General features: G+C 44.4%; 52 protein-coding genes and 3 pseudogenes. 37 read left to right on the top strand and 18 right to left on the bottom strand.

Annotated features, from left to right (window positions below):
- The first annotated feature begins 76 nt into the window (after nt 1–76).
- Nucleotides 77–1,408: pseudogene (locus H2C83_RS01540) on the top strand (amino acid permease).
- A gap of 512 nt (nt 1,409–1,920) precedes the next feature.
- Here the strand turns inward: H2C83_RS01540 and H2C83_RS01535 are convergent.
- The 3 genes from H2C83_RS01535 to H2C83_RS01525 form a co-directional block, all read right to left on the bottom strand.
- On the bottom strand, nt 1,921–2,238 hold the full coding sequence (locus H2C83_RS01535) for a YmaF family protein (protein ID WP_181737094.1): 318 nt from the start codon (nt 2,236–2,238) through the stop codon (nt 1,921–1,923).
- A gap of 301 nt (nt 2,239–2,539) precedes the next feature.
- Nucleotides 2,540–3,754, bottom strand: a complete 1,215-nt coding sequence (locus tag H2C83_RS01530) for an MFS transporter (protein ID WP_181737092.1) — start codon at nt 3,752–3,754, stop codon at nt 2,540–2,542.
- 59 nt (nt 3,755–3,813) lie between these two features.
- Nucleotides 3,814–3,993, bottom strand: coding sequence for a hypothetical protein (locus H2C83_RS01525; protein WP_181737090.1), 180 nt, complete (start codon nt 3,991–3,993; stop codon nt 3,814–3,816).
- Nucleotides 3,994–4,090: 97 nt separating this feature from the next.
- On the opposite strand from H2C83_RS01525, the gene H2C83_RS01520 reads away from it, so the two are divergent.
- The 10 genes from H2C83_RS01520 to H2C83_RS01480 all read left to right on the top strand — a co-directional run bounded on the left by H2C83_RS01520 (nt 4,091) and on the right by H2C83_RS01480 (nt 15,017).
- Complete coding sequence (locus H2C83_RS01520) at nt 4,091–4,879, top strand: SDR family oxidoreductase (protein WP_181737088.1); 789 nt, start codon at nt 4,091–4,093, stop codon at nt 4,877–4,879.
- A gap of 454 nt (nt 4,880–5,333) precedes the next feature.
- Nucleotides 5,334–6,806, top strand: coding sequence for a 4-hydroxyphenylacetate 3-monooxygenase, oxygenase component (hpaB, locus tag H2C83_RS01515; RefSeq protein WP_181737086.1), 1,473 nt, complete (start codon nt 5,334–5,336; stop codon nt 6,804–6,806).
- 144 nt (nt 6,807–6,950) lie between these two features.
- On the top strand, nt 6,951–7,925 hold the full coding sequence (gene hpaD / locus H2C83_RS01510; protein WP_181737084.1) for a 3,4-dihydroxyphenylacetate 2,3-dioxygenase: 975 nt from the start codon (nt 6,951–6,953) through the stop codon (nt 7,923–7,925).
- Between the two features lie 429 nt (nt 7,926–8,354).
- Nucleotides 8,355–8,483 (top strand): hypothetical protein, encoded by a 129-nt coding sequence (locus H2C83_RS18005; RefSeq protein WP_281364068.1) that lies wholly within the window; start codon nt 8,355–8,357, stop codon nt 8,481–8,483.
- A 206-nt stretch (nt 8,484–8,689) separates the two neighbouring features.
- Complete coding sequence (locus tag H2C83_RS01505; protein WP_181737083.1) at nt 8,690–9,307, top strand: thioredoxin domain-containing protein; 618 nt, start codon at nt 8,690–8,692, stop codon at nt 9,305–9,307.
- A gap of 84 nt (nt 9,308–9,391) precedes the next feature.
- A complete protein-coding gene (locus H2C83_RS01500; RefSeq protein WP_181737081.1) occupies nt 9,392–9,613 on the top strand; it encodes a hypothetical protein in 222 nt (73 codons plus the stop codon).
- A gap of 25 nt (nt 9,614–9,638) precedes the next feature.
- Nucleotides 9,639–9,860, top strand: coding sequence for a hypothetical protein (locus H2C83_RS01495; RefSeq protein WP_181737079.1), 222 nt, complete (start codon nt 9,639–9,641; stop codon nt 9,858–9,860).
- A gap of 104 nt (nt 9,861–9,964) precedes the next feature.
- Entirely contained in the window at nt 9,965–13,171 is a 3,207-nt protein-coding gene (locus tag H2C83_RS01490) for a type 2 lanthipeptide synthetase LanM family protein (RefSeq protein WP_181737077.1), read from the top strand.
- A 164-nt stretch (nt 13,172–13,335) separates the two neighbouring features.
- Nucleotides 13,336–14,244, top strand: coding sequence for an ABC transporter ATP-binding protein (locus H2C83_RS01485; RefSeq protein WP_181737075.1), 909 nt, complete (start codon nt 13,336–13,338; stop codon nt 14,242–14,244).
- Nucleotides 14,245–14,252: 8 nt separating this feature from the next.
- On the top strand, nt 14,253–15,017 hold the full coding sequence (locus H2C83_RS01480; protein ID WP_181737073.1) for an ABC transporter permease: 765 nt from the start codon (nt 14,253–14,255) through the stop codon (nt 15,015–15,017).
- A gap of 62 nt (nt 15,018–15,079) precedes the next feature.
- Here H2C83_RS01480 and H2C83_RS01475 read toward each other — a convergent pair whose 3' ends face one another.
- Together H2C83_RS01475 and H2C83_RS01470 are read right to left on the bottom strand one after the other, a co-directional pair.
- Nucleotides 15,080–15,523, bottom strand: a complete 444-nt coding sequence (locus tag H2C83_RS01475) for a winged helix-turn-helix domain-containing protein (protein WP_181737071.1) — start codon at nt 15,521–15,523, stop codon at nt 15,080–15,082.
- Between the two features lie 35 nt (nt 15,524–15,558).
- The gene (locus tag H2C83_RS01470) at nt 15,559–17,733 is read right to left on the bottom strand and encodes a peptidase domain-containing ABC transporter (RefSeq protein ID WP_181737069.1); all 2,175 of its coding nucleotides are present in this window, start codon (nt 17,731–17,733) and stop codon (nt 15,559–15,561) included.
- A 122-nt stretch (nt 17,734–17,855) separates the two neighbouring features.
- On the opposite strand from H2C83_RS01470, the gene H2C83_RS01465 reads away from it, so the two are divergent.
- From H2C83_RS01465 to H2C83_RS01440, 6 genes are all read left to right on the top strand, one after another.
- On the top strand, nt 17,856–18,554 hold the full coding sequence (locus H2C83_RS01465; protein WP_181737067.1) for a response regulator transcription factor: 699 nt from the start codon (nt 17,856–17,858) through the stop codon (nt 18,552–18,554).
- Nucleotides 18,551–19,492, top strand: a complete 942-nt coding sequence (locus H2C83_RS01460; protein ID WP_181737065.1) for a sensor histidine kinase — start codon at nt 18,551–18,553, stop codon at nt 19,490–19,492. The genes H2C83_RS01465 and H2C83_RS01460 overlap by 4 nt, the downstream gene beginning before the upstream one ends.
- Nucleotides 19,493–19,561: 69 nt before the next feature.
- Complete coding sequence (locus H2C83_RS01455; RefSeq protein WP_181737064.1) at nt 19,562–20,290, top strand: ABC transporter permease; 729 nt, start codon at nt 19,562–19,564, stop codon at nt 20,288–20,290.
- Nucleotides 20,291–20,611: 321 nt separating this feature from the next.
- Nucleotides 20,612–21,274, top strand: a complete 663-nt coding sequence (gene trhA / locus H2C83_RS01450; RefSeq protein ID WP_246333676.1) for a PAQR family membrane homeostasis protein TrhA — start codon at nt 20,612–20,614, stop codon at nt 21,272–21,274.
- Between the two features lie 327 nt (nt 21,275–21,601).
- Nucleotides 21,602–22,078: a DUF6323 family protein gene (locus H2C83_RS01445; RefSeq protein WP_181737062.1), complete on the top strand. Its 477-nt coding sequence runs from the start codon at nt 21,602–21,604 to the stop codon at nt 22,076–22,078.
- A complete protein-coding gene (locus H2C83_RS01440) occupies nt 22,068–23,501 on the top strand; it encodes a DUF6179 domain-containing protein (RefSeq protein WP_181737060.1) in 1,434 nt (477 codons plus the stop codon). The genes H2C83_RS01445 and H2C83_RS01440 overlap by 11 nt, the downstream gene beginning before the upstream one ends.
- Before the next feature lie 5 nt (nt 23,502–23,506).
- Here H2C83_RS01440 and H2C83_RS01435 read toward each other — a convergent pair whose 3' ends face one another.
- The 4 genes and pseudogenes from H2C83_RS01435 to H2C83_RS01420 all read right to left on the bottom strand — a co-directional run.
- The gene (locus H2C83_RS01435; RefSeq protein WP_181737057.1) at nt 23,507–24,559 is read right to left on the bottom strand and encodes a DNA polymerase IV; all 1,053 of its coding nucleotides are present in this window, start codon (nt 24,557–24,559) and stop codon (nt 23,507–23,509) included.
- 149 nt (nt 24,560–24,708) lie between these two features.
- Nucleotides 24,709–25,431 (bottom strand): transaldolase family protein, encoded by a 723-nt coding sequence (locus tag H2C83_RS01430; protein ID WP_246333675.1) that lies wholly within the window; start codon nt 25,429–25,431, stop codon nt 24,709–24,711.
- A gap of 11 nt (nt 25,432–25,442) precedes the next feature.
- Nucleotides 25,443–25,739 carry a PTS glucitol/sorbitol transporter subunit IIA gene (locus H2C83_RS01425; RefSeq protein ID WP_181737055.1) on the bottom strand — a complete coding sequence of 99 codons (297 nt, stop codon included), beginning with the start codon at nt 25,737–25,739 and terminating at the stop codon, nt 25,443–25,445.
- An 81-nt stretch (nt 25,740–25,820) separates the two neighbouring features.
- Nucleotides 25,821–26,137: pseudogene (locus tag H2C83_RS01420) on the bottom strand (PTS glucitol/sorbitol transporter subunit IIB); the annotation flags it as partial.
- A 207-nt stretch (nt 26,138–26,344) separates the two neighbouring features.
- On the opposite strand from H2C83_RS01420, the gene bla reads away from it, so the two are divergent.
- A complete protein-coding gene (bla, locus tag H2C83_RS01415) occupies nt 26,345–27,247 on the top strand; it encodes a class A beta-lactamase (RefSeq protein WP_181737053.1) in 903 nt (300 codons plus the stop codon).
- A gap of 393 nt (nt 27,248–27,640) precedes the next feature.
- Here bla and H2C83_RS01410 read toward each other — a convergent pair whose 3' ends face one another.
- Entirely contained in the window at nt 27,641–27,856 is a 216-nt protein-coding gene (locus tag H2C83_RS01410; protein WP_181737051.1) for a hypothetical protein, read from the bottom strand.
- Between the two features lie 73 nt (nt 27,857–27,929).
- Nucleotides 27,930–28,316, bottom strand: coding sequence for an SDR family NAD(P)-dependent oxidoreductase (locus tag H2C83_RS01405; RefSeq protein ID WP_246333674.1), 387 nt, complete (start codon nt 28,314–28,316; stop codon nt 27,930–27,932).
- 302 nt (nt 28,317–28,618) lie between these two features.
- Between H2C83_RS01405 and uxuA the strand changes: the two genes are divergently transcribed.
- The 6 genes from uxuA to H2C83_RS01375 all read left to right on the top strand — a co-directional run bounded on the left by uxuA (nt 28,619) and on the right by H2C83_RS01375 (nt 36,225).
- Nucleotides 28,619–29,698 carry a mannonate dehydratase gene (gene uxuA, locus H2C83_RS01400; RefSeq protein WP_181737049.1) on the top strand — a complete coding sequence of 360 codons (1,080 nt, stop codon included), beginning with the start codon at nt 28,619–28,621 and terminating at the stop codon, nt 29,696–29,698.
- A gap of 151 nt (nt 29,699–29,849) precedes the next feature.
- Complete coding sequence (locus H2C83_RS01395; RefSeq protein ID WP_181737047.1) at nt 29,850–31,361, top strand: MFS transporter; 1,512 nt, start codon at nt 29,850–29,852, stop codon at nt 31,359–31,361.
- 41 nt (nt 31,362–31,402) lie between these two features.
- Entirely contained in the window at nt 31,403–32,812 is a 1,410-nt protein-coding gene (gene uxaC, locus H2C83_RS01390; RefSeq protein ID WP_181737045.1) for a glucuronate isomerase, read from the top strand.
- Nucleotides 32,813–32,834: 22 nt separating this feature from the next.
- Complete coding sequence (locus tag H2C83_RS01385) at nt 32,835–34,454, top strand: mannitol dehydrogenase family protein (protein WP_281364067.1); 1,620 nt, start codon at nt 32,835–32,837, stop codon at nt 34,452–34,454.
- A 95-nt stretch (nt 34,455–34,549) separates the two neighbouring features.
- Nucleotides 34,550–35,227 (top strand): bifunctional 2-keto-4-hydroxyglutarate aldolase/2-keto-3-deoxy-6-phosphogluconate aldolase, encoded by a 678-nt coding sequence (locus tag H2C83_RS01380; protein ID WP_181737043.1) that lies wholly within the window; start codon nt 34,550–34,552, stop codon nt 35,225–35,227.
- Nucleotides 35,212–36,225, top strand: a complete 1,014-nt coding sequence (locus H2C83_RS01375) for a sugar kinase (RefSeq protein ID WP_181737041.1) — start codon at nt 35,212–35,214, stop codon at nt 36,223–36,225. Before H2C83_RS01380 ends, H2C83_RS01375 begins: the two co-directional genes overlap by 16 nt.
- 85 nt (nt 36,226–36,310) lie before the next feature.
- Here H2C83_RS01375 and H2C83_RS01370 read toward each other — a convergent pair whose 3' ends face one another.
- Nucleotides 36,311–36,577: a YciI family protein gene (locus tag H2C83_RS01370; RefSeq protein WP_181737039.1), complete on the bottom strand. Its 267-nt coding sequence runs from the start codon at nt 36,575–36,577 to the stop codon at nt 36,311–36,313.
- Nucleotides 36,578–37,062: 485 nt separating this feature from the next.
- On the opposite strand from H2C83_RS01370, the pseudogene H2C83_RS01365 reads away from it, so the two are divergent.
- Nucleotides 37,063–37,652, top strand: a pseudogene (locus H2C83_RS01365) (SDR family oxidoreductase).
- 174 nt (nt 37,653–37,826) lie between these two features.
- Here H2C83_RS01365 and H2C83_RS01360 read toward each other — a convergent pair.
- The gene (locus tag H2C83_RS01360; protein WP_181737037.1) at nt 37,827–38,591 is read right to left on the bottom strand and encodes an IclR family transcriptional regulator; all 765 of its coding nucleotides are present in this window, start codon (nt 38,589–38,591) and stop codon (nt 37,827–37,829) included.
- A gap of 536 nt (nt 38,592–39,127) precedes the next feature.
- On the opposite strand from H2C83_RS01360, the gene queD reads away from it, so the two are divergent.
- Nucleotides 39,128–39,613 (top strand): 6-carboxytetrahydropterin synthase QueD, encoded by a 486-nt coding sequence (gene queD, locus H2C83_RS01355; protein ID WP_181737035.1) that lies wholly within the window; start codon nt 39,128–39,130, stop codon nt 39,611–39,613.
- Between the two features lie 147 nt (nt 39,614–39,760).
- Here the strand turns inward: queD and H2C83_RS01350 are convergent, their stop codons facing one another.
- On the bottom strand, nt 39,761–40,696 hold the full coding sequence (locus H2C83_RS01350; RefSeq protein WP_181737033.1) for an L-lactate dehydrogenase: 936 nt from the start codon (nt 40,694–40,696) through the stop codon (nt 39,761–39,763).
- 738 nt (nt 40,697–41,434) lie between these two features.
- Here H2C83_RS01350 and H2C83_RS18295 point away from each other — a divergent pair.
- The 6 genes from H2C83_RS18295 to H2C83_RS01325 all read left to right on the top strand — a co-directional run bounded on the left by H2C83_RS18295 (nt 41,435) and on the right by H2C83_RS01325 (nt 48,205).
- Complete coding sequence (locus tag H2C83_RS18295; RefSeq protein ID WP_312853823.1) at nt 41,435–41,581, top strand: DUF488 family protein; 147 nt, start codon at nt 41,435–41,437, stop codon at nt 41,579–41,581.
- On the top strand, nt 41,571–41,792 hold the full coding sequence (locus tag H2C83_RS01345) for a DUF488 family protein, N3 subclade (RefSeq protein WP_312853822.1): 222 nt from the start codon (nt 41,571–41,573) through the stop codon (nt 41,790–41,792). The genes H2C83_RS18295 and H2C83_RS01345 overlap by 11 nt, the downstream gene beginning before the upstream one ends.
- A 508-nt stretch (nt 41,793–42,300) precedes the next feature.
- Nucleotides 42,301–43,002 carry an LPXTG cell wall anchor domain-containing protein gene (locus H2C83_RS01340; RefSeq protein ID WP_181737031.1) on the top strand — a complete coding sequence of 234 codons (702 nt, stop codon included), beginning with the start codon at nt 42,301–42,303 and terminating at the stop codon, nt 43,000–43,002.
- Nucleotides 43,003–43,346: 344 nt separating this feature from the next.
- A complete protein-coding gene (locus H2C83_RS01335) occupies nt 43,347–43,697 on the top strand; it encodes an EsaB/YukD family protein (protein WP_312853825.1) in 351 nt (116 codons plus the stop codon).
- Nucleotides 43,698–43,718: 21 nt separating this feature from the next.
- Nucleotides 43,719–47,789, top strand: coding sequence for a type VII secretion protein EssC (gene essC, locus H2C83_RS01330; RefSeq protein WP_181737027.1), 4,071 nt, complete (start codon nt 43,719–43,721; stop codon nt 47,787–47,789).
- 143 nt (nt 47,790–47,932) lie between these two features.
- The gene (locus H2C83_RS01325) at nt 47,933–48,205 is read left to right on the top strand and encodes a WXG100 family type VII secretion target (protein ID WP_181737025.1); all 273 of its coding nucleotides are present in this window, start codon (nt 47,933–47,935) and stop codon (nt 48,203–48,205) included.
- 147 nt (nt 48,206–48,352) lie between these two features.
- Here H2C83_RS01325 and H2C83_RS01320 read toward each other — a convergent pair whose 3' ends face one another.
- From H2C83_RS01320 to H2C83_RS01310, 3 genes are all read right to left on the bottom strand, one after another.
- Complete coding sequence (locus H2C83_RS01320) at nt 48,353–49,225, bottom strand: MurR/RpiR family transcriptional regulator (protein WP_181737023.1); 873 nt, start codon at nt 49,223–49,225, stop codon at nt 48,353–48,355.
- Nucleotides 49,209–50,591, bottom strand: coding sequence for an aspartate aminotransferase family protein (locus tag H2C83_RS01315; protein ID WP_181737021.1), 1,383 nt, complete (start codon nt 50,589–50,591; stop codon nt 49,209–49,211). The genes H2C83_RS01320 and H2C83_RS01315 overlap by 17 nt, the downstream gene beginning before the upstream one ends.
- A gap of 365 nt (nt 50,592–50,956) precedes the next feature.
- Nucleotides 50,957–51,616: a YiiX/YebB-like N1pC/P60 family cysteine hydrolase gene (locus H2C83_RS01310; RefSeq protein WP_181737019.1), complete on the bottom strand. Its 660-nt coding sequence runs from the start codon at nt 51,614–51,616 to the stop codon at nt 50,957–50,959.
- A gap of 220 nt (nt 51,617–51,836) precedes the next feature.
- On the opposite strand from H2C83_RS01310, the gene H2C83_RS01305 reads away from it, so the two are divergent.
- Both H2C83_RS01305 and H2C83_RS01300 read left to right on the top strand, forming a co-directional pair.
- Nucleotides 51,837–52,301 (top strand): hypothetical protein, encoded by a 465-nt coding sequence (locus H2C83_RS01305; RefSeq protein ID WP_181737017.1) that lies wholly within the window; start codon nt 51,837–51,839, stop codon nt 52,299–52,301.
- A gap of 330 nt (nt 52,302–52,631) precedes the next feature.
- Nucleotides 52,632–54,155 carry a flavin monoamine oxidase family protein gene (locus H2C83_RS01300; RefSeq protein WP_181737015.1) on the top strand — a complete coding sequence of 508 codons (1,524 nt, stop codon included), beginning with the start codon at nt 52,632–52,634 and terminating at the stop codon, nt 54,153–54,155.
- A gap of 31 nt (nt 54,156–54,186) precedes the next feature.
- Here H2C83_RS01300 and H2C83_RS01295 read toward each other — a convergent pair whose 3' ends face one another.
- Complete coding sequence (locus H2C83_RS01295) at nt 54,187–54,426, bottom strand: hypothetical protein (RefSeq protein ID WP_181737013.1); 240 nt, start codon at nt 54,424–54,426, stop codon at nt 54,187–54,189.
- A gap of 138 nt (nt 54,427–54,564) precedes the next feature.
- Between H2C83_RS01295 and H2C83_RS01290 the strand changes: the two genes are divergently transcribed.
- From H2C83_RS01290 to H2C83_RS01280, 3 genes are all read left to right on the top strand, one after another.
- The gene (locus H2C83_RS01290) at nt 54,565–55,365 is read left to right on the top strand and encodes a thioesterase II family protein (RefSeq protein ID WP_181737011.1); all 801 of its coding nucleotides are present in this window, start codon (nt 54,565–54,567) and stop codon (nt 55,363–55,365) included.
- 24 nt (nt 55,366–55,389) lie between these two features.
- Nucleotides 55,390–56,145: a 4'-phosphopantetheinyl transferase family protein gene (locus tag H2C83_RS01285; RefSeq protein ID WP_181737009.1), complete on the top strand. Its 756-nt coding sequence runs from the start codon at nt 55,390–55,392 to the stop codon at nt 56,143–56,145.
- 326 nt (nt 56,146–56,471) lie between these two features.
- A complete protein-coding gene (locus H2C83_RS01280) occupies nt 56,472–57,164 on the top strand; it encodes a hypothetical protein (protein WP_181737007.1) in 693 nt (230 codons plus the stop codon).
- Nucleotides 57,165–57,671 lie beyond the last annotated feature (507 nt).

Here is a 57,671-nt window from a genome sequence, read left to right as displayed (position 1 = left end):
TTTGTGTCGGCTTTTTCGTGTGGGAGAAAACAGAATAAGCCTGTTAGAAAGCATAAGGAAAATAGTAAAGTATAGGATGGGTACAATGGCGATGGAAAAGCAAAAATCAATTGCGGTTTTTCCACATATTCATGCAAAACAGTGGAAAAAAATGGCCTCGAGACAGGATAAAGAAGGAATTTTCGCGTGGCAGCTCACCTTTATCGGAATCGCTTCTATTTTGGGAGCGGGGTATTTTTTGGCTACAGCGAGTACCATCCATGAAACCGGAGTATCTGTGCTTCTGTCATATGCAATCGGTATTCTTGTTGTGTGGACCATTTTCGCAACGTTTGGTGAAATGCTGGCCCGGGAACCCGGGCATAAAGGGTCGGCCTTATCATATATAGAGAAATACCTGGGACGGGCATACGGCTTTATCGGCAGTTGGCTGTATTGGCTGGCAGGGATATTGATCATGTCGAGTGAGGTAACGGGGATCAGTATTTTTACCTAAAAGTGGTTGCCTCAGATGCCAATATGGTTGTTGTCCACCCTGTTTACGTTATTGGCGATGGGAATAAACCTGATTGGCATGAAGAATTACGGAAAAGTCGAAATGTTTTTTGCATGGATCAAAATCGTTGCCCTGTTGTTATTTATCGGCCTGATTGCCGGGATGATCTGGGCCGGGGAAACCCAACCAAATGGGAGTATTGTAAACCGCGGTGATTGGTTTGTACAGGGGGCAGCCGGATTTTTGACCAGTTTAAGCCTGATGTTTTTCACATTCGGCGGAATTATCGCTACGGGCATGGCATCAGCGGAAGTGGCTGACGTACGTGTCATTCCCCGGGCATTCAACAGGTTAATCATGCTTTTAGGCAGCTTGTACCTGTTTGGTCTGCTTGCGGTTCTTTCCGTTAATTCATTTGCGGTTATTGTCCCCGCACAAAGCCCATTTGTCATTACTCTCAGTCGAATCAATATTCCTTATTCTGACCATGTGCTTAATGCGGTCATGATCTCTGCCGCCTTTTCCACCATGACAGCGGCCATGTTCGGGGTTTCCCGTATCCTGGTAACCCTCAGTGAGCGGGGAGAGGCGCCGCGCCGATTGTGCTGCGAGAATGGCAGAGGGGTGCCAATTCGTTCTCTGTTCGTCACTGTGGCTGCGCTGTCCATATCTATCCTGGCGTCAGTCTTTCTGTCAAAAGAGATTTATGAGTATCTGACCACCTCTGCGGGGGTGATTCTTATGTTCCTATGGACCCTTATCATATTTGCCCATGGGGGATTTGTCCGCGCTCAATCGGGCTTGACCCGCACCAGGTACGCATGGCAAAAGACTGCTTCCATTACAGTTATGGCGATTGCTGTATTGGGTATATTGCTCCATCCTTCCCGTTGGGTCAGTTTGCTGATTTAGAGTGGTGTTAATTTTTGTGGTAGCTGGAGTATATAGAGTGATGAGAAACAGAATGCTGTCCGGGAGATTCCAACCGAATGGCAATGATTGCCGCAACGATGATAGGGAGGGTTAATCCAATTCCGATTAAAGACAGCAGAATATCCATTATTCGCTTTCCATACCTGTAATAAAATTTTCCCTCGTTTCTTATAAATGCAGCAAGTGGAAAGTAGGCGGGATTGATTCCCTGATATGGATTTCCCTTCGACCTGGTTTTTTTTTACTGAATAACCTTGGCACCGGGTAATCCTCCATAAAATTGGTGAAGTTACTATATTGTATTGTGAATGCGGCATACCGTGCAGTGTAAAGTTCATGAACAGGATAAAAAAAGGGTATATTATATTCTTAAGCCCGTGCAAATCAAGCTTGAAAAAAGATAAAAGACCTTGGGGATTCCCCAAGGCCTTTTGATATGAAAGGAAAGTTTGAAAGAACAGAGAGTTGATTCATCATCTTGATTGTTCAAACTATATAAGGGGACGATCAATCAGCGTAGTAAAGATAAATCTGTGCACATGACCATCATCAAACGTAGTGACGCCTCTTACCAAGTGCACATGTTTTCCATTACCGACCGGTATGGCCGGACCTGTTCTTATGATGAGTTTGTGATGATGATCGCCAAAGTCTGTATTTACCTTTAAAGTGTGAATATGATTTCCCCCTCTTAATGGAATCGCTTCACTGGTCACTCCGGCAAATCGATGATTGTGTCTTTCTTGACCTTGTTCAGCCAGCTTTGTGCTGCCTAAAAATTCATGGGTATGTCTTTGTTGCCGACTCATCAGGAAATACACCTCCATAAATTTTTCGAAAATTGTTTCAATAATTGATTACAGTATATGGAGGCTATGTTTTCCCTGTTCTTGTACATGTTTTTTTGTGTATCTGCCTGTCGGAGACCTTCAACGGGGTCTTGGCTTCAGAGGGGGATTGTTTTCCCCCACTGAAGCTTAGAGCCAGTTAATACAGTGACTAGCCGCTCTTATCCCCCGCTTGAAGAAGCAGGGGTATTAGAGCGGGTTGTCATCTGTGATAAAAAAACCCCCGATTTCCCGGGGGCTTAAGCAGGGAGAAGCTTTTCGTTCATGATACCTTCCCATACTTCTTTTTCATTTCTTCGGCGACTTCCCGCGCGATTCGATCCTTGCAATGGGTATGATTGGCGATTCGCACACGTCCGGGAATCTTTCCGGTTTCCTGATAAAATTTAATCGCCCACATTCTTGCGTGCTTGCGCATGTCTTCTGTTTCGGGATTGTCCTGATCGTTAGAGGCAGTTGCCTTCAGACCGCTTTCTTGCCTGGCTCCGTTTCCGGTTGGATTTTCACCGGAATTCCGGTTGTTGGATGGAGCGGTTGCTTGGCCGGCTTTATTCTCATTTTCGGTATTTGCTCCGTATTCTTCCTGTTTTCCGGGACGGGCAATTTTCCTCCCGATCCCGTCAGTGGCAGTTGAAACAGGGGCCGGCTGTTGGAGATCGTCTTTTGTCAACTCTTGCACTGTTTCCGGTTCCGATACGGAGGATGACTGGGATTCTTTATTCTCCATCACCATTTTGGGAGCCAATTTTTCAACCAGTTTGATGCCATTTTCGTTTTTTTCTTCCAGCAGGAATTTTTTCCACTCGTTATGGGGGCGCAACGTTTTTTCCGCTGCTGTTTTTGTTTGTTCCCGGTACATGGCGATCGCTTTCTCAAGGTCAGCGGGGGTCAGTTCCGAATGCTTCTTTATAATCCTGTTTATGTCCCGCGTCCGCCTTTTTTCCTTGTCACTCAGAAACTGATAAGCGAGAATTCCTTCAGCGATGATCAGTAAAATGGGAGTAAAGAATCCGATAATCCAGCCTGTCCAGTTTTGCGCCATTCCGGTAATATTTGACCATTCGACAAACAGGAATCCGAGTACAAAGCCAATAAACGAATATCCATCTGGCCTTTCACCCTTCATCAGGCTTCGCGTCATGGTAGCCACGGATGAAATAAATACAATTTCAAACATGATCACTCCAACATATTCCATTCCTCCGACAGCTCCGCCTCTGCGCAAAAGTTCGAGGGAATGGTACACACTGAAGGCAATCGTTCCGATCAGGATGATGATGGTACTGAGTTCAATCAATAAGCCGATCAAAAAAGCGAACAGCTTGCGTGCGGTTATGTAGATGGCATTAAAGAGATTGACAAACATCGGGCCGAAGTCTGCAATAAAGAATCCTACACTGTATAGTCCTCGGACAACCACATTGGGTGTACGTGTATGATTCGGATAGATGACGTCTTCTGCGTTGGTATGATACACACGAATCCACTCCTTTGCTGCTGTTTGCCTTGGATGATGGAGGAATCGTCCAGGGACTTTTACTTTATACCGTATTCCCGGCGCACCAGTTCCAAAGCTGCGTGAAACCCCATTTTAAAAGCCTCAATCTCCCCGGGTGATTTTAAAATGCCGCTGGATAAAATACTTTCGGCCGCGTTTTCAAAGGTCGTCAGCGTCTTTGCCAAACTGCCGATGCGAACGATTTGTTGCTGGCTCACTTCCATCATCTCCTGTGAATCAATTGATTCAAATTATATCATATGATCAGAAAGGATTTGATACAATCAAACCATAAAGGTGAAGGAGGTTTGAAAAATGGATCTGGGACTGAAAGGGAAATCCGCGTTAATCGCAGCATCCAGTAAAGGTTTGGGCAAGGCGATTGCGCTTGAGTTGGCCCGTGAAGGAGCTGATGTCGTAATTACGAGCAGAAATGAGGATCAACTTCAGAAAACGGCTGCCGAGATTGAAGCCATCTCTGGTGCCAAAGTGGCAACCTGTGTGGCGGATGTTACAAAATCGAAGGATATTCAGGCATTGATTCAATTTACAGTAGCTGAGCACGAAGGAATTGATATCCTCGTCACCAATGCGGGAGGGCCTCCGGCTGGGAGTTTTGACGACTTTGGCGACGAGGATTGGGAAAATGCCTTTCAGTTAAACCTGCTCAGTATGATCCGGCTGATTCGGGGAGCGCTCCCCTATATGCGCAGGAAAAAATCAGGCCGAATTGTCAATCTGGCTTCTTCTTCATTCAAACAGCCCATCGACAATCTGATTCTCTCGAATACGTTTCGGACAGCCATCGTCGGCCTGTCTAAAAGCTTATCCGTTGAATTGGGCAGGGATGGCATCCTGATCAATACGATTGGCCCTGGGCGAATCGCCACCGATCGGATCGTGTCACTGGATATGACCTATGCGGCAAAAACGGGTTTGTCTCCGGATGAAGTGAGAAGCCGGAGCGTGGGACAGATTCCTTTGGGGAGATACGGGACTCCGGAGGAGTTTGCCAAAGTGGTTGCTTTTCTGGTTTCCGAAGCCAATACTTATGTCACGGGCCAGGCTTTCCTGGTAGATGGCGGCTTGGTCAAATCCATTTGAATTTGGAGAGATCATTTGACATTTATTTCAAATACGAATCTGCTTGTCGATAAAGGTGAACTAGCGATTTTTAGAAGTGGAGTAATTTGAAGGCATTTACTTACAGGGAAAACGGGCGAAACTGTTTGAGCGCAAGCAAGTGAAGAGCCCGCCTGGAAGTGAATGCTGAGCGTTATGATGGCTTGTTGGCAAGGTGGAGACGACAGAGTTCCGAAAATCGCCTTCCTGTATATATTTTTCTAAAGTTTGCTTCATATTAAAAATGAATATATGTGTTTCATATATGATATATACAATATATATATTTTTAATGTAAGAAAAAAGACGGTATACTTTAAAAAAAGAGATTTACAATAAGCGGAAATACTCATATTGCCAGAGGCTTAATCAAGCCTCATTGTTCCGTTTTAATAATCTAAATATTTTAAATCTTGAGAGGAAAAGAGGGATCTGCATGCCGGCAAGAACAGGAAAGCAATATTTGGAAGCCCTGGACAAGGCGAAAAACAATGTTTGGATTCATGGTGAGAAGGTGGACAAGGTCTCCGAGCATCCGGCATTTCGAAACATTGTAAAAAGCATGGTCGATCTGTATGATCTCCAGCATAAAAAGCCGGACAGGATGTTATATACCTCTCCGACCACCGGGGATCCCGTGGGTTTATCCTTTATTGAGCCGAGGACAAAGGAAGATCTGGCCCGCAGAAGAGAGATGGTCTATGAATGGGCCCGTTACTCCGGCGGTATGATGGGGCGGTCGCCGGACTATTTGAATACCAGCGTGATGTCCTTTGGAACAGCAGCATCTTTTTTTGCCCAGGATAACCCGATGTTCGGCGAAAACGTGCGCAAGTACTATGAATATTGCCGGGAAAACGATATCAGTCTGACACATACCCTGATTCATCCGCAGGCAAACCGGGCCAAAAATCAGTCCAATCAGAGAGATCCCTATCTTTCAGCCAGGATTGTGGATAAAACTTCTGAAGGAATCATTGTGCGCGGTTGCCGTTTGCTGGCGACCCTTGGCGGGGTAACCGATGAAATTGTTGTTTTTCCTTCGACCCTCAATAAAGCAACCAGTGAAGATGATCCTTATGCCTTCGCCTTTGCCATCCCCAACAATACGCCTGGATTAAAATTTATTTGCCGCGAGTCGTTTGATTATGGCAAAAATCAGTGGGATCATCCAATGGGTGCCCGCTTTGATGAAAGCGATGCCATTGTGGTGTTTGAAGATGTACTGGTTCCCTGGGATCGCGTATTTATTGCCGGAAACCATGATTTATGCAATCGGACGTATTTTGAAACCAATGCCGTTATTCACATGACCCATCAGGTTGTGGCGAAAAATCTGGCAAAAACGGAGTTTATCCTCGGCATTGTGTTAAGCATTATCGACGCAATCAATATTTCCAGGTTCCAGCACGTCAAGGAAAAGGCGACAGAAGTGATGATTACGCTGGAAATTATGAAAGCGCTTCTCCTGCAATCGGAAGCGGGGGCCAATATCGATCAATATGGAAACATGACCCCGGACTTCGCCCCATTAAACACAGCCCGTAACTGGTATCCCAAAGTGTACCAGCGTTTGACGGAAATTATTCGCATCCTTGGTTCCAGCGGTTTGATGGCGATTCCGACACAGGCTGATTTTGAAGCGGATGACATTGGCGACCTGATGCACAAATATAATCAGGGTGCGGCCATTGACGGATACGAGCGCGTGCAATTGTACCGTTTGGCCTGGGATGTCTCCATGAGTGCCTTTGCCACACGCCAGATGCTGTATGAATATTACTTCTTCGGCGATCCGGTCCGCATGGCAGGGGCTTATTACGACTGGCACGAGAAAGACAAATATAAAGAGTTGGTAAGGGAATTCCTGGATCGGGCAAACACAAAACAAACGGCATCCAAATCATAGGAAAACCGGCTTTTATCCTGATTCCTGAACAAATATGTTATTTATCTGTAAGTCCATTCAAAATGAAAAACGGGTCATTTTCAGTTCCTTATGGAACGGAGAATGGCTCTATTTATCACATCCGGGACCTGAGGAGAGAAAAATATGAGTGATGCCAATATCATCCGATTGCATCATGTGAATATCAATGTGACCGATCTGGAGAAGGCGCGCCACTTCTATGTGGAAGGGCTGGGAATGATTGAAACCGAAGCGGATGAAAACAATATCTATCTGAGAGGGTTGGATGATGGAAATCATCATTGCCTGGTTCTGACAAAAGCGGAGCGGCCAAGTCTCAATCATATTGCCTATCGGGTGGCAAGCGACGAAGATCTGGACAAATTGGAAAAACTGTTTATAGAAGAAGGCCTGCCCTTCCGCTGGCTTGAAAAGGGAGAAGAGCGCGGCCAGGGAAGAGCGATTCGTATGCAGGATCCACAAGGGTTTCCTGTTGAATTCTTTTGCGAGATGGATTGGGCCGAACCCCTGATTCAAAAATATTACCTGCACAGAGGCGCCAGGGTCAAACGGATTGACCACGCCAATTGCCTCGTCCGGGATATCGATTTGGCTTATCGCTGGTATATGGAGAAAATGGGTTTCATGTGCTCCGAGTATACAGTCGCAGGCGAAAACGGAGAATATTTATGGGCCGCCTGGCTGCATCGAAAGCCGACCGTTCATGATCTGGCCCTGATTCGTGATGCCGGCCCGCGTTATCATCATACCGGTTTCTGGATTGACGACGCCAAAACGATTCTGGATGCGTGCGATCATTTGGCCAGTATCGGCTACTACGCCAATATTGAACGCGCTCCGGGCCGGCATGGCACATCCAACGCTTTCTTCGTCTATGTTCGGGATCCGGACGGACACCGGACAGAATTGTACACGGGCGATTACTTCACAAACGATCCGGACTGGAAGCCGATCCGCTGGCATCTGAATGACCCGCAGCGAGCTACGTTCTGGGGCACCTTGCCGCCGAAGAGCTGGCGGGAGGAGGCCATGCCAGTACAGCATATTATTACTGGCCAATTGATGGAGATCAGAAAGCCGGTGGGAATTAAAAAATAAAACCCCGCAAAGTAACCACCATTTCCAAGACGAAATCTCTGCGGAAAGGGAGATTTCAGACTGTAGAAAAACATATAGAGGAAGACGATTTTTAGAAGCGGAGTGACTTTGGAGCCGCTACAAAGCGAAAGCATTCCCTTCCGGGGAAAACGGGCGAAACTGTTTGAGCGCAAGCGAGTTTTGAGCCCGCCTGGAAGGGATTGCTGAGCGTCATAACTACTTCTTTGCAAGGCGGAGACGGAACGGAGTCCTAAAAATCGATTTCTGACACTTTGTTGACAAGCTGAAATCTCTGCGGAAAGCGGAGATTTTTTGTTTTGTTGAAGAGCTGGATCGTTTCAAACGAAGCATTAAAAATAAGAATAAATTAAGGTTTATATCAGAAATATTTAAGTATTTCATACTATGATAAATAAAAAAGGAGGAAAAATGATGAAAAAGGTGTTGCTGGTGGCATGTATTTTTACATTTTTCACCCTGACCGCTTGTAATTCCCTGTTAGGCAATGTTAATCATTCACTGCCTGTCGAAGAGAAGGAACAATCCCAAACGGACTGATCAATAAAGATGGCTGCATAAGATACTTCCTGAAAGTTGGCTCCCTGTTCATGGCCAACTTTTTTCTGTTTGCGAACCAATTAAATCGAAGAATACAACAAATGTTTTGCCCGATGTAGGGGGAATTAATCTTAACGCTATTAAGGACATGGGTTTATTTGCCATGAAATAATGGTGGATGAAAAAAGATTGGAGGGGGATGGAATTTGAAAAAGTTGACAGTGATGAGTGGTATCGTTGTCCTGGTAATTTGTGGAGTGTTGTTCTTTTGGGGAATGACCCGGCAAGAGGAGCCATCGGTTGCTTTACCCCTGGAAGGCCAACCGGTGCTTGGGAGCAAGGATGCACCCGTGACCATTGTGGAAATTGGTGATTTTTCATGTGGATCATGCCGCAGCTTTGCACTCAATGAATTTCCCAAAATAAAAAAAGAATTGATCGATACCGGAAAGGCAAAGTTTTACTTTATCGATAATCAGTTTCTAAGCGAGGAATCGGTTTTGGCAGGAATGTTTGGACAAGGGATTTATCAGCAAAACCCCGGGCGTTTTTGGGATTTTTATCATGCCTTCAATAAAGAAAAACAGCGTAATAAAAAGGATTGGGTCACGATGGATGGGCTCATGGCATTTGTAAGGAAGGAAGTGCCTGGAATAGATTATGAGAAATTGAGGGAGGATGTCGAGAAAAAAAGGGTTTACGAGGAGGTGGAAAAAGATTGGCGATTCTGTATGGAGAACCATATCAACTTCGTGCCAACGGTTTATGTAAATGGGATCAAGGTAGAGCCAACTTTTGAAGAAATTAAATCTGAAATTAAATAATATTATGTTTTGTTAGATAAATTTAAGGACAATGACGATCAAGATGAGTTATAACTAGGATAGCGCCATAAACAGGAGGTGACCATGATGAGCAAAGAACAGATGATTCGCCTTTGGAAAAATCCGGAGCTGCGTGCGGAAGGGATCGATCATCCGGCAGGTTCCCTGGCAAAAGAACTGGATGAAGCGGTCCTGGCAAACGTGGTAGGCGGATGCGGATCTGGCGGTTTCCCGTCCATTACCGCAGAATGTACATGTCACAGCGGTATCACAGAATGTTCCTGGGCTGGACGCGATTGTTGCTGATTATTTAAAAAAGGGGTTGTGATTCATGAGCAAAGAACAAATGATTCGTCTTTTGAAAAATCCGGAGTTACGTGCAGAAAAAGGGATCGATCATCCGGCAGGTTCCCTGGCAAAAGAACTGGACGAATCGATCCTGGCAAACGTGGTAGGCGGATGCGGATCTGGCGGTTTCCCGTCCATCACTGCAGAATGTACATGTCACAGCGGTATTACAGAATGTTCCTGGGCTGGACGTGACTGCTGCTAAGTGATTCCGTTTCCAAGAGTGTGGCTTAGGCCGCACTCTTTTGTATATTCTTAACAATTCTATTATAAATCGATAATTCCGAATAGTAAAGAGGTGTTCCATAGATGATCAGCCAAAGAAAGTGCTTCAGCGATGACATCATGAAAACTTTTTTCTCGGGCTCTTTTTTATCGGAACGGACTTTTCAGGATCATGTGGATTTATCTGATCAGGATATTGCAAAAAAAGTTTCCCGTTGGCGGAGAGAAACCGGTCTGAAGTCTGAAACACTGTTCAGAAAAAGATTGAGCAATGATCAGTTAAGCGAAATGCAATTTCAATCCCTGATCGCCACGAAGGATCAACCATCCGTAAAGAATGCAGGTGCCTGGCTGAAACAGTTCAGCCAAATCTGTGAACTGGCAGCCAAAACCACCATTGAAAGGCGAAACTGTCTGATCCGGTTTTGCGATTTTCCTTATGTGAATGGAGTCTGGCCTTTTTTGGCCTGGGCGGATAAAGAGTTTCGCTGCCATTGGCGCAATCTGGAAAAAAAATACGGGATGCTGCCTTTTGCAACAGACAGATTTACTGCACAGCTGGTCTATGATTTGGGCAATAAATTGACACGCACCGCGGCTCAAACGTTTACACTGGAATTGCATATCGCCAGGTTGACGGATCAGTTAAAGGGAGACAATGCAAAGGCAAGGTACCAGTATTATTTGGACTGCCATCTGACGGAACTGGGGAAACTTGTAAAGATTTATGCCGAATATCCCGTTCTTGCCAGATTGATAACCACTTTGACAAACAACTGGGTCCGGAACATTGCAGAAGCCGTGGACAGGTTTTGCGGTGACCAGAACGAAATCAGGCAGGTTTTGAACATGGAAACCGGTCGCATCAGAAAATTGGAATGCGGCTTGTCAGACTCCCATAAACAGGGACAGAATGTCATGATTTTGACATTTGAGGATGGATCGAAACTTGTGTACAAGCCAAAGCCCCTTGGGGTAGCCTTCCATTTCCAGGAAATGTTGCAATGGCTGAATGAAAAAGGCTTTTCCCCACAGTTCCGGATTCAAAAAATTTTGGATAAAGGCAAATATGGCTGGGAAGAATTCATTGTTCCGAACCATTGCCACACAAAAGAGGAAGTCGGGCGTTTTTATCAGCGGCAGGGCGGATATCTGGCATTGCTTTATCTTCTTGAGGCGACCGATTTCCATTTTGAGAATGTGATTGCATCAGGGGAATATCCTTTCCTGGTGGATACGGAAACCTTGTTCACTCCGCGGGTAATGCCAAATCAGCATTATGAGTCCGCTTTGGTGAAGGCCAGGGAACATGTTTCCAACACTGTTTTGCGCACGCAGATGCTTCCCAGCCTATTGGGAGGAGAAAATGGAAAAAAAGCAACTGAAATTGGAGGATTGGGCGGTGAAGAAAACCAGGAAACTCCGTTTGATATCTTGCAATGGGAAGAAGTGGGTACGGAAAATATGAGAGCTGTTCGCAAACCGGGAATGTTAAGCGGCGGAAATAACAGGCCGGTCCTGTATGGCCGAAGAGTCGATTTTCGCGATTATGCGGAAGATTTGATTACAGGATTTAAACAGGCTTATGATCTGTTTTTGCAATTTCGGCAGGAATTGGTTCATGCAGTGCAAAAGTTTCAGAACGACTCGATCCGCTGTGTTTTACGGCCCACTTATATTTACTCATTGTTGCTGGAAGGTGGCAACCACCCGGATTTCCTGAGGAACGGGCTGGATCGCAACCGGCTGATGGACCGGTTATGGGCCGGACTTGAAGGAGCGCCGCACTTGATGAAGACGATTGCTTCGGAATTGGAGGATTTGTTGCACGGTGACATTCCGTACTTTCATTCCAAACCTGGTTCCATTCATCTCTGGGATAGCAGAGGAAAGAAAATAGAGGATTTTTTTGCGCAGGACGGCTTGTCCATTGTCCTGAATCGATGCCGTCATTTAAGTTTGGAAGATTGCGAGGAGCAGTGCTGTATCGTCCGGGCTTCACTCGGAATCGGAAAAGAGGGACATGAAATTGGTGTGGTATGCCATCCGGAGGAAGACAGGGGTCCGGTCAAGGAATTGTCAGACAGAAAGGCGCTTGTGGAAAAGGCTGTACAGATCGGGAATTATCTGGCTGACAAGGCAATCTGGGGCAGTGAAAGAAAAGATGTGACCTGGCTGGGGCTGCAATGGATGGGAATGAATTTGCAGTGGCAATATGCAGCCCTGGACATTGGACTGTATAATGGATTGTCCGGAATGGCGTTTTTCTATGCCTATCTGGCACAAAAAACAAAGTCGTCCAAATTCATGAGATTGGCCGAGGCATCTTTGACCGGCTTGTTGGACATGGCGTTGAACAGAAAATATGCCGTTCATCCATCTGCATATATGGGACATGGTTCGGTTCTTTACACATTGCATCATTTGGCTCATGTATTTGGGGATGCTTCATTGCTTGATCTGGCATTGGAGGAGAGCAGAAGACTGGAAAAAGTTTTGCATGAAGACCGTGCCTACGATTTGCTCAGTGGCGTAGCCGGCCTGATTGTTGTATTGCTGCAGTTGCATGAAGAAACCCATGAAAAATATTTGCTGGATCTGGCGATTCAGTGCGGAAACCATCTGGCGGAACATGCGGAAGATCTGGAAACGGGAACAGGATGGAGAAACCAGGTTTCCAATATTCCCGTTGGAGGGTTTTCACATGGAGCGGCGGGGATTGCATGGGCTCTTGCCGAACTGTTTGCCAAAACCGGACATAAAAAATATGAGCAATTGGTTTTGAAATCGCTTGAGTTTGAAAGAAGCCTGTTTGTCCCTGAAGAGAAGAACTGGAAGGATTTGCGGGTCAGGCCCCACACGATGTCCCTGATCAGTTGGTGTAATGGTGCGCCGGGGATCGGAATGAGCCGCCTGTTGATGAAAAACAAGATAGATGATGCCTATATGGATGAAGAAGTGGATATTTGTATTAAACTGACGAAAGAACGTGGCTTTGGGCATACGCATTGTTTATGCCATGGCGACATGGGGAATCTTTCCTTTTTGCTGTTGGCCGCGGAACAGAAAGGCGACCGGGATCTGGAGAAATTTGCCCTTCAGCAGGCCGGCGCGGTTTTGTCCAATATAAAAAACATTAATGATTGGAAATGCGGTGCCGTTGCCGGTGTTCAATTGCAGGGCCTGATGCTGGGGCTTGCCGGGATCGGTTATGGCCTGTTGCAGGCAGCCTGCGCAAAAACCCTTCCTTCCCCCTTGTTTTTGGGACCGCCAGTTCACTCAAAAAAATAACAAGGGAAGCCGGGAGACGATCTCGCATTCAGAGTGAGTCTCCTTTTTTAAGGGGAAAAATTGATTTTAAAAAAATCGTAAGAAATTTTTAAGAACAGATTAAAAAGCATGTAAGAACTTTTATTTATATTAATTCCATAATAAAAAGCTAAAGGAGAATCCCGATGAGTTATCTGTTACGAACCTATAATCTTACAAAGAGCTATGGGGATACAAAAGTCGTAAACATGGTCAACATGAATATAAGAAAAGGGGAAATTTACGGGTTCCTCGGGCAGAATGGCGCGGGTAAAACAACAACGATGAGAATGTTGCTTGGTTTGATTAAACCCAGCTCAGGGGAAATCGAAATGTTTGGGGAAAAAGTAAAAACAACCAGTTATCAGCGCCCTTTCAAACGAATTGGTTCGATTATTGAGACTCCAGGCTTTTATCCAAATCTGACGGGGGAAGAAAACCTGGAAATACATCGCCGAATGATGGGAGTGCCAGATAAAAAGGCAATCTACAGGGCTTTGGAAGAAGTGGGGCTGTCCCGGGCCAGAAACAAGAAAGTAAAAGCTTATTCTCTGGGTATGAAACAGCGGTTGGGGATTGCCAGGGCCATTTTGCATGAACCGGAACTGTTGTTGCTGGATGAACCGACAAATGGACTGGATCCCATCGGCATCAAGGAGGTCAGGAAAAAAATCCTTGAGCTGGCTCATTTCAAGAACATCACCGTGCTCATTTCCAGTCATATCCTGAGTGAAGTGGAGCAGCTGGCCGATAAAATCGGCATCATTCACCAGGGAAAACTTCTGAAAGAACTGGATTCCGAAACGATCAGGAAGATGAATCGGCGTTATCTGGAAATTCGAGTCAACAATGAAAACAAGGCAGCGGTTCTGCTGGAGAAAAAGCTGAACATTCCCGATTTCCAGGTGGTAGAACCTGGGGTAATCAGAATTTACGGGGAGATAGAGGATGCGACAATGATTTCCCGCCTGTTCATTGAGCAAAATGTTGATATTTATGAAATGAATGTTTCCAAAGACACACTGGAAGATTTCTTTGTAAAGTTAACCGGTTAGGAGGAATCATGTTGGAGTTTGTCAATATTTTATACGCTGAGTTGGCTAAACTGAAGAGATCGCCGGTCGTCTGGATAATCCTGTTTGGAGCAGTCACTCCGGTACTGCTCAGTTTTTTTCCGCTGATGCTAAGTGCCCTGTACGAAAATGTCAGCGGAAATGAAGGGTTTCTCCTGTTTCAGGGATCGGTCTCATTCCTGAACCTGATTATTGGTGTGCCTCTTTTTTCCCTGATCTCCACCTATTCCATTGTGATGGAATATCAAAGTGGCACCATCAATCAGTTGTTAACCTATCCGGCAACAAGAGTAAACATCATACTGGCAAAAATAATGGTCATATTTATTAACATTCTGATTACGGTATTTTTGTCTTTTGCGATTGCTATTGTTCTGGGTCTGTTGACGTTTCAGGAATCCATCATATTTTCAGATCTGGTTTTTTTCTTTGAGATTTGCCTGGTTACCTGCCTGATGCAGTTTGCGTTAATTCCGGTGATCATCGCGATCAGCATCAGAAGCAAAAACATTGTTGTTCCGACAGGTTTCTCCATTGCGGCCGTAATTTTCGCTGCCCTGATCCTGTCCAAACAGCTGGCGATCTTCTTCCCCTGGTCAATCCCCACACGGATCCTGTTTGACTTGACCAATTACGGGGGATACGCCCAAATAAACTATCTCATCCCCATTGCCATCCTGGTTTTGATCTTTTATATTCCTTTGGTTTATTGTGTCTACTATTTCAATAAAATGGATGTACATGGGAGCCATTAAGAAGCGGGAAAACCGGAAAGAGGGAAACACCACAGCCGATCATGCTTCCCTCTTCAAATCTTTTATATCGTTCTCAACTCATACCCGATTTTCCGGTGGGTGAGCAGAATTTCAGGATTACAGGCGCGGGGTTCAATTTTTTTTCGCAATCGGTTGATGTATACATACAGTGTATCCGTTCCAATCGGAGCATCCAGTCCCCATACTTCGTTAATCAGTTCTTCGCTGCTGACAATGGTGTTTAACCGGTACGACAAATAATTGAGTAATTTGAATTCCAGCTGGGACAAGGGGATTTTGGCGCCGTTTTTGTAGATGCACTTTTCTTCTCTGTTAAAAAGAATGTTTTTGCCCAATTGCACACGGGTATCATTGATTGCGGAAGACTCGATAATCAGTGTATTGCCTTTTGGACCTGTAAAAACGCAGTGTAATTGATGCTTTTTCAGGATGTTTTGGATATATTTCGCGGTATGATAATCATCAGTAATCAAGGTGATACTCATTTTTTGGCCTCCTGTTTTTTTATGAATATCATCCTTTAAACCAATAATTCCGGATTAGAATTTTTTTTCTTTTGGGAACGATACAGGTGATAATAGACGCCTTTCAGATGGAGGAGTTCCTGATGCGTTCCAACTTCAGCAATTTCTCCCTGATCCAGGACGTAAATTCTGTCAGCGTTTATAACCGTATTGAGCCGGTGGGCAATAACGATGCGGGTACACCGCAGGTCAGAGAGATTTTTGTCAACCTTTCTTTCCGAATTGAAGTCCAAAAAGCTTGTTGCCTCATCCAGAATCAGAATGGAAGGAGAATGGGCCAACGCTCTGGCGATTAACAGTCTTTGCCTTTGTCCCCCTGACAAATTCGATCCGCTCTCCGACAGTTGTGTGTCATATTGCATGGGCAACCGCATGATTTCATTGTGAATGAATGCGGTGGCAGCAGCTGACCGGATCTGGTCGTCAGATATTTCGCTGTTATGCATGCGGATATTTTCTTTGATGGATTTGTGGAACAGCCTGGATTCCTGCAGAATTACTCCCATATGGGATCGCAGGGCTTTCAGGTCATACCTTTCGATGGCCTTTCCATCAATAAAAATTTGCCCGGATGTTGGACGGTACAGCCCCATGATCAATTTTGCCAGCGTGCTTTTGCCGGATCCTGAAGGGCCGACAATACCGATTTTTTCTCCAGGCAATATTTCCATGTTGATGTTTTTTAACGCGGGCTGACTGAAAGAGTCGTAACAAAAGCTTACATTTTTGATTTCGATTTGGCCGATGACGGAACGGGGCGTGATTTTCAGCAGACTGAAGCGGTTTTTGTCAAGCTGCTCTTCCACGGTTTCCGTCTTTATGACATCCAGGATGCGTTGAATGTAGGAGCTGACCATAAGCAACTCATTGTGGGTTTGTCCAATAGAAACGATTGGTGTCATAAAAGCCAGGGCCAGGGAATTGAATCCGATCAGTTGACCGATTGTCAGCCTGTTGTCAATTACAAAATAGGCACCGAGCCAGATTAACACGATTGGTGTCAATCTTTGCAGGCCTATTGTCACGGAACCAATGACTGAGGTCCAAAGGTTGCGTTTTTCGGAGATCCGGAGTTGACGTTGAAACCGTTCAAGCCAACCGTTGAAAGCGATTTGTTCCGTTCCCGTCGTTTTGATGTCAATAATGCCAAGGATGGTTTCAGACAAAAAACTCTGCGTTTGGGATTGTGTGCTGATATCTTTTGCCGTCAGGTTTTTGGTCACGGGGGTTGTAAAAAACACGATTGCAAAGAGAAGGATACTGATCCCGATAACAGCCAGTGATAACATCCAGGATTGTAAAAACATGATAACCGCATATGTAATCAGCAACACGCTGTCAATCATCATGGTAATCATGCGGTTTGACAGGATTTGTCTTATGATCACGTGCGAGTTGGAACGAAAGACCAGATCTCCAACCGATCTGTTTTCAAAAAACCGGAAGGGCAGATGCAACAGGTGTCGAATGAATTTTGTCATCAGGGAATAGTCCATATGCGTTTGGAGTTTGGTGATGAAATAACTTCGGAGTATCGCAATCAATTCATAACTGAGAAACAGGGCCAGAATGATCCATCCGATCAAAGTCAGCAAATGGGCTTGTTTCGGCATAATGATGTGGTCGGTAATCCAGCTGATCGACAGGGGAATAATAAGCCCGAATGATTGTAAAACCAGGGAACAAAAAAAAATCAGCACGACAAATTTGGGATGGCTTTTGATCAGTTCCCAGATGAAAAACCAATCTGACTGTTCTTTTCTTTTTTTAAAGGAGGAAGAAGGTGTCAGACATAAGATAAATCCCGTGTGTTTTTTGCTTAATTCATCTAACCCAAGCTTGAATTTTCCGATATTTGGGTCGGCGATATAGGCGGTATTTCCCCTGATTTTTTCTAAAACAACAAAATGATTGTTTTCCCAGTGCAAGATACATGGATGAGGGATTGATCTTAATTGATCCCTGAACATGAAAAAAGCTTTGGCTTCCAGTCCGTATTTTTCTGAAATAAATTTTAAATTTTTAAGAGAGAGTCCATTTCTTGATAGTTGAAATTCATTCCTTATACATGGAATAGAACGATGATGACCGTAGTAGCCCAGGATCATCCCAAGGCAGGCAATTCCACATTCGTTTTCCTCCATTTGTTCAATGTAGGGAACTTTTTTCAAATATGGACCCTCCTTTATTAAAATTGATAAATTCAGTGGATATTTATATACTAGTTTTAATAGTTTAAATAATTATTACATAACTATTACAAAGATCTTAAATTCTAATGGAGGTTTTTAATATGCAAATTCGCATCCTGCTTGTAGAAGATGATCAAAAAATTAACCAGCTGGTCTGTAACGCCCTGAAAAAAGAAGGATACACGGTAGATCCTTGTTATGACGGTTTGCAGGCTTTCCAGAATTTCAAAAACTTTGATTACCATTTGGTCATTCTTGATTTGATGTTGCCAGGCATCGACGGTCTGGATTTGTTGCGCCAGTTCCGAATGGATGACAATGTGCCGATCATGATTTTGTCTGCGAAAACGGAAGAGATGGATAAAGTGTACGGATTGGGGCTTGGAGCTGACGATTATATGATCAAGCCGTTTTCCGTGAGTGAACTGGTCGCCAGGGTAAAGGCGCATTTAAGAAGGTATATGATTCTGAACCATTCAGAACGACCGAATGGGCGCAAAATCAAATTGGGGGATCTGGAATTGGATCTTCATGAATATACCGTTTCGAAAGGAGAACAAAAACAAAATTTGACCAGGATAGAATTTGAACTGTTAAAGTTGTTTATGACAAATCCGCGCAGGGTTTTTACAAAAACGCAAATCTATGATGCAATCTGGGAGGACAGTTTTGTAACGGATGAAAACACAGTGATGGTTCATATCCGGAGATTGCGGACGAAAATAGAAGATGATCCTTCCAAACCCAGATATATTAAAACGGTGTGGGGGATCGGCTATAAATGGGGTGGAGAAGAGTGAACTTTCTTCTGGTTTATTCGATGTTCTGCACGATCATTATCATTGTTTTATTTATGCAGATCAACCATATCAATAACAAGTTGAAAGTGATCGGAAAATTGGTGGATGAAGTCCGATCGGGGAATTTTAATGTCCGGTTTCATTTATTGCCAACCATGAATCGTCATATAGCTGGTACTTCCCGCAAGCTGAACGAGTTGATGGTTTATCTGCAGGAAATGAATGAACGAAGAGCATTTTTGGAAGAGGAAAGGAAAAAAATGATCTCCAATATCTCCCATGATTTGAGGACACCGCTTACTTCCGTGATGGGTTACCTGGAGGAGATTTTATCCGGTTCGGTGAAATCGGAAAAGGAAAAAATGGAATATGTCAAGGTGACTTACCAAAAATCGATTCGTTTGCACTCCTTGCTGGAGTCTTTTTTTGAACTTTCCAAAATTGAAGCGCAGGACATCAAAGTGGAATTGAAAGAAGTGGAACTGGTTTCCCTGGCGGAAGAGTGTATTCTTTCTTTTTACCATGATTTTACCAGAGAGAATTTGAAAGTGGAAATCAATCTGCCCCGAGATCCGGTAGTTGTACTCGGCGACCGGAAAAGCCTGGAAAGGATTTTGTACAATCTTTTTTCCAACGCGTTGCGTTATGGAAAAGATGGCGGGGTAATCGGTTTGACTATGACTGAGTCCGGTGACGAGGTTACCCTGGAAGTCTGGGATCGCGGACAGGGAATCAGGAAACAGGATATGCCTTATATATTCAGGAGACTTTACACGGGGGACCGCTCCAGAAATACCATGCATAAAGGGAGCGGACTGGGACTTACGATCACCAGGAAACTGGTTGAATTGAATCAAGGATCGATTGAAGTTTCAAGCATTCCGTTTGAAAAAACAACTTTTCGCGTGGTATTGAGAAAGTTTGTAAGAAATAATTAAGGATTCATTTAAAATAATTTAAGAACCTGTGATTAAAATATAGCTATATGTCTGAGAGGTGGTATGAAAATGGGTGAAGTTATTCGTGTGGAGATGAGCAAATTAAAACGGTCGATGATTTTGTTGCTTGTCATGGCAGGCGGCTTTTTCAATTCGTTGTTTTCCTGTTACATGGTCCAGTCCGACAGCCTGAAATGGAATGAATTGTTCCAAAGTTCCATTCACAACATGATGCTTTTGATCGCAGGCCCCTTGTTTGCGGTAGTTGCCAGTTATATCGTTGCGCAGGAGTACCATCAGAAAACGATTAACCAACTGTTTACCTATCCGCAATCGCGGACAAAAATCCTGCTGGGAAAACTGGCCGTCATTTTTGGAATCATCATCATTGCTTCTTTGATCACATTTCTCTTCACTTTGCTGATCGGAAGTTTCTTCGTGGAAGAAAGTCTGAATGTGGCTGTGTTTTTTAATTTTGCCGTTTTGCATGTTGCTCTTGTCAGCATCCAGTTTGCCATGATTCCTTTTATCGTCCTGATCGTGATCCTGACCAAAAGCTATCTTCCGGGAATCGCCCTGGGGATTATTGCCGCTTTTTCAACCGGAATTATGGGTGCCACACCTGCCGGAGTCTATTATCCCTGGTCAGCTGCGACATTAATCAGTTATAAACTGCTGAACCAGCTGGAATCGGTGAACCTTGTACCGGCTGTGGTTTCATTATTGCTGATCTTGACGGTTTCTTTGGGAATCAGCATTTGGGTATATGAAAAAAGGGATGTACACAGTGGTTCGTGAATATTTGCCATTTTGTCAATTCTGTCTGGTGGACTGTTTATATCAGAAGGATTTATGCTTCAAAAATATTAAAGAGAGACAAATACCCCCTTGATGATGGTCCAAAGGGGTATTTTTGCTGTTGCAAGAAATGATCGCCTGGAGTCTGTAAATATATTTATTGTTTACCCATTGTACCGGCGATTCCGGAACGAAAGGTGTGAAAGGGAAAACAGGGTGCTGCAATCCTTCTTTCATTGTACAGCGTATGATTAAACGTGTTAGAATCAAAAAAAGAGGATCTGTTGCTGGCAACATCGCAAATCAAACGGAGGTTTTCTGATGAAAATTTTAAAAATGAAAGAACCTGTCAATACTTGGACCCATTTTATCACTTTTCTGGCGGCGATTGTCGGGCTGGTTTTCCTGATCGGGCTTAGCCGCTCCAACCCTTCTACGCTTGTGACAATGACGATTTATGGTGTCAGTGTCATTTTGTTATATGGGGCCAGTTCATTGTATCATTGGGTTTCCACGACCCCCAAAAAAGAACTTTTTCTCAGAAAAATAGATCATTGTGCCATTTATTTGTTGATTGCCGGGTCCTATACCCCCGTCTTTTTTTACGGGCTGGATGGTCTCTGGAAATGGATCATGCTTGCATGTGTGTGGAGCCTGTCCATCATTGGGATTGTTTTGAAACTGTTTTTTATCAACATTCCACGCTATATTTCCACTGTGTTTTATCTGACACTGGGCTGGATTGCTGTCATTCCGTTTGTACAATTGATTCATTCGCTTCCGGCTGGCTCGATTGTCCTGATGGTTTTGGGAGGGGTTTTTTACACCGTTGGTGCGGTGATCTATGCGACCAAATGCTTCAATTTTTTTCCGGGCAAATTTGGTTTTCACGAGATTTTTCACTTGTTTATCATGGCCGGATCGGCTCTTCACTTTGCCATGATGGTGGTGTATATCCTTCCGCTTGGCCTGGGAAAACCATAAAAACAAAAAAACACCAACTTCCTTTTTACCGGGGAGTTGGTGTTTTTTTGTGGAAGATGATCCTAATCAAAACAGTTATTTGTTTATTTTAAATACTTGATCAATTATATTGACGGATATTTCATCTGACAGGATGATTGACATGAAAAAGCAGATAGGGTAAATTAAAACAATACAAAAAAAGTGCATAAACATCCATTTATAAATTAGCATAAAGAAATAAAAAAGTCAACCCTTTTTAAACAACCGATTTTTTTGGATTTCAACCGAAAAAATTGAACATCGAAGAATGCTTGTTCCGGGCAGTTGAGAGAAGGAGGGAGTTCCATGTTTTTACCCCGTATTTTTAATGAGATTGGGATTTCTGTCCAGAGAAAAAGGTTGAGTGAATTGCTTGCGCTCAATGAAAAGAACAAAGAATTCGGTTTGGTTCTGACGCCTGATGAAATTAAAGACATGATAAAAGCCAGGAATAAAGTTTTGCGCGATATGGGACGGGTGGAACTGGGCATGGAAGTGACAAAGGAATTGATCAGGGTGTTTTGTGAATCGCCGTTCATAGATAAAGATAATTATGTTTCGATGCTGAAGGAATTGCACGAGGTTTTCTATTACTTGAAAAATGAGACGGAAGACAGGATTGACGATTTGGAATTGATTCAGATCATGAAGGAAAAGTTTGACGGCGAGTGCGCCGGTTCGGTGGAACTTTTGAAAAGCAGACTGGAAGAGTTTGCTGAACGGTTCAGGAAAGATGCCCTGCGACAGGAACATTTCGGGGAGGATATTGGAAATGGAAGTTGAAAAATCAAAAGGTTCGGGACTGATCCGGCATAACAGAATCAGAAAAGTGAATCTTGAACGAAACCGATATACCGTATCTCTTTTGCGTGAAGGCTTGCGTACGGGCATGCTCACCAGCCAGGAAGTTTACAGCATCGAGGTGGCCTTGATGCGTATTTTGCAGGATTTGATCCGTCGTTATACCCGGGGGAAAAGCTCATCCGTTACCTCTGAAACAGCAGAAAACATTATGGCTTCCATGATGTATGCGGTTGATGCCTGTGTCCTTCACTTTGAAACCCCGGACCAGGCTGTCCTGGCGTTAAAAAACGGGGATGCAAGGAAAATCTATGAAAATGGCGTTGAACTGGTTCGCCAGTGTTTTGAAGAAACCAAACAGCTCTACCTGGAAGTGAAAAAGAACAGACTGGATGTGCCTGTGGATGCCTATAACATGACCATTGATGAATCATTGCCCGCCTTTTTGGAGAAATATGGCATTATTTTTGATGCTCACAATACCATGGCCAGCATTGATTATCCATTGGCATTGGATGATACAGGTCTGCAGGGAGTCAGTTATATCAACCAGTATTTGAGGCATCTGCAAACAGAAACGCAATTTTGCCGTTTGTTCAGCAGACAGGGTTTGCTGGAGCTGCTTTCCAATTATGGGCAAGTGTGCAGGTTCAACTACCGGATTGAATTATTCAACATCTTTGAGTTGGTGTTAAACAACGCTGTTTTCTCCGTCCTGTCCGGAGGAGATGCCAATCGGACGACAATATCGGCTGAGCAATATAACCTGTTAAACCGAATGTTTACCCGGTTAAATCCCTCCCGGATTGCTTATGCACTTGATCAGGCGATGTCGCGGTTGCAGTACAGCCTTAAAACCGCCCCTCCACTAACAGACTATATGACCCGGTGCCGGGATCAACTCGTCCAGCGAGTTGTCACGGCTGCAGACAACCGGAGTCTGGAGTCCGTCATCATCTGGGCAAAAGCGGAAAATCCGAAATCAATTGTCCTGCTGTTGAACAAATCAGGACAGATGAGTGATGTCCGCTTTCGGCAGTTAATGGAAGAAATCTTGCTGTGCGCAAAAATAGAAGAGAAAGTCCGACTCATCAGGGATAATTTTTCTTCCCTGCATGATTTACTGGACCTGCTTGATGCGGATTGTCTGACCGGAGATGAGTATGAAAAGCTTTTTGCCACATTTGAGGATGTGGAACTGGCCATCTTCGCAAAAATCGTATTTTATGAGGAGTTGCGAAGCGGTTTCTCCGATTTTCTATCAGTCATTTTCAGTGAAAAAGAGCTGGAAAGCAACTGGAAAAGGCATTATGTTGAATTTTTGCAAAGCCTGAGTAAAAGCCGCCTCAATTCCGTTGGAAATTTGCTGGGTGACATTGACTATGAGGAAATTCCGTTTTATTGATGAATTTACAAGTACTCATCCCCCAAAGGCAATGAAAGCTGTTCATATTCGGGTTCCAACGATTGCACAAAATTGGAAAAACCCACTCCGACCAGGCGGACGCCGGCGGTGTAGTCAAAGGCATCCAGCAGTTCCTCCAATATTTTTGACCAGTCGGGAGAAGGCCCGCGGACGGTTCTCTGTTTGGAATGTACCGTAAAATCGGCATACTTGATTTTCAGGGTCAGCGTTTGCGGGATCTCGTCGTCTGCCAGCTTGCGCCGGACCTTTTCCAGCAGTTCGCGGGCAATTTCTGCAACTGACTCCCTTTCATGCAGATTTTCGGGCAAGGTGGTCTCACGACTGTGTGACTTGGGAGAACGGTCCGTAACGATTTCCCGATCATCTTTTCCTCTGGCCCGGTAGTACAAATCGTAGCCAAATTTGCCAAACATCTGGACCACCTTTTCCAGCGGCAAACGCCAAAAATCACTGACAGTATGAATCCCTGTCATTTTCAGACGTTCCTGTGATTTTTTCCCGATCCCGTGCAGAGAGCCAATCGGCAAATCTTTCAATATCCTTAATGCCTGTTCCGGCCGGATGATGACAAATGCATTCGGCTTTTTCAAATCGCTGGCAATCTTGGCCATCGATTTGTTGTAGGACAGGCCAATACTGCAGGTCAGTCCCGTTTCAGCAAGGACCCGCTTTTTCATTTCCCGTGCGACGGGGATCGCGTCGGGATAATGGGAGACATCGAGATAAGCTTCATCCAGCCCTACTGTTTCAAAGATTTTACTGTATTGTGTATAAATGCGGCGAACTTCCCGCGATTTTTCCACATAACGCTCATATCTCACCGGCAAAAAAATGCCATCCGGACACAGTTTGCGGGCGATCGCTGTAGGCATGGCGGATCGCACTCCAAAGGCGCGCGCCTCGTAACTGCAGGTGGAGACAACCCCGCGATTTCCCCTGCCGCCGACAATAACCGGCTTCCCCCGCAATTTCGGAAAATCCAGCTGTTCCACGCTGGCAAAAAAGGCATCAAGATCGAGATGCAAAATCTTCTTCACTGGGGATTCACCTTTCATCCAAACATACATTCCTGTTTTTATTATGAAGAGGATTTTGCAGAAATTCAACTGACTGCATCAGTTCCCGAATTGCGTGCTCAGATTATCAAAAACCTATACAATTGCAAATACGCAACAATAATTGATTATCATTTAACCGGCCTGTTTATTATCGTTTTTTGGTCCATTCCGTAAGCTTTTTGCCAATCCGCTTTGAAATTTGACACATCTGTTGATGTTGCCGGATGAGCAATCAATTTTTCAATCAGATCAGGGCTGGCTGTGATATTTTGTGTTCCGGCAAGACAAGCATCCAGGATTTGCTGGACATTTTTAAAACTGGCTGCGATCATTTCTGTTGTCAAATTATGCTTTGAAAATAGACAGGCAATTTCAGAAACAACGTTCACTCCATTCCCGGGTAAATTGTCAATGCGGTTAACATATGGAGCTACATATTTTGCACCGGCTAATGCTGCAACCAATCCTTGAAATGGAGTATAAATGGCCGTTGCAAGTGTTTTAATATTGTCGGCTGACAAGATTTTTATTGCTTTGATCCCTTCATTTGTTACAGGAATCTTTATGATAACATTGCTGTGCAAATGATTATGGATAAACCTGGCCTCTTCTATCATATCTTCAGCCTGATCTCCTATTACTTGTACAAACAGTTCCTTATTATTCCCGATTACATTTATGATTTCTTTTAATAAATCCAAATAAGGCTGTTTTTCTCTAACAAGAATTGACGGATTCGTGGTTACGCCAGCAATCGGGAAATACTCATTAAGATATGCAATTTTTTTTATGTTTGCAGAATCTATATATAATCTCATTATCTTTTCACTCCTAAAACAGATAATATCCAAGATATAACAAATTATTCGGCAACAATCTTGAATATAGTATTCAGGTTAATATCAGGTATTTCTTTGTTTTCCAAATACAATGTACCAGGTAGTTTCGGAATGGTAGATCCGTCAAACCGCATGGTAATATGCCCCAATGTTTTTAAATTGCGTTGAACGATATTACCAACAGAGGTTATTTCAAATATTTTATTATCAATATAAAGTTTTTGCCCTGCCTGGATGTTATCTTCAAGATCAACTATATCAATAATATAACAAAAATCTTTCAGATCATTTGGTGCTTCCTTGCCAAACAAAATAACCATCTTGTCTTCTGAAAAACTGTTTGCGAAGGCTACGATTTTTTTATTTTGTTTTTATAGATGGTTTTCATTAAAACTGGCACAATATTGAGCTAATGGACCGCTTTTGCCAGTTGGCATGATATTGACTGTGAGAATACGTTTTTTCGGATAAATCCCACAGCGTAATGTACCGCCACAATCAATAATTGCAAGAGCAATTTCCTTGTCAGGTACAGATGTTTTAAAACCATTTATCGCTTCTGTACCATTCAGTTTGGCAATCTTGTCTACAATTTCAGGTTTGGCGCCACCGCCGGTAATATAAACAATTTTATTTTTTTGATTGTTGGAGTAATCGTCAGAGGACCGCTGAAACCAGCATTACCTTTATAAATTCTAATTGTCCGATATTTGGCCATTTCTGTTCCTCCCTTGTTTTAATGATCTAATGTCACTTTGGTTTTTAATTTTATATTTTGTTGTTTCAACTATTTCGGTATTTACGGATTACATATGTAGTATTGTATTACATGTATAATCCAATAAAAAGAAGGGGGAAGAATCCAGTATCTTGGAAGCATCATAAAAAGTTAAAAAACGTGCCTAAGAAAAGAGGTTAGATTCTAATGAAATCATGGAATACGGTTTTAAGCCAAAAAATTGTACCTGTAATACTTCTCTCATGTGTAGCGCTGGTTGGTTGTTCAGAGAATAACGCCGCTCAACCCAAACAACAAAATCTAGAAACCGCAATTACAGATGATTTTGCTAAACTTGAGGATAAATTTGATGCCAGACTTGGCGTCTTTGCATTGGATACTGGCACAAAGCAAACAGTAACTTATCGAGCAGATGAGCGTTTTGCATATACATCTACTCATAAAGCTTTAGCTGTAGGAGCGTTGTTGCAACAAAAGTCAATCGAAGATCTTGACCAAAAAATCACATACACCCGTGATGATCTCGTTAATTATAATCCGATCACAGAGAAGCATGTTGATACCGGAATGACTCTGAAAGAGCTTTGCGATGCTTCCCTTCGATACAGTGATAATACTGCGGGAAACCTCATACTTGATCAACTGGGCGGACCTAGTGGGTTTAAAAAATCCCTCAGGAAGATTGGTGATGATGTCACCAATCCTGAGCGAAATGAGCCAGAGTTGAACGAAGTGAAACCAGGGGAAACTCATGATACGAGCACACCCAGAGCACTTGCCACCAGCCTCCAGGCTTTCACAATCGGAGACATACTCCCAACGGAAAAAAGTAAAATGTTAACTGATTGGATGAAGAAAAGCACCACTGGAGATACATTAATTCGTGCGGGAGTACCGAAAAGTTGGGAAGTTGCAGATAAAAGCGGAGCGGGATCATATGGAACGCGAAATGACATTGCTATCATTTGGCCATCGAAAGGAGACCCTATTGTTCTTGTAATACTTTCCAGCCGGGATAAGCAGAATGCCGAATATAACGATAAGCTTATCGCGCAGGCTACCAAGGTCGCACTCGATGCCCTGAAGTGAACTATAAATTACCAACCGTAGCAATCGCTGTTCCATGTATCGGGAAGTGCGAAAGCCAAAGGAAGAACACCAGGGAATTGCGAGTTCCCACACTGAGTATTAGTGATCTACCAACTGGTATATCCAATTGAAAAGCCCAGGATGCTATTCGGGAAAGAATCGGAGTGATGATCATAACTGCTTTATAGATTGGGATAACTTGGCTAACAAGGAAAGTACTCGTAAAACTTCCCGATTTGTGATGTCACAACGACAAAGAGGGTGAATGCTAAAAAAGGAACTGGGAGTCATACGGTAAAATCAGGCCAACTTTAGATCCTCATTTACCTCACCGACTATCTTCCTGCCGCACATAGGTATGAACCCGCTGTTTCGACCAATTCAACTCCTCCGCTATATCCTGGCTGAACCGGGAAGGAGTGGGATTCCCACCGCCTGATAGTCCGCTACCTTCTCGGAGATTTCCAGTTCTGCTACGGCTTTGCGCCAGTCTTCCATAGCCCATTGACAGTACCCTTCCCAAACACCCGGTATCTTCTCCAAGCCCCGGTCATACTCCGCCTGTTCCTCTTTATTGCGGGCCACTCTATAGGGGCCTCCTTCACCCACTACCGGCATCTCCTTTGAACCCAGACCCTCTGGAACATTAAGTCAGGCTTGTTTTCTACTTCGTTATACATCGCTAATGTCTCAGGAAACTTTGTCCTCCACATCCAGGGCACATAATGGACCGTACCTCAAAATTTGTGTAACCCACTTTCTCATCCAGCGTTTCAAGGTCCAGGAAACCATAGTCGTTGCCGCCGGCGTTATTTATCAAAATATCAACTGAACCAAATAACTCAACCGTCTTTGCTACCATTCTGTCTACGGATTCTTTTTTTGTTACATCACATTTTAAATAATATGGATTGGTTAATTTTACTCCTTCCTTTACATTCAGATCTGCAACAACAACTTTAACTCCATTGGAAATCAGCTCATTTGTAATATGTCTTCCGATTCCGGAAGCACCCCCGGTTACAATAGCTACTTTTCCTTCTAAATGAAGCCATGAATCGCTCATCATCGTATCCTCCTTTCAGGAATCCAACGCAATTTCAGTGTAAGACGATATAGCTGTTTAATTAATGCACAATTTTTCATCAGGAATTGAAAACGTATGTATTAAAAAGATTTATAAAATATAGGAAAATAATATTCTTGATATATTTAAGGAAAACACATTCAATTTATTGTCAAATCCGGTCTTGTTTTTCCGGAAATGGAAACGCTATAATTATATTATGGAACATCGTTCCATAATACGGAACATACTTGTAAAAATTGGTGCATGGAAACATATGCCAATCAGAAAAGGAGGTAATGGCCATGCAAATGACTTTTCGATGGTATGGAGAGGGCAACGATTCCGTTACATTGAAACAGATCCGGCAGATTCCGGGAGTAAAAGGGGTTGTCTGGGCGTTGCATGACGTGCCTGTGGGAGAAGTCTGGCCTGTCCATCGGATCGAAGAGGTAAAAAAACAGGCGGATCAGTATGGATTGAATATTGAGGTTGTGGAGAGTGTCAATATTCATGAGGATATCAAGCTTGGGCTGGATACAAGAGATCGATATATCGACGCTTACAAGGAAACATTGGAAAACCTGAGCCACTTTGGTGTCAAAGTCGTATGTTATAATTTCATGCCTGTTTTTGACTGGCTTCGCACCGATCTGTTCAAGGAAATGGAGGATGGCAGTACGGCGTTGTTTTTTGACGCCAAAAAAGTTCTCTCCCTGACCCCGGAACAGGTCGTGAAAAACATGGAAGAGAATGCAAACGATTTTACCCTGCCGGGATGGGAACCGGAAAGGCTGAAAGATTTGAAACATTTGTTTGCTCAGTATCAGGGAGTCACAGAAAATGATCTGTTGCAAAATCTGATGTACTTCCTGAATGAAATCATTCCGGTGGCTGAAAAATGCGGTATCAAAATGGCAATTCATCCGGATGACCCGGCATTTTCCGTATTCGGCCTGCCGCGAATCGTCAAGAACAAAGAGGACATTCAACGCCTTTTAAGTGCCGCAGACAGCCCGTCAAACGGCTTGACTTTTTGTTCCGGTTCGCTGGGGTCCAATCGGGACAACGACCTGATTGATATAGTGACAAGTTTTGTGGACCGGATTCCTTTTGCCCATGTCAGGAATGTCAAGCATTTAGAAAATGGCAGTTTTATTGAAACCTCCCATCGGACCGCCGATGGTTCCATCAATGTCACGGGAATTGTTACGGCCCTGTATGATAACGGGTTTGAAGGCTATATCCGTCCGGACCATGGAAGGCATATTTGGGATGAAGTTTGCAGACCGGGCTATGGCTTGTATGATCGCGCCTTAGGGGGGATGTATCTGCAAGGGATTTGGGATGCAAATGAGTTGTTAAAAAACAAGCCGGCCAAATAAGAAAAGTCTGTGGCTGTTAAAAAGCGGGAGGAAGCGATTTTGAAAGCGCTGCTCAAGAAAAGCGCCTGGACCGTTTCCCCGCCGGTCAACTTTATGCAGAAAACGTTTCACCTATTTTTACATTACTTTTGACTAATAGGAGACGTTAACCATGTCAAGAAAAAACAGGGAAATCACGCTTACGACAAGCATTGGCTTTGGTCTGACAGATATGATGGGCGGAGGAGCCTTTACGATTATTGGGGCCTGGTTGTTGTTTTTCTATACCAAGTTTGCAGGCCTGACGGCTGTTGAAGCAGGATCGATTATTGCCATCGCGCGTGTTGTTGATGCCATTGTCAGTTTGTTTATGGGCAGTCTTTCGGATAATTTCTTCCGTTTTAAATTGGGGAGAAAATTTGGCCGGCGCAGATTTTTCCTGCTGATCGGCTCGCCGCTGATGCTGCTTTACATTTTGTTATGGGTAACGGGGATGAATTATTTTTACTATCTTTTCAGTTACCTGCTGTTTGAGATTGTAGCAGCCATGGTACTAATCCCCTGGGAAACACTCCCGTCAGAAATGACGGCGGATTATAACAAACGAACGAAATTGTCGACAGCCAGAATGTTTATCTCGGCCCTCGGAACCTTTTTGGCCACCTTTGTGCCGGGGCAGTTGATCAATGCTTTGGGTGAGGACAATCCTCTGGCCTTTTTTGCCAATGGTGCCTTTTTCGCTGTGGTGTTTGCGGTCTGTATATTTATTTCCTATCGATCCACCTGGGAAAGAGAAAATAGCCCGGCAGCCATGGAGCAGTACATGAATCAAACAAAAGAGCGCAAAAGCCTTGGCGACCGCATTCGCTTCATTGGCCGGACAGTTGCCGATTTTTGTTCCACTTTCAAGGTAAAAAGTTTTCGCAAGCATCTTCTCATCTATATTTGTTCCATGACAGCCAAGGATATTTTCAATGCCGTATTTGTATTCTTTTGTGTTTACGCTTTAAGCAGTTCATCCGCAGTGGCCGCCAATATGCTTTCCCTCAGCATTATTGGAATTCCGGGAGCGATTGTTTACGGATATTTGATGATTAAAATCGGGCCGGCCAATTTGTTCAAGATCTCCTATTCTACCATGATTCTTTGTTTGCTGGCATATGGCGCTGTCTATCTAACCCGGCCGGATTCATTGATTCTTGTTTTAACAATTATTTCGTTTGTCTATCAAATTGGCAGAAGCATGCTTGAGTTTATCCCGTGGAATGTATTTCCGTTTATTCCCGATGTTGATGAAATGATTACGAAGCAAAGGCGGGAAGGAATCTTTGCCTCTGTGATGACATTTTTCAGAAAAGCTTCCGTTGCGCTGGCTACGTTCCTGGTTGGAGCGGTCCTGGAATTGGGAGGTTTTGTGGAAGGAGCGGCCGTCCAGTCAACCCAGGCGATCCATACGATCCTGTATGTCATGATTTTCGGGGTGGGCGGACTGATTCTCATTTCCCTGATTGCAGCATTCACGTTTAAATTGAACAAGCAAACCCATTCCATTCTGGTAGACGAAATCAACCGTCTGAAAAACAACGGGCGCAAAGAAGATGTTGATCCGGAAACGAAAAAAGTAGTAGAAAACCTTACCGGTTATCAATATGAACATCTTTGGGAGGGACAGGCCAACGGATGAAACCTTTCACGCAGAAAGGAAAATCAGGAGGGAACAATCAGATGAAAGCTTTTATGGACAAGGATTTTCTGCTGCAAACCGAAACGGCGAAAAGATTATATCACGACTATGCAGCGAAAATGCCGATTTATGATTACCATTGTCACTTGAGCCCGCAGGAAATCTGTGAAAACCGGACTTACAGGAACATGACGGAATTGTGGTTGGAAGGGGACCACTACAAGTGGCGTGCCATGAGGGCGAACGGGATCGATGAATCATACATTTCCGGTGATGCCGATGATTGCAGGAAATTTGAGAAATGGGCCGAAACAGTTGAAAAACTGATTGGAAATCCGCTTTACCACTGGACGCATATGGAATTGCGAAAATATTTCCATGTGGATACGATCCTGAAAAAAGAAACAGCCAGGGAAATATGGGATATCTGCAATCAAAAACTGCAGGACCCGGACTTTTCGGCAAGGGGCCTGATTGAGCGATCCAATGTCAGGCTGATTTGCACCACGGACGACCCCATTGATGATTTGCGTTATCATCAGTTGCTCAAAAACGAGAAAGACTTTTCGACAATGGTCTTGCCTTCGTTTCGGCCGGACAAGGTTATCGCCATCCAGAATCGGGACTGGACCGATTATATAGAAAAATTGGGGAAAATCACAGGGATTCAGATCAGTGACTTTGCCAGACTGATGGACGCATTGGAAAAAAGAATGGATTACTTTGCGGAAGTTGGGTGCAAGCTGTCGGACCATAGCCTGGAAAATGTTGTTTATGAAGATGCGACTGCCAGCGAAATAGACGCCATTGTGGAAAAAGCGCTGAACAGAAAACCGATATCCGTCAGGGAGCAGAACCGGTTTTTAACCCAATTGCTTGTTCACCTGGGGAAAGCTTACAGCCAAAGAGGGTGGGTCATGCAATACCATATTGGAGCCTTAAGGAGCGCCAATATCCGCCTGTTCCGTGCGCTTGGCCCAAATGTGGGCTGTGACTCGATGAAGGATAATCCGATTGCCGTTCCTTTGTCAAGATTGCTGGATGCAATGGATCAGGAGCGCCAGCTTCCCAAAACCATTTTATATTGTCTCAATCCGCGTGACAACGAGATGCTGGCAGCCATGGCCGGAAATTTCCAGGAAGGGGGAACCCCGTCAAAAGTTCAGTTTGGTGCGGCATGGTGGTTTAATGACCATATTGATGGCATGACCGCGCAAATAAAAACCCTGGGCAATCTGGGGCTGTTGTCCCGTTTTGTTGGAATGCTTACCGATTCCCGCAGTTTTTTGTCTTACAGCCGTCATGAATACTTCCGGCGAATTTTGTGCAATCTCCTGGGCGAGTGGGTTGAGAATGGGGAATATCCGCATGATCTGGAGTGGTTGGGTAAAATCGTGCAGGATATCTCGTACAACAATGCATCCCGTTATTTTGATTTTGAGCTGAAGTAAACGATCAAAAGGGGGGGTACCGTTGCTGCGGTTAGGTATCGAAGAACTGAAAACGAAAAAGGAAAAGTTTGCAGAAATCGGCATAAAAACGCCGGCATATGATTTTGAAAAAGTTTGGGAAGATACGAGAAAGGAACCGGTTTGGCTGCATATTGGCGGAGGAAATCTGTTCAGAGCCTTTCATTCCGTACTGCAACAGCGTTTGATCGAACAAAACGAGGCCGACAAGGGGATTATTACAGTTTCGACCATCAATGATGGCATGATTGAAAAAGTGTATCATCCCTATGATAATCTTTGCCTGGATGTCGTCATGAAAGCGGATGGGACATTGGATATGGAAGTGATCGCAAGCATAGCCGAAAGCATTGCAGCCAATTGCCCTGCATCCTGGCAACGTTTGAAAGAGATTTTTGCCCAACCTTCCCTGCAACTGGTTACTCTTACAATTACCGAAAAAGGGTACGACCTGAAAGGGATGGATGGGGAAATCCGGGAATCGGTCCGGGAAGAGATCAGACAGGGGCTGGAGCATCCCAAACACACCATGGTGCTCCTGGCTGCCCTTTTACATGAAAGATACCAAAAGGGAAAAGCCCCGTTGGCATTGGTAAGCACGGATAATTTCTCCCATAACGGAGACCTGCTGAAAAACGCTGTTTTAACAGTGGCATCCATGTGGGAAGAAATGGGCATTGTCGAAAAAGGTTTTGTGGATTATCTGAATGACCCTTCCAAAATTACATTCCCATGGAGCATGATTGATAAAATTACGCCGCATCCTTCCGTTACCGTAAAGGAAAAGCTGGAAAAACTGGGTTACGGCAGTGCGGAACTGATTCAGGTAAACAAAAATTCAGCTCCGATTGCTCCCTTTGTAAATACAGAAGAATGTGAGTATCTTGTGATTGAGGACAGCTTTCCAAATGGAAGACCGCCGCTGGAAAAAGCGGGTGTTTACTTCGCAGACAGGGAAGTTGTTGATCTGGTGGAAAGAATGAAAGTTTGCACCTGCCTCAATCCGCTTCATACTGCCCTGGCCATTTTTGGGTGTTTGCTGGACTATCATTCCATTGCCGATGAAATGCAGGATCAGGATTTGAAAGCATTGATTGAAAAGATTGGCTATGATGAAGGCATGAAAGTGGTCGCGGATCCTGGCATCATCAATCCGGTGAAATTTATGGAAGAAGTGATTGAGGTGCGCTTTCCCAATCCCAATATTCCGGATACGCCACAGCGCATTGCCACCGATACTTCCCAAAAAATGGCGATCCGCTTTGGAGAAACGATCAAATTGTATGTACAAAGGGAAGATCTGGATGTAAAAGATTTAACCTTTATCCCGTTAACCATTGCTGCCTGGTGCCGATATCTGATGGGGACGAGTGACCGCGGTGAGAAGATGGTGATCAGTCCCGACCCGTTACTTATGGAAATAGAGCAACATATCGGACAAACACAATTTGGCAATCCGGATTCGGTTGGGGATCACTTGCGCCCGATTTTGTCCAATGAAAAAATATTGGGCGTCAATCTGTATGAGATTGGTTTGGGAGACAAAACTGAAGCATTTTTCAGGTTGCTCATCAAAGGGCCGGGGGCAGTAAGGAATACATTGCACAATCAGCTCTGTTCATGAATTAGGCAGCATATATGGAGAGTGACTTGAGAGACGATTAATAATATAGTCGCTCTTGTTCTTTTTCAGGAGAATTAAAGGAGATGCAGGTTAAAATGAAAAAGGCCAAAATTTTAAACCGTTTATCCAGGACAGGCATAATCGCCGTTGTAAGAACAAAAAACGTGGATGAGGCGGACAAGATTTCCCGGGCCTGCATGGCGGGAGGGATCACGTCTCTTGAGATTACGTTTACATTGGCGGAAGCCGCTGAGGTGATAAAAAGCCTGAAACAGAACCGGGATGGAAAGGAACTGCTTGTCGGAGCCGGGACGGTACTGGATTCCCAGACGGCTCGGATGGCGATTTTGGCCGGTGCGAATTTTATTGTATCGCCGGCCTTTGATTCCGAAACTTCGAGGGTTTGCAACAGATACCATATCCCCTATATCCCGGGTTGCATGACCGTGACCGAGATGGTAAAGGCCTCGGAAGCCGGATGCGATATCATCAAACTTTTTCCGGGCAGCGCCGTTTCTCCCCGGTTCATAAAAGATGTGAAAGCACCGCTTCCTGACATTGAAATCATGCCAACTGGAGGAATCAGCCTGGAAAACGTGGAGCAATGGATTGTAAATGGTGCTTTGGCCGTTGGGGTTGGAGGAAAATTGACTTCCGGTACCGAAAGCGAGATTGCGGACAAGGCCAGACAATTTTCCCGGGCTGTTCAACAGGCGAAAGAGAAACTGCAAAAAAACAAAGAAAAAGGTGCTCGGCTATGGCAAGAGTGGTAACGTTAGGGGAAGTCCTTCTTCGATTATCTCCGCCCGGGCAGACCCGGCTCCTGGGAGCGAGGCAATTTGAAATCCATTATGGTGGTAGCGAGTTGAACGTTGCTGCAGCTTTAAGCGGTTTTGGCATCCATTGCACAGCAGTCACAAAGGTGCCTGAACATGAATTGGGTTATTCGGCGATCAAGGAATTGGCCAGTTTTGGCATAGATACTTCTTTCATTGCGAAAGGCGGAGACAGAATCGGGATCTATTATTTGGAAAACGGATATTCGGTAAGGCCTGCAAAAGTGGTTTATGACAGGAAAGATTCAGCCTTTTCCCGGGTTTCGCCGGATGAGTTCAATATCGAACAAATATTGGCCGGTGCCGATCTGTTCCATGTTTCCGGAATTACCCTTGGTGTTAGCGAAAACGCCTTTCAATTGGCCAAAGCTTTTATGCAGAAAGCCAGGAAATCAGGCGTGAAGGTCAGTTTTGATTTTAATTACCGAAGCAAATTGTGGTCTATCGGGGAAGCGATGGAAAAATTCAGGGAAGTGCTTCCTTGGGTGGATATTTTATTTGGCAGTCACTTTGATTTTTGCCATGTACTGGGAAAAAAACCGGTGAACAGCCTTGATGAAACCGACATTCTGCAATATTATCGAAGCCTTTATGAAGCCATGTTTGAACAGTATCACCCGAAATACATGATTTCTTCCATAAGGGAAGTGGAAAGTGCAAACAGGAACAGGTATCAAGGCCTGCTGTACCATAACCATCGGATCGAACGGTCCAGGAAGTATACCCTTGATATTGTTGACAGAGTTGGAACCGGAGACGCCTTTGCTGCCGGTTTTCTGTATGCCTGTCTGATGAATCGGGAACCTTCTTATGCTATTGATTTTGCGGCTGCGTCGACGGCATTCAAGCATACGGTGCCCGGTGATGTGATGATTGCCCGTGCCTGCGAAATAGAACAATTGATCGCTACCGGTTCCTGTACCGTGCAAAGATAGAAAAAACAGTTAAACCGGTTCCTTCATAGAGAGCCGGTTTAATTGGTTTCAGATGTTTAAAGAAATGGTTTCCCGAAAATCAGGTTTATTTTGGCCGGGTCATTTTCCATTCGTGCAATTCCAGCCGGCGGGCCCCTGTAACAACATAAGGGTCTTTATTGGCCAATTCCTCAGCTTCTGTGAGTGAATCTGCTAAGTAAATCACCAACCCTCCCGCTCCGTCGGCAAAAGGACCTTTGGCAAAAACCTTCCCCTGCTTTTCAAGTTCCTCCAGATGTGCCAGATGGTTTGGCCGGTAAGTCTTGTTCTTTTCCTGATTTTCCATGTGCAGGATGGCGGCAAAGTAAGCCATCAGGTATTACCTCCTTGGAATATTGTAATTTTACGGAAAAGAGAGCAAAAGCTGTTGCCTGAACAAAAGATTTTAATCATCATCTGTCTTTTTTGGAAAAACAATCTGTTCCTATTTTAACATGAATCAACTTTCCTATAAAAAGAGACCAGGCATAATCAATTTAAAAATGGTAAAATACCAATTCAATTCATTGTCATAATCCATATTGCCTTTTTGGCAATGAAAGCGCCAAAATAAAGTTATAATGTGAAGCTTGGGTTCCATAAGACAGAATGACAGAGGGGCAAGTTGCGAAGAATTAAAGACCAGGGTTGTAAATCCTGATGTGTATAATTCCGCTATTTCATTGTGGCAGTGCGACAAGCAATTATGCTTTTATCCCGGACAATGGCCGGAGTGAGGACATCGACCGGTCCGATGGATGAGTTGAAATACTTTGAACGGCAAAGGAAAATCCAGAATAGCCAAGAGGTGCATGATTAATGAGTTTAGCTGACTTTTCACTCGATTATTTCAGGCTGACGGGGAAAGTTGCGATTGTTAGCGGCGGAAATAAAGGAATTGGGAAAATCGATATTCTTGTCAACAATGCCGGCATGATTCGGCGAGCCCCATTAATTGAATATGAAGCGGAAGACTGGAACGCGGTGATGGATATTAACCTGAATGCGGTATATTTTTAAGTCAGGAAGTTGCGAAAGTGATGGTAAGGCAGCGAAGCGGCAAAATCATCAATATCGCTTCCATGCTGTCCTTCCAGGGCGGAAAATTTGTTCCGCCATATACAGCAAGCAAACATGGGGTCGCCGGTCTGACAAAGGCATTTGCAAATGAATTGGCACCTTACAATATCCAGATCAATGCCGTTGCTCCAAGATACGTTGTTACGGCAAATACAGCTCCAATTTACGCCGACCGGGAAAGAAACGCCGAGATTTTGTCCCGCATTCCTGCGGGCCGGTGGGCCAATCCATCTGATCTGATGGGGGCGATTGTGTTTTTATCCAGTAAAGCTTCCGACTATATGAACGGACATGTCCTGGCCGTTGACGGTGGTTGGCCGGTCCGTTAAAGCGGGATAAAAATCGGATGGAAAGGGGGTTGCTCTTTCAGGAGCATTGGCATAGCGCGATGATCAGGGGACAGGAGATTGGCCGGGTCAGTGTCAGCAGGAGAGATTGGGCCAAAAAGGGGAATGCGGACAAATAGTGTCCCCAAACTCCCCGCTGTTAACATGGAACGAATATCAATTTCCTGTGTAGCCAAAATTCCTTGAGATTTTCAGGCTGTATTGCTTCATTTTTTCAATCAGTGAATTGTTTATCAAATCCATTGTAACCCGGTTGGTTGGCCCGGAAATGCTGAAACTGGCAATAATCTTTCCTTGATGATCAAAGACTGGACAAGCAATGCACCTTAAGAATGCTTCATTCTCGGAATTGTCGATCGCATACCCCTGTTTTTTTACCTTTTCTATTTCCTCCAGAAATTCTTCTTTGGATGTGATCGTGTTTTCCGTTCTTGGAACCAGTTTCATACTGGAGACCAATTCCTCAAAATACTCCGGATCGGCGCCGGAAAGCAGGACTTTTCCAACCGCTGTGCAATACATGGGTGCCCGGCTCCCGATACGGGAAAACATCCGGATTGTTTGATTGCTTTCAATTTTATCAACATAAATCACTTCTCCGCGATCTTCCACGCACAAATGGACGGTTTCATTCACTTCCTGTGACAGTTTTTCCAGATAGGGTTTTGCTGTGGTCACAATGTTTGAGTTATTTAGCAGGTTTCTGGAAAGAAACAGAATTTGCAACCCGAGTTTATATTTGTCTGTTTCCTTGTCTTTGGTGACATAATTCATATTCAACAAGGTTGCCAAAAGCCGGTGTGTTGTACTTTTAGTCAAACCGACTTGTTTGGATAATTGTGCAATAGTTATACCATCCGGATACTCAGACAGCTTGTTCAAGATATTTAAAGCACGTTCAAGCGATTGGACATTCGGCATCGCAGTCATCCTTTGATTAAGTTCATGTATTGAAACGACATTCTAATTAATGATACAGCACGGATAATTTTTTGTAAAATTTATCAACAGGGAAATATAATGTATATAAGATTCGCAATTAATTAATAAAAACAAAAAACTTGCCCGGAATGAAAACCGGCAAAATTTTTGTTCATTTTAATGGCGGTTATTTATTTGATATAAAGATCAGGTGAGCTGTTTGTTGATTGAAAAAAAGGCAAAGTTTCGATAAAGTAATGTTCGTGACTCAGGATTGAGGAAACTGGGCAGAACCTTTTTTCATATAGACGCTGTCTGTACTTTTTAACAGACGAATTGCCATATTTGTGTGACTGGAAATTTGCAAACAGTGGCTTTGTCATGTCGCGGAAGTTGAATCATTGAAAAGGACAATAATGTTTCCGGATAAATTCTGAAACAGGTGATCTGAGACGATCTCCTGATTGAGTGACTTTTCCGTTCTGTATCCTTTGCCTTCAGGTTCGACAGTGGACATAGCAAAAGGAGTGAATAACATGTCATCTTATCAAATTCCAGGGAAAATCCAACGTCTCGGTGAAGACATCCATACAAATCAGCTCAGATATCACCATAAACGGGTGGCCTTGACGAAAGAATTTACGTTTGATTCCGCCCATCATCTTCACCAGTATGAAGGAAAATGCAAAAGCTTGCACGGACATACGTACCGGCTGTTTATTACCATCAGCGGTTACGTGAATGACCGGGGATTTGTGCTTGACTTTTCCGATCTGAAAAAGATCTTCAAAGAGTATATTGAATTAAAATGTGATCATCGCTATTTAAATGAATCATTGCCTCCAATGAATACCACGGTGGAAAATATGATTTACTGGGTCTGGGAACAGATTGAAACCGCATTGGGCCAGCTTCCGGGGGTCAGGAAAGATCAGGAAATACGTCTTGAAGAAGTGAAGTTGTATGAAACCCCGACCAGCTATGCAACCCTGAAGCGGGAATGGGTGGAGGAGAATGAATGATTGCCGCCGGGATTGTTCAGATTGTGAACCAGGTATACAAAGTTTCAGGGAACAATCAGCCAGAAGCAGTGCAATGCAAGCCTGTGACAAGCAAAAAGCCTGTGATTATCCAAATGGAATATCACAGGCTTTGTTTTTTCGGTAATCTTATTTTGCTTTGTATAATTGTTGGGTTAATATTTCTGCGGAATGATGCAGTTTTTCCAGTTCCTGTTCTTCCAGATTCAACTCGATTACTTCGCGGATGCCGGAACGGGTTACGACTGCCGGTACACCAAGATAAATATCATTTAAACCATATTCGCCGCGCAGCAGGGTCGAAACGGTCAACACCGAATTTTCATTGTTCAGGATTGCGCGCGTAATCCGGGCCAGCCCCATGGCAATGCCATAGTAAGTGGCTCCCTTGCTGTTGATGATATGGTAAGCGGCGTCACGCACATTGGTGAAGATCTGGTTCAGCTCATCCTGTGTGGGCCCCACTCCCGCCTTCACATAGTCTGAAATCGGACGGGTACCAATGTAGGCGTGGCTCCATGCCGGCAATTCGGTATCCCCGTGTTCCCCGATGATATATGCATGCACATTTTGTGAGTTGACATGATAGGCTTCGCCAAGCAGGTAGCGCAAGCGGGCAGTATCCAGAACCGTACCTGAGCCGATTACCCGGTGGGCCGGGAGTCCGGAATATTTCATGGTCAGGTAGGAGAGGATGTCGACCGGATTTGTGGCAACCAGGAACAATCCGTCAAAACCGCTTTTTGTCACTTTGCTGATGATCTCTTTAAAGATACCGGCATTCTTGTTGACGAGATCAAGGCGTGTTTCACCAGGTTTCTGGTTGGCTCCGGCCGTAATCACGACCAGATCGGCGTCCTTGCAATCTTCGTAATCCCCGGCCCAGATCCGCATGGGCGAACTGAAGGGCAGGCCGTGGTTCAGATCCATGGCATCCCCTTTGGTTTTTTCCTTGTTAATGTCTATTAACACCAATTCATTGGCCAGGCCCTGGTTAAGAACGGCAAAGGCGTAGCTGGAGCCGACAAAGCCTGCTCCAATTAATGCGATTTTTGTTGTTTTCATTGAAAAAGCACAACTCCTTTAGTATTTAGAAATTCTGTAATGAACCAAACAGCAGAAATATTTGTGAATACCTGAACGATCCATTTATAGAAATAATATACTACTACATAGAAATAAATGAAATGAAAAGATAAATATACGCAATATTGCTTCAAATCGGCAACGCCTTGATTTGCAAGGGTTTTCAGGATATTTCAGTTTAATTATTAAAGCGTATACAAGATAATAAAAAAAGGGTTTTTACAAAATCGCTATTTTGTTAAATCAGCTCAAGTTGGGAGTATGGATGGGTTCAAAGAAATATTCTTTTAAAATAAGTTTATATAATCAATATTGCCAATAATATTTTGAGGCGGTTAAACCTGTTTTCTTTGTGCCAGGCCGATCAGTCGGGAAGCAAAAGTGCCTCAAAAAACCATGTGCAAATTAACAAAACTTAAGGAAAAAATTCAGCTTGTAGGATGGGAATAAAACAAGAAAAACAAAAATATTCTTGGTTAAATAATATAATTTTATGTTATGATTAAAATTTAATCTAATATTATCAAGACTGTACTTATTAAGACAGATAGAGAGAAGCTTTTGCTGCTAAAAAAGTGTATTTTTGGAAAATTGGCAACGAGACATTTTGGCAATTTCTGAAAGAGACGCGGGGGGATCATCATTCCGAACCATCACGAATATAATAGAATATTAATCAGAAACGTTGTTTATTTTTGAAAGGAGACAGTCACAGCCGTGTCTTATGAAATAAAGCTGAAACGAATATACGAACTGCCCGAACCGGAAGACGGAAAACGCATTCTGGTTGACCGCTTGTCCCGGAAGTACGAAAAAACTTCAATCATAAACCGGAGCGGTTCAGGGAGTCAGGATGCATTATGAGAACGAACTTGCCTCTGATCCGGTTCGCCGGGAACTCATCAGCCAAATTTGCCGGTATCTTGAGGTAGGTGATGTTACCTTGCTTTATGCGGCGAAGGATCCTGTTCATAATAACGCTGTCATCCTCAAAGACTGGATAAAAAAAATTTTGAAGGAGGAAAAAGAGACTGAATGGAGAATAGAAACATTGGCCGAAGTCGATAGAAAATAAAACCAACTCCCTGGTCGTCGCCGGGAACTGTTTTTTCATTCCGGCCGGGTTGGAAACGGATTTTTGCCAATACATAAACTGTTTTTATTTGTTAGAAAGGGATGATTCAAAAGCAGAAAGCGCTGAAGGCAATCACGTAACTTGTCGCCTTCCGTTGAAGCGCAAAGTACTGAGGCAAATTCGGTTTTATGGAATAACCAGCCATATGCAAACAGGAAAATCTCGCTGGAACTGGAAACAAGCAGGATAATCTATTGGTTAATTCCTTTGGCAAATCGACTAATTTTGGTGATTAAAAAAGAGATATACTATCAATAGATTAATTCTCTGGTAATAATCAGTAAATGATAGAAGCATTTCATCCAGTTCTGTAAAATTTCATCCAGAAAATTTGTCCTAAAAATGAACAAACTAATAAAAATATGGACAACTGCGCCAAAATACATTATATATATATAATGTATCAAATAATTAAAATATATTTGATAACTACTGGGGGGAGTATTAGGTGAAAAAGTGGTTGTTAGTATTTTTTGGTCTTGCTTTGGTAGTAACATTCGGATTACCAGCAGCAACTTCTGCTGCGCCGGTCGACGTTGATGCAAAAGTGAAACCGGCAGATATCGAGGTAGCACCAAACTACATCGATATCAAATTGGGTGCCAAAGAGGCTGCCAAAATTGACGGTGCACAATTGAAAGTTGACAAAGTTTTGGAAAATGGTGTACCTGTTGAAGTTAAAGAAAAATTGGTTGCAAAAACCCATGTCAGACTGGAAGGTTTGAAACCGAGCATTGAATATTGTTTCAATCTCAAAGTTGGCGTAAAAGCACTTCAACTGGTTGACTTGAAAGTGAAAGCAGATGGTAAAGCTGGTGATCTCGTTTGTGTAACAACCAAAAAACCTGGTGAACAACCTGGTAACCCGGATCCCACCAATCCTGGTGACAACCCGGGCAATGACAACCCAGGCAATGACAACCCAGGCAATGACAACCCAGGAAACAACAATCCTGGAGATGACAACAACAATGGTGGAAAAGACAATCCAGGAAACAATAACGGCGGAGACAACAATGGTAAAGACGATGGCAAAAATGGAGGCAAATTGCCCAAAACGGCTTCTCCATATGCCAATAACATTGTAATCGGTGCATCTCTCCTGGCCGCTGGATTGGGTGCGTTGGCAATTCGCCGTCGCATGGCTTAATTTCCACAAAAGGGCTGTTGACTGACCAAGTCAGCAGCCCTTTTTTTTTATAAATGACCAATTATCTGGAAATTGTATATTCACAAAATATACATAGGTTTTTCGTATTGATTATCATTATACCTATGATTAAAATTTAAGTGACAGGTTGGCTGAAAACCGGTTTTTTTACCCGGTTTTTTGCTGTTGTTTGCCAGGTGGCCAAAGTATACATATTTCTCTGCAATCTCTTGAAAAAGAAAATCTTGAGCTTGAACAGGAAACTTGCCGGGGGAGTGTTTTATATTCCCCCGCTTTCGGTTTAAGCTTCTGTTTGTGCGGGAAAGGAGGGAGTCAGTTTGGAAGTGATTGTGACAGTTGTCATAGGAGAAACGAAATCGGACTGGTTCGATTTTGAACTTCCTTCCAATGTGCCGGTTGCCCATTTGATTGAGATGATTGCCGGCACGATCGAGGAAACGCTTTCAGACGATGATGAAAAGTTTGTGCTGGAAGTGAAAACCAGGAAAGGGATCTGGAGAAGGCTTGATGAGACAAAAACACTTCAGGATTATGGAATTATGGATGGCGTCTACCTCCGGATCCAGAAAAAGCATCAGGGAGAGGAAAAGCACGAGGAAATAGCCAGCCAGCTTGAAATGCTGACCAAAGAAGAAATCAGGGGGTTACTTGAAGCTTGGGAGACGGATGGTTAAATCGGTAAAGGAGAGAAAGTGATGAGCATTATATTTCAGAGATCACCAAGAATCAAGCAGGATTTGCCACGCCAGGTTGTAGAGATCAGTGAACCTCCAAATAAACCTGCAAAGCCGACCTTTTCCTATGTGTATCTCATTTTCCCGATTATTATTACGCTGACTACGGTCGGGCTTTACGTGTATATGAGTACCAGTGGCAAATTTTATGCGAATTCCACCTTCTTCATGTTCTCGATTGTTTCTTCCATGATGATGGCATTTTCTTATATCATTCCTTTTTTCGTTTATTTGTCCCATAAAAAGAAATACAAGGCGGAGCTGGCAGAACGGGAGAAAAAATACCGGAACCTCCTGCAAAAGCTTCGGGAGGATCTGGAAAAAAAAGAGGAATTGCAACGAACCTTGTTGAGAAAATGGAACCCGACTCCGCGCGAATGTTTGCGTAAAATGCAGCGGCTAGACAGTTCTTTATGGGAGCGTTCTCCCCATGATCCGGATTTTTTGTCTTTACGTCTGGGGAATGGGGATGTGCCATCTACGGTAAAAGTGATCCCACCCAAACAGGATGAATATGAACGGGATCCTCTGATCGAAGAAGCGGAATTGCTCAAAAAAGATATCGATATGGTTGAGGATGTACCTGTCCTGCTTCCCTTGAACAAACTCCAGGTGGTTGGGGTGGTTGGCGATCGGGCCTTCATTCTGAATTCGCTGCGCAACCTGGTCATTCAAATTGTAACCCATCACTCGCCGGATGAAGTGAAAATTGTTTCCTTTTTTTCCGAGAAAGAAGCCGAACATTGGAACTGGATCAGGTGGTTTCCCCATGTATGGGATGATCAGCGGAGGGTAAGGTATCTTGCTTCAAATTATGAAGAAGCGCGGGAACTGGTCGACCATCTGTATGAGATCCTGCGCCGCCGCAAGAGAAATGAGCGGCGGGAAACACTGACCGGCCCGGAACTTCCTTATTGGGTCTTTATTATCTCAGATCCCCGGCTTGTGGAGGATGAGGCAATCTTGCCGCTGATTCTGAAAGAATCGGATCAAATCGGGGTTCGAACGATATTGCTGGCCGATTCCAAAGAAGTTTTGCCGATGCAGTGTCAGGCTGTTCTGGAAATCCGCGAGGGAGGCGGAACGCTCCGGGAAACCAACTATTCCCATAAAGAAGGAGAAAAAGAACAGGAGCAATTGCAGTATATATTCACTGAAGATTATGTATCCCTGGAAATTGCTGATTTATCTGCTCGCGCTCTGGCGCCAGTACGTTTGAAAGCGAACAAGTCCAACCAGATTCCGCAGATTTTAACCTTGTTTGATCTGGTGGGGATCAAGGAATTGAAGGAATTGAATGCAATCCGCCGTTGGAGTCGGAATCGCTTTCCCAACACATTGCCGGCAGCGGTGGGGATGAGCGCCGGTGACAAGAAAATCCGCCTGAATATCCATGACAAGATTGAGCGTAAAGGGCATGGTCCGCACGGTCTGATTGCCGGAACAACAGGATCCGGGAAAAGTGAAGTGATTCAGTCTCTGATCGCCATGCTGGCGCTAAACTATCATCCGCATGATATCGCTTTTCTGCTTATTGATTATAAAGGTGGCGGAATGTCCAACATTTTTGAGAAACTGCCCCATTTGGCCGGTGTGATCACCAATCTGGACGGAAATCTGATTGAGCGGGCCAAAATTTCTTTGAAAGCCGAGTTGATGAGACGGGAAAAAATCTTCAAGGAATCGGGCAACATCCAGCATATTGACGAATATTACAAATCGGGGTATGGCAATGGGCAGCCCCTGCCTCATTTGGTAATCATTATTGACGAGTTTGCGGAACTGAAAAAAGAACAGCCTGAATTTATGGATGAATTGATTTCCATTGCAGCCAAGGGAAGAACCCTGGGTGTTCACCTGATTCTGGCAACCCAGAAACCGAGCGGGGTTGTTGATGACAAGATCTGGAGTAACGCCCGTTTTCGCATCTGTCTGCGTGTACAGGACGAAGCGGACAGCCGCGAGATGATCAAAATTCCGGATGCCGCCTGGATTACCACCCCCGGACGGGGTTATTTCCAGGTTGGAAGTAATGAACTTTTGGAGCTGGTTCAGTTTGCGTGGAGCGGAGCGCCTTACCAACCGGATAATTCTGTAGAGGCACAAGAGACATCTATCAAGGAAGTGTTGCTGACGGGCAGACGGATTGACCGCACCCAAAGGAATTTTTCCATAAACAGAAAAGAAGAAAGAACGCAAAAGCAATTAAATGTCCTGGTTGATTACCTGGCAAAACAGGCCGAGGAAGCGGGAATTGAACAAATTGGGGGACCCTGGCTCCCGCCTCTGCCAAAACAGCTCTTTTTGGAAGATATTCGTGATAAAAAGGATCAAGGATGGGACGGAAAAGGTTGGCAGCAGGCAGACCGTTGGCTTGAACCGAAAGTCGGCTTGTTTGATGATCCGATGAATCAGATTCAGGATTCCTTGCGAATTCCCCTTAACGAAGGACATCTGCCGGTATACGGCATGCCTGGAAGCGGCAAAACCACTTTCGTTCAAACGCTGCTGTTTTCGCTGGCACTGGATCATTCGCCGGACGAAGTCCATATGTATGTCCTCGATTTTGGTCACATGTTCCGGGATTTCAAAAACCTTCCGCATATGGGTGCCATCATTCGGGATGATGAACCGGATCGGGTGAAACGGCTTTTCCGATACCTGAATCGGGAAATGATTCGCCGGCGGGAAAAAATCGTCGAATCCGGTGCGAAAACTTTCCTGTCTTACCGGAAGTCGGCGTCCGAACCGATTCCGGCAATTGTGGTTGTTATCGATGGATACCTGAATTTCAAATCAACTTTTGAGGAAGAACATAACCATCTCGAGCAGTTACTGCGTGCGGGAGGCAGCTTTGGAATTCACTTCATCGTTACTGCCAACCAGATTACAGATATCTTTGACCGGGTCCGGAACAACTTTGCCCTGGGAGTGACCATGGAACTGGCCGATCCCGGAGATTATTATTTTGCGGTTGGGCGTTTGAGAAAACCGCCGGTCAATTTGCCTGAAGGTCGGGGTTTTGTCAAGGGAAATGTTCCTCCACTGGAATTCCATACGGCTTTCGCTGCAAAAGGAACGGACGAGATTGAACGGGCCAGGATGTTGCGCCAGAAAGTGCAACTTCTTTCAGAGGCCTGGAAAGGAAACCGTCCGCAAGGAATCGGGACTTTGCCGGAAAGGGTTGAATTGCAGGATCTGATTTCAAAGCACGAAGAAGATCCAGCGCCTTTGGAGCCGTTGCAGGTGCCGGTTGCCATATCAATGGATGACCTGATTCCTTATTATGTCAGTTTGAAGGATGGCCCGTATTTTGTTGTGGGAAGTCCTGTTGAGGGCGGGAAAACTTCTTTTTTGCAAACCTGGATCCTGTCGCTGGCCTACTTCTATCCGCCTGAAGAGGTTGAAATCTATTTGGTGGATTTCCGCCCCGGTGACCATGGCCTGGCATTCGTGGCCGGATTGCCGCATGTCAAGGGGTATGCCACGGAGGAATCGGAGCTGGCCGATCTGCTGAAACCGATTGAGGCAATGTTGGATAAGCGTGTAAAACCGAAAGGATTGCAGGCGGTTCTGGCAACGGGGAAAAAAGAGGAGCCGAAGCCGGCGATCTTGCTAGTGATTGACGATGCCGACTATTTCAGCAAACGGATGAACAATTACGAGCTGCAAAATCTGCTCAACAAAATTGCTGGCCAGGGAAGGAACAAGAATTTTTACTTGGCGATATCCGGTACGCCTTCCAATTTTCCTTACAGCAATGACGGCTGGCTGGCGGAAGTAAAAGCGATGGAAACGGGATTCCTGTTTGCCAGCCTGGAACCTAATGATTTTTCATTCTTTAAAATTCCAATCTCTGAGGCGAGGGCTTATTCAACGGGTCCGATCGTTCAAACGTTGCGTGCAGGAGAGGGTTATTTTGCAAAACGCCGTTATACCAAAGTCAAAGGAGCGCTGCCTTTTTCCGGGAAACGCTCGCCAATTGACTGGATGCAAATCATTCAGCAGCGTTGGTCTTCGATCAGGAAATGACAAGATTGGAAATAATTTAAGCCAAATGGATTTAACTTACTTTTAACATAAAAATCAAAAGGATGAATATTGCTATAAAATATATTTATGTTTATAATTTCAATGTACATCCTTTTGTAATGTTATTTGAAAGGAGTTTTTCGATGAGCGATCGGATTCAGATTGATCCATCACAACTTGAAGCAATTGCCAAAGAATTCCAGGCAAAGCGTCAAGAAAGCGAACAAATCATTCAAACCCTGGACAGCCGGATACAAAGTCTTGAAGGGCAATGGCAAGGTAGAACAAAAGACCGCTTCTTTGTAGATTTCCAGGAAGCCAAGCAAAACATGAAGAACTTCACACAGCTTCTTGAAAACATTTCTACAGCATTGAATCAAATAGCCCAGAAATTCCGTCAAACCGACCAGGTTTAATCTTAACTTTGTTATTATGATCAGACAGATTCGACAAATTGTCGAGTCTGTTTTTTTAAAAAAAAGGAGGGTTAAAGTTTATTGAGTAAAAGAATATTGTCTCGATCTTGCTGCCGCCTGAAAAACCAGGTGGCAGCAGGTTTCTGTTCATCGTTGGCTATTTGTTTTGTGATAAATTCCTTCCATCTCCCATAATTGTTCCATGTCTTTCAAATGGGTGGTGATTTCTGGTTTGTTCATCCGGGCCACAGCTGTAAGTAAGGCGTTGATCAAACTTAAAGGAGCGACAAATGAGTCGAGAAAAGAAGGCAGGTTGCTTGCTGCGGTCAGGTACAGGTCGGAAACATGTGCCAGCGGCGAACTGTGTGCATCCGTAATCGCGAGCGTGGGGATCCCCTGTTTTTGCGCGTACTGCATTGCCTGGATGGTACGGAACGTATAGCGGGGAAAACTGATTCCGATCACAAGATCGTTGGATGCCAGGGTGGATAATTTCTCAAACATGGTGTCAGATTCAGTGATCAACTCTGTATTTTTCTTCAACAGTTGCAGATAAAACGTGAGAAAAAATCCGAGTGAATGTGAACTGCGCAGTGCAATAACGGTAATGGTACGGGCCTGGTGAATTTTTCTTGCCGCCTGGCCAAACAGATGGACGTCCAGCATTTGAATGGTCTGTTTCAGGTTACATATGTCATCGTTCAGCACTTCATAGGCGATTCGCTGTTCTTCCGGATAAATATCCCCTGCAAGGTTAAGCCGTTCAACCGTTGTTACCCGCTTGCGTAACTGTTCCTGAAGGCTGTGCTGCATTTCGGTATATCCGGAAAAACCCAGAGAGTTGGCGAAACGTATTATGGTTGCTTCGCCAACTCCAACCCGTTCTGCCAATTTGGCTGTGGTCAGAAAGGCGACGGTATCCGGATGTTTTTCGATATACCGGGCAATTTGCCGCTGGGCTTTACTCATTTTTCTGCTTTTTTCCCGAATTCGCTGAAAGATGTCAGCTTCTTGCGACAACGAAATCCTCCTTTCCTGTCAGTTTTCGAATCCCCCTTTCAAACCGGTCAAGAGTCTCCCCGATGATTTCACTGGTATGTGTGATGGCGGTTGAGAAACGGTTAAGCGGTTTTACGTAAATCCCTTGCTCCAGCAGGAAAGCGTCCAGCTTTTTGCGCAAGGCCTGATCGGATTGCAGAACATCCTGAATCTGCCGAACGGGTTGCTCGGTCATGACCAGGTTAAAGATACTGCCGACGCCAACCGTTTTTCCAGGGAGGCCATACTGTTCCAGAATCTGTTCCATTCCCCTGCGCAGTTTCATGGTGTTCTGCTCCAGATCCCGGTAGACTTTATCTTTTTTCAGAAGCTGCAAGGTGGTCAGTCCCGCCGTCAGGATCAAGGGATGACCGTTGTGGGTTCCACTGTGAAACAAGGGCTTGTATTTCACTCCGTCAGATTCCGTGGATAAAATGTTCGTACCGCGAAGCGGGGAACATAATTCCATGATTTCTTTCCGACCGCCCACAACTCCCAGCGGAAACCCGCCGCCCAATACTTTTCCCAGCGCAGTCAAATCGGGAGAAACCCCATAAAAGCCTTGTGCTCCGGACAAGCCCATCCGAAATCCGGTTTTCACCTCGTCAAAGATCAGGACCATGTTCCATTTGCGTGTCATTTTCCTGAGTTCTTTCAGAAAGGCGGGATCAGGAGGAATAAAGCCAGCCTGGACCGGTTCCAGGATCACTGCTCCAATCTCGTGGACATGTTTTTCCAACAGCGCCTTTGTCTGTTCCATGTCATTAAACGGAAGGACAAGGGTGTTTTTGGTGATTTCATCAGGCATCCCGTACGAATCGGCCGTTGGGACGGGTGCCTGACTCCTGGAGCGTTGTGATGGATTGACGCTTACCAGCACTTGGTCAAAGCTGCCGTGATAATGACCTTCAAATTTGGCAATCTTTCTTTTCCCTGTCCAAGCTGTCGCCAGCCGGATTGCGAGCAGTGCGGCTTCCATTCCAGAATGAGTATAACGCACTTTTTCGATGCTTGGATATAGCTGAACCAATAATTGGCCCATTTCCTGTTCCAACAAATGAGGTGTCCCAAAGGTCGTGGTGCCCGCTTCCTGTAATTGGGACTGAATTGCCGCAACAATTGCCGGATGTCCATGTCCCAGGATCAGGGCTCCATAAGACAGGTTGTAATCAATATAGCGGTTTCCGTCAACATCAATCAGACAGGGGCCGTCTGCCTCTTTCATGACAAGGGGATAGGGAGAAAAGTATTTGATATTGGCAGAAACTCCGCCAGGCAGCCACTGACAGGCTTCCTGATAAAACCGGGAAGAGCCGGAAGTGTATTTTTTAAAGGCAGTAGTATACATAATTGACACCTCAACACAAAATTTTTACTCCATAATTAATAAATGACGGAGTATACACTCCATTATTCACATAATTAAATCTTTGTCGAGGTCTAGAATTGGGGGAAAATTACAGGTTAAACATGACCATCTTTGGGATGGTCATGAAATCTTCTGTTTTCTGTTTATTTTGTGGAAAGATGAAAGGCAGACTGGAACAGATTCCCAACATACCCGGAAACTTACTTTGCCGCCTGATCGTTTTTATATCGAAGGCGCTAATGGGCAAGAAAGCGACAGCAGCCTGTCAGGCCAAAATCGTCAGGAAATAATAAAAGACAGGGATAGCGCCGGAACAGGGAGGGAATAACTTTTCGCTGCAATGCCTAACCCTGGGAATAGAAAGCATAAGTGAGCGGACTTTCAACAAGGTCGACCGGCCATACAGCCCATCCGTCATTTAAATCAAATCCCCGGTTGTAAAAAGCACGCCACACCAGTTGGGAACAGTAAAAGCTGCTGGTTGTTTCTATGTTAAAAAAATTATAGTTATAAGGTTTGCCAATTTGTGCCCGGGCATAGGAAGCGGCATAACTGTAATCAGCGTTGCTGGCACCGCTGACCCGCAGCCCTTTCACCTTTTCATATCGTGTTGTCCAATCATTGATCCAATGGCGCACTCCATTCAAATCCCCTTTATTGCCAAAAGATTCAACCGTATATCCGCTTAGGTCAGACACAACCGCTGCATGTCCGCCGGCCCAGGACAGGGATCCCGAACTGGTTCCATCCAGTGTAACGAGGATGTCTCCGGGTAATCCAATCGCTGCCTGTGCCTTGATCCCGCTGCTGGACTTGCGGTCCGGCTGGTGGGAAATCTGGTTATCCCATGTTGCAATCGCTTTTTGGGTGCGGGCTTTGGCTCGCAAGACATCCTGCTGTTGTTCAGGAGTAAGGGAATAAGTTTGACAGGCAAATGAGGAGTATGGAAACATGAGCAAACTGACCAGGAAAAGGAAACCAACCCAGAATTTTTTTTGGCGCATTTGCCAACCTCCTTTATTAGTTTCTAAAAATATTTTATTCGAAATATATAAAATATTCTATTAATAATCAGATAGGGTAATGAAATGTTTTGATTAAAATATTAACTGGTTGTTAAAGACTGGTTATGGATCAAGGAGTTATTTTTTCTCAAATTCAACAAAAACAAAATATTGGTTTGTTATATTGTGAATATTGAAACGGGAAAAGGGGGAGTATTGGATGAAACGGCTTTTGCATCCGGCATTTGCCTTTATGCTGGTTATGGCGGCATTTTTCGTTCACCCGGCCTTTGCCGCAACCAAATTGGCTGGCAAAGATTTGTATCCTGCAGATCAGTATGCGGATACTGTTGTGACCGTGTCTGCCACTGTTGCGGAGATTCGTGGATATGATTCCGATTATGAGCATCAGCATATTCTGGTGGATGATATAGATGTCCTGGAGATTGATAACGGCCATGCCTCGATAATTCCGAACCGCGCATTTGTCTCGATCCGAATGGACGAGCGGGGGATTGAAGGACCTATCCCGGGCCTTCGTCCAGGAGAACCGATCGTGATCAGGGGGGAATTTATTCCGGAAGATGAAGCTTACAAGACTCCATACAACTGTTGTGATGCCGTGATTCATTTTACTCACGATCCGGTCGGATATGTCCGGTATGACGGAGTGACATACCGTTAAGAGCTTATGACAAAACAAACCACTACATAGCGGACAGTTGCAGGGAAAACGGGTGAAACGGTCTGGGTGTAAGGATTTGGAGAGCCTGGTCTGAAATCGAATGCCGGACGCCCTGCTGCTACTTGTACCCGGTGAAGACAGAACGAAGTCCTGAAAATTGTCTACCTTGCAGTTTTTCTGTTTGCCAGGGCCGCCCGGACAGGGCGGTTTTTCGTTGTTCATTTTCTATTTCGTTCGAAAAGGGAGGTTGACACACCTTTTCCAGCGCTTGAATAAGATAATCCCATAATGTTGCGCTGTTAACGAAAATAAGGATGGAGTGTCGGGAAAATGAAATACCCGGGATACCGGACGACCACGCTGACGGAAGAACAAATGCTGAAAATTATTCAGGATGGACTTCTGCCAACGCCCTTTCCTAAAAAAATTATCATTGTGGGTGCGGGGATTGCAGGTTTGGCAGCAGCTTCCCTTCTCAAACAGGCCGGGCATCAGATCGTGATCCTGGAGGCGTCAGACAGGGCAGGAGGCAGGATATATACTGTTCGTTCCCCATTTACAGCGGGCCAATATTTTGATGCCGGGGCCATGCGGATTCCCGATACCCACCAGCTGACGCTGGCCTATATCCGCAAATTCGGGTTGGCGCTCAATCCCTTTGTGAACGATTCACCACTCGACCTCATTTATGTAAATGGTGTGCGGACAAGATCATACATCTACCGGCAGAACCCGGATCTGCTCAATTATCCGGTTGCTCCGGAGGAAAGAGGGATGACGGCAGAAGAGCTTTTGCAAAAAGCGATTGGGCCAGTCGTGGAATTTCTCCGGCAAGACCCGGAACGGAATTGGGACCGGTTATATGAGCAGTTTGCCGAATATTCACTGGAAGTGTTCCTCAGAAACAATCCGTTTGGGGTCAACCTGTCCAAAGGTGCGATCGAAATGATCAAGGTACTGATGGATCTGGAAGGATTTCCGGAACTCTCTTTTGTGGAACTGATCAAAGATATTGTGACTCTTGTTTTCAATCCGGATGTATTCTTTTTTGAGGTGACAGGGGGAGCCGATCATTTGCCGGGAGCTTTTCTTCCGCAATTGAAAAGGCATATCCGCTTTTGCGAGCGAATGACCAAAATTGTGCAGGAACCGCATCGGGTGATCATCCGTACCGTTCATGAGAAGAGCGGGCAGATTCTTGAAACGGCCGGAGATCTGGCCATTGTGACCATCCCGTTTTCACTGATGCGGTTTGTCGATGTCGAACCGGGAGAATCGTTTTCCCACAGTAAATGGAAAGCGATTCGTGAATTGCATTATGTTCCGTCAACCAAGATCGGGATCCAATTTCGAACCCGGTTTTGGGAGCAGGAAGGGCTGTTTGGGGGAAAGGCCGTTTCCGATCTTCCGCTCCGGTTTACGTTTTATCCCAGTCATGGAATCGGGACAAGGAACCCCGGAGTGGTTCTGGCCAGTTATACATGGGAAGATGACGCATTGCCGTGGGACAGCCTGAGCCGGACAAGGGCGATCGAAGAAGTGCTTCAGCAAATGTGCAAACTTCATGGAAAAAAGGTCTGGCGTGAATTTATGAACGGATATGTTCACAGCTGGACTGTTTATCCCTATTCAGCGGGGGCGTTTGCCATGTTCAGGCCGGAACAGTCCCTTGAGTTTGCAGGATCGGTTTCCAGACCGGAAGGGAGAGTTTATTTTGCAGGTGAGCATACCAGCGATTTGCACGGATGGGTGGAAGGAGCAGTACAATCTGCCATACGTGTGGCTGAGGAAATAAATTTGATCCCCAATAATTACTGGCCCGGGGAAAACAGATGCGAGCACGGAATAAAGTGAATGCGGACAGAAATAAACTGTCCGCAGCCGACTAAAAAATGATAAATTTGATAAACAGGATCGCGGCAAAAGGAATGAAGATGGGAAAAAATAAAAAAGATGTCCTCATTCGGGATTTGCCGGTTTTGCGCAGAGGAGTGAAGAAGATTCCTCCGCTTTTTACTTTTGTAATCTTTCCAACAAGGGTATATCCGTTGATCAATCTGATTTTTACAATTCTGCCCATATACTTGCGGCTTTTTGTCATGAGCAATTTGTGTCTGGAAGGCATCAGATCTCCCCCTTTAACCGTCCTCTTTTCTCAGGATATGTTTCGGTGAAAGAGGCAGGCAGGGCATTCCTCCCGGGAAATTTGCTTCATTTTTATGGAAAAGTAGAGTTCTGTATGTCAGAAAAAAGGAAGAGTTCATTGAACGAAGAATATACCAGTGAGTCAGGGAAACAGGAAGGATGGATTTTCATGTTATATGGTTTGAAAGAAATACAAAAACCGAAAAGATTTCGTTTGTTTGCTTTGCCTTATGCAGGTGGCTCTTCTTACATATATCGCCAATGGGAACAATCACTTCCGGAGGAGGTTGACTGGTGTCCCGTTGAACTTCCAGGCCGGGGGCGGCGGATGATGGAACCGCTTTGCCGGGATATCGATTCTCTGGTAAATGATATTTACGGCCAAATCAAGGACCAGCTTGATCTTCCGTTTGCATTTTATGGATATAGCATGGGTTCCCTGCTGGCATATGAATTGTCCCGATTGATGCACGGCAAAGGAAAAGAACCTGTTGCACTTTTTGTTGCAGCTTGCAGTGCGCCTCATTTGCCACGCAGTGGGGAAAACCCGGCTGATTTGCCGGATGGGGAATTTGTTGAAAGGCTGCGCCAGTTTAATGGGACACCGGAAGAAATTTTGCAAAATGAGGAGATGTTGCAATTTTTCATACCGATTTTGCGCGCTGATTTTTCCATTGTATATGATTATTCATGCCAGTGGGGCGTCCCGCTTCATTGCCCGATTATCGCCTTTGGCGGAACCATGGACCCGGATGTTCCGGAAGCAAGTCTCACTGCCTGGAAAAAGCATACGGATGCATCTTTCCAATATCATTTGTATCCGGGAAATCACTTTTTTCTGAATGATTACAGGGAGTCCATGCTGGCAGTCATTTCCCGGGAACTGGAAAAACTGGTCCAGTTAAAGACAGATTACTAAAGAAAAGGGATGTGTAGGAAAACGATGAAAGATCAACTGGTTCCGGGATGTGTGTATGTCTGGTTTACTCCACTGTCTGCCGCCAGACCGGAATTGGAAACCATCCTGGATGAAACGGAAACAGAACGCTACCGCTCTTACCGGAAGCGGGAAGACCAAAAGCGGGCGTTGCTGTCTTTTGGATTATTGCGACTGGTACTGTCCCGTTTTCTGGAGAAACCTCCTGAAGAGATCCGGATTTCCCGGGAATGTCCCCACTGTCACAAACCGCATGGTAAACCCCGGGTACTTGATGGAGATTCGATTGAAGTAAACATTTCCCATTCCGGAAATTGGGTTCTTACCGCATTGACATTAAACCAGCCCATCGGTATTGATATTGAACAAAGATCATTCAGCCATCATTGGCAGGAACTGATCGGCCATGTTTTATCTGCAAAGGAACACAAAGAGTGGGAAAAACTTTCGGATCGGGAGAAAGCGATTGCCTTTTTTCAGTACTGGACGCAAAAGGAAGCAATTTTAAAAGCGACGGGAGACGGATTGACTGTGCCGATGAGCCATTTGTCCGTTTCCCGCAAAACGGGTATCCCCCGGTTGACCGACTGGCATGGGCATGAAGAAAGGGTTTCCCAAATTCATTGTTATCCGCTTGAGATTGACTCTTCCCATGAAGCTTGTTTGGCGGTCATGGGCCAGTGCTGGCAAATTTGCCTGCGGGACGGGAAACTTGTGATTGAGGCATGGCTTGAGAAACGTGGGGAAAAGTTTGTCCATTAAAAATATGGGCTTAATTTTCACCCGATTTCCCTTATAATTTAAATCATAAAAACATATATGGAAAAATCAGGAACAGATTCCAATTGAAAAAGGATTGGACTATTGGCTGATTATGCTATATTTAGTCATTGATTTGATGAATTCTTCTGAAATGGTTTGATATTGCATGGAAAGCATTTCAGGATCAAAGTCCTTGACTGCTCGTTCTTGTTTGCAAACAGGTTGTGGCGGATTAGAAAAGTTTTGGAGAATTGACAGAAAAGTGATCAGCAGGATTGACCCGATCGTGGTATAAAAGAAATTTGTATAATTGGCAGGGGATTGAAATGGAATTGATACAAGTCGGGCCAATACAATTGCGCCTGGAATGGATTGTTCTTTTTGCGGGCGGCTGTTTGGGAATGATCGCGGCACATCTGTTGGCAAAGAAAATGAAATATGAACTGGCCTGGGATGCTGACACCATTGTACAAGCAGCAGTGATTGGCGTAATGGGTTGGAAATTGAGCCCTGTTTTGATAGATCCGTCATTGATCATGGAATTTAAATGGTCTGTGGTAAACTTTGCTCCTCCTGAAAATGGCAAATGGATCGGATTGTTCATAGCGGCTATCTATCTGGTTATTTATTTGTCCCGTCTTGATCCCCCGATGCGCTGGGGGTGTCTTGACCTGCTCGGCATTGCGATGGCCGTTTTGCTGGTTACAAAGCAATGGGTCAACGGGCTTTGGAACGGCGGATTGAGTATCCAGTGGATTGAGGTGTCCGTAGCTGTTTTGGAAAGCTTTATTTTATACTGGCTTTGGCTTGCCAGTTTTACGAAATTGGGCACTGGGGAGATATTTGCCGATTTCCTGTCTTTTTCAGGGCTGGTCTTGTTAGCCCGCTCATTATTCATATACTCTTTTGAAGCGCAGAAATTACTTTTGGAAACCGGCTGGCTGGGCATGACAATGACTGTGACGGGTCTTGTGTTTTATACACTGATTTCCATTCGCAAGGAAAGAGACAGCTCCTGAAAGGGGAGGAAACGAAATTACTGCATGAAAGGAAAAGCGGGCTGGGCACAGGGAAGATCTGCCTGAAGGCGAACGCTGGGGCGGAGCAGGTCGTAAAGATTGCCTCCAAAGAGTTTCCCAAGTCTGGAGTCTGTAATTGACAGGCTCTTTTATTTTTTGTATCTCTTTTATAAAACAGATTGAGAAGTAAAGAGGAATCATTTCTTTAGCGCATATTCATAAAGAATTTAAACCAATTAATTGTTTTTTAAATGTTTTGTATGTTTATAATAAAATGGTTAATCACTGTAAAACTAATTGCTGGACCAATAGTTACTGTGTTTGTCTTTTTGCCGCGTTAATTAATGTAATGCATATTTTTTAAAATCTTATGGGAGGTTGCCTGCTTTGAAAAAAACAAACGAAACTCCATGGCTGTCTTTTTGGGTAAACCCCAGAGATACGGTTCACTGGATTTTAAACAGTCAAAAAAGCCCTGTTTTGTTGATATTGCTGTTAGGCCTGGCC

It is taken from the genome of Thermoactinomyces mirandus (assembly GCF_013868055.1).
GTDB lineage: Bacteria > Bacillota > Bacilli > Thermoactinomycetales > Thermoactinomycetaceae > Thermoactinomyces > Thermoactinomyces mirandus.
The sequence above is the reverse complement of the archived record's forward strand: the minus strand, read 5'-3'. Positions and strand labels throughout refer to the sequence as shown.

Bases quoted from the DNA above. Each gene is read 5' to 3' on its own strand.
- H2C83_RS01445 (WP_181737062.1), top strand. From the start codon at position 21,602: ATGTTTTTACCCCGTATTTTTAATGAGATTGGGATTTCTGTCCAGAGA.
- queD (WP_181737035.1), top strand. From the start codon at position 39,128: ATGTCATCTTATCAAATTCCAGGGAAAATCCAACGTCTCGGTGAAGAC.
- H2C83_RS01280 (WP_181737007.1), top strand. From the start codon at position 56,472: ATGGAATTGATACAAGTCGGGCCAATACAATTGCGCCTGGAATGGATT.
- H2C83_RS01315 (WP_181737021.1), bottom strand. From the start codon at position 50,591: ATGTATACTACTGCCTTTAAAAAATACACTTCCGGCTCTTCCCGGTTT.
- H2C83_RS01305 (WP_181737017.1), top strand. From the start codon at position 51,837: ATGAAACGGCTTTTGCATCCGGCATTTGCCTTTATGCTGGTTATGGCG.
- H2C83_RS01485 (WP_181737075.1), top strand. From the start codon at position 13,336: ATGAGTTATCTGTTACGAACCTATAATCTTACAAAGAGCTATGGGGAT.
- H2C83_RS01475 (WP_181737071.1), bottom strand. From the start codon at position 15,523: ATGAGTATCACCTTGATTACTGATGATTATCATACCGCGAAATATATC.
- H2C83_RS01425 (WP_181737055.1), bottom strand. From the start codon at position 25,739: ATGGTTATTTTGTTTGGCAAGGAAGCACCAAATGATCTGAAAGATTTT.
- H2C83_RS01440 (WP_181737060.1), top strand. From the start codon at position 22,068: ATGGAAGTTGAAAAATCAAAAGGTTCGGGACTGATCCGGCATAACAGA.
- uxaC (WP_181737045.1), top strand. From the start codon at position 31,403: ATGAAAGCTTTTATGGACAAGGATTTTCTGCTGCAAACCGAAACGGCG.
- H2C83_RS01465 (WP_181737067.1), top strand. From the start codon at position 17,856: ATGCAAATTCGCATCCTGCTTGTAGAAGATGATCAAAAAATTAACCAG.
- H2C83_RS01310 (WP_181737019.1), bottom strand. From the start codon at position 51,616: ATGCGCCAAAAAAAATTCTGGGTTGGTTTCCTTTTCCTGGTCAGTTTG.
- H2C83_RS01395 (WP_181737047.1), top strand. From the start codon at position 29,850: ATGTCAAGAAAAAACAGGGAAATCACGCTTACGACAAGCATTGGCTTT.
- H2C83_RS01480 (WP_181737073.1), top strand. From the start codon at position 14,253: ATGTTGGAGTTTGTCAATATTTTATACGCTGAGTTGGCTAAACTGAAG.
- H2C83_RS01495 (WP_181737079.1), top strand. From the start codon at position 9,639: ATGAGCAAAGAACAAATGATTCGTCTTTTGAAAAATCCGGAGTTACGT.
- bla (WP_181737053.1), top strand. From the start codon at position 26,345: ATGAAATCATGGAATACGGTTTTAAGCCAAAAAATTGTACCTGTAATA.
- H2C83_RS01380 (WP_181737043.1), top strand. From the start codon at position 34,550: ATGAAAAAGGCCAAAATTTTAAACCGTTTATCCAGGACAGGCATAATC.
- essC (WP_181737027.1), top strand. From the start codon at position 43,719: ATGAGCATTATATTTCAGAGATCACCAAGAATCAAGCAGGATTTGCCA.
- H2C83_RS01360 (WP_181737037.1), bottom strand. From the start codon at position 38,591: ATGCCGAATGTCCAATCGCTTGAACGTGCTTTAAATATCTTGAACAAG.
- H2C83_RS01490 (WP_181737077.1), top strand. From the start codon at position 9,965: ATGATCAGCCAAAGAAAGTGCTTCAGCGATGACATCATGAAAACTTTT.
- H2C83_RS01350 (WP_181737033.1), bottom strand. From the start codon at position 40,696: ATGAAAACAACAAAAATCGCATTAATTGGAGCAGGCTTTGTCGGCTCC.
- H2C83_RS01325 (WP_181737025.1), top strand. From the start codon at position 47,933: ATGAGCGATCGGATTCAGATTGATCCATCACAACTTGAAGCAATTGCC.
- H2C83_RS01370 (WP_181737039.1), bottom strand. From the start codon at position 36,577: ATGGCTTACTTTGCCGCCATCCTGCACATGGAAAATCAGGAAAAGAAC.
- H2C83_RS01375 (WP_181737041.1), top strand. From the start codon at position 35,212: ATGGCAAGAGTGGTAACGTTAGGGGAAGTCCTTCTTCGATTATCTCCG.
- uxuA (WP_181737049.1), top strand. From the start codon at position 28,619: ATGCAAATGACTTTTCGATGGTATGGAGAGGGCAACGATTCCGTTACA.
- H2C83_RS01405 (WP_246333674.1), bottom strand. From the start codon at position 28,316: ATGATGAGCGATTCATGGCTTCATTTAGAAGGAAAAGTAGCTATTGTA.
- H2C83_RS01300 (WP_181737015.1), top strand. From the start codon at position 52,632: ATGAAATACCCGGGATACCGGACGACCACGCTGACGGAAGAACAAATG.
- H2C83_RS01285 (WP_181737009.1), top strand. From the start codon at position 55,390: ATGAAAGATCAACTGGTTCCGGGATGTGTGTATGTCTGGTTTACTCCA.
- H2C83_RS18005 (WP_281364068.1), top strand. From the start codon at position 8,355: ATGATGAAAAAGGTGTTGCTGGTGGCATGTATTTTTACATTTTTCACC.
- hpaD (WP_181737084.1), top strand. From the start codon at position 6,951: ATGAGTGATGCCAATATCATCCGATTGCATCATGTGAATATCAATGTG.
- H2C83_RS01520 (WP_181737088.1), top strand. From the start codon at position 4,091: ATGGATCTGGGACTGAAAGGGAAATCCGCGTTAATCGCAGCATCCAGT.
- H2C83_RS01295 (WP_181737013.1), bottom strand. From the start codon at position 54,426: ATGCCTTCCAGACACAAATTGCTCATGACAAAAAGCCGCAAGTATATG.
- H2C83_RS01500 (WP_181737081.1), top strand. From the start codon at position 9,392: ATGATGAGCAAAGAACAGATGATTCGCCTTTGGAAAAATCCGGAGCTG.
- H2C83_RS01455 (WP_181737064.1), top strand. From the start codon at position 19,562: ATGGGTGAAGTTATTCGTGTGGAGATGAGCAAATTAAAACGGTCGATG.
- H2C83_RS01345 (WP_312853822.1), top strand. From the start codon at position 41,571: ATGCATTATGAGAACGAACTTGCCTCTGATCCGGTTCGCCGGGAACTC.
- hpaB (WP_181737086.1), top strand. From the start codon at position 5,334: ATGCCGGCAAGAACAGGAAAGCAATATTTGGAAGCCCTGGACAAGGCG.
- trhA (WP_246333676.1), top strand. From the start codon at position 20,612: ATGAAAATTTTAAAAATGAAAGAACCTGTCAATACTTGGACCCATTTT.
- H2C83_RS01535 (WP_181737094.1), bottom strand. From the start codon at position 2,238: ATGAGTCGGCAACAAAGACATACCCATGAATTTTTAGGCAGCACAAAG.